Genomic DNA, 57,671 nt, shown 5'->3' on the forward strand with positions numbered 1-57,671 from the left:
GAGGGTGCGCGCGGCAGGGGAGGAACGCCGACGGGCAGCGTGGACGGGCGGCCGGCCGGGAAGCCGGCCGACCCGGTTTCAGAAGGCGTACTGGAAGCCCACGCCCACCGTGCGCGGGTCGTTGACGGAGGCGGGATAGAAGGCGCCCAGGGTGATGACGGCGCTGGTGTAGCGCTTGTCGGTCAGGTTCTTGCCGTATGCGTAGAACTCCCAGGCGTCCTTGTAGGTGAACGCCACGCGGGCATCGACCGTGTGCCAGCCGTCGTTGCCCACCCCGGATTCGTTGGCGGCCGTGTAGAACGACTTGGATTCCCGATAGTAGCGGACGTTGGCCTTCAGACCGAGGTCGCCGGTGAGCTCGGCCTCATAACGGCCATCGATGGAGAACTGCATGCGCGGCGAGCGGATCATCCGGTTGCCGGAGCGGTCGAGGCTCACCACGACGCCCACGAACCCGCGCTCGAACAGCATCTCATACTCGCCGTCCAGCAGCGAAAGGCTGCTGTCGATCGAGAAGCCGTTGCCGAGCAGGGCGGTCGACTCGAATTCGACGCCGTAGACCCGCGCGCTGCCGGCGTTGTTCACCTGTGCGTCGCCCACCGCCACCGTCTCGCGAACCTGCAGGCCCTTCACCGTTGTGTAGTAGGCCGTCGCGTTCAGGCGCAGCCGCCGATCAAGCAGCTCAGTCTTCACCCCGGCTTCGTAATTCCAGAGCTTCTCCGGATCCGCCCCGGGCGCCACCTGGCTAAACCGCGCCGGACCGGCCGAGTAGGCCCCGGCCCGGTAGCCGCGCGAGATGGTCGCGAACAGGAAGGCCGTGGGCGTCGCCTGATAGGTGAGGCCGACCTTCGGGATGAATGCCTTGTCGGTCCGGCGATCCTCGACGAAGGAGCGGCCGAGCGCGCCCAGGGCCGGCATGGTCACCGAGTAGTGCTTCTTGTCGATGTTGTAGCGGGCGCCCGCGATGAGCTTCAGCTGGTCGGAGACCGACCACTCGGCCTGGGCGAAGGCGGCGTAGGCCTTGGTGAAGCTGCGCGGTTGACTGAAGCCGGTCTGGCCGGCCGCCGTGAAGATACGGATGTCGACGTAGGAGCGATCCTGGAAGTAGTTCAGGCCGCTGGTGATCGTGACGGGCCCGGACACATAGTTCGCCTGGAACTCCTGGCTGAAGTCGGTGTTGCCGAGCGCGCTCAAGGTATGGACGAAGGGCGTCGCCAGCCCCTGGCCGTCGGTGTCGGCGTTCACCCGCCCGCGGTACCACCGCTTGCTGGTGATCGAGGTGAGCGTGAGATCGTCGCTGGCGATGTAGGCGCCGTGCAAGCTCACGCCATAGGATTTGCGGCGCGTGTAGATCTGGTCCTCGATCTCCGTGGCCACGACATCGGGATCGCCCATGCCCACGAAGACGCCGGCCGGATTCTTCAGGTTCTTGAATTGGTCGTCGGACTTCAGCAGCGAGTAGTCGCCGGCCAGGGTGACGCGGAACTGGTCGTTGTGCAGGACCACCTTGGCGCGGGTGGTCAGGTCGTCCTGCTCGCCCACCCGGTTGCCGGTGTTGGCGTTGCGGAAGTAGCCGCCGTGGCCCGACTTCACCGCCGAGAGGCTGGCGGCGAGCGTCTCCGAAAGCGGCCCGCCCAGGTAGCCTTTGACCTCGAACTTGTCGTGGGAGCCGTAGCTGGCGTTGATTTTGCCTTCGAACGCGTCCTCGGGAGAGCGCGTCAGGATGTTGATGGCGCCGGCGGTGGAGTTGCGGCCGTAGAGCGTGCCTTGCGGTCCCCGCAGCACCTCGATGCGTTCGACATCGGCGAAGTTGAAGAAGGCGGCGTCCGAGCGGGGCAGGAAGACCCCGTCGATGTAGACGCCGACCGCCTCCTCCGCGCCGATGACGACGTTGGGGCTGCTGACGCCGCGCAGCACGATCGAGTTGATGCCCCCGAAGTTCATGTTGCCGCCGATCATCAGGCCGGGCACCGACGCTTGCAGGTCGGCGACGCTCGTGATCCCGCGCGCCTCGAGGGCGCCCTCGCCGAGCGCGGTGACGGAGACCGGGGTCCGCTGCAGCGACTCGGACCGCTTCTGCGCGGTGACGACGATCTCCTCGAGCTGGGCGTCGGGCGCGCGCGCCTCCTGACCCCAGGCCGCGGAAGACAGACCCACGCCCACCATCGTGGCGGCGGAAAGAAATAGCGCCCTGCGCATGCCGCAGACCCTCCCCTGATGTCGATTTTCTTGTGCGCCGGCGGCTTGCCGCAACCGGATAATAGGATAGCGTTCTAGTTCTGCGTTCGCATATTGGCAAGAGGCAAAGTTCAGGGGCTGCGCGCAACGCCACCAGGGCGAGCGGCATCGATTTCCTCGCCTCACCCTCGCATATTTGTTGTTGTCTTCTAGAATATCATTCGTATTAGACAGAATGGAACCGTCGACAAGACGGCTGCGGGAGGGACGGACAATGACGGCGAAGATCAAGCTGGCCGCGATCGGCTGCTCCGGCCCGGTGGGGGACCTGCTCCTGCGCGACTTCCTGAACCGCGGGCTCGATCTGCGGATCCTGGCGCGGGACGCCGCGGGCGTTGCGCAGCGCTACCCGACTGCCGAGGTGGTGGGCGGCAGCCTGCTGAACCCGGCCGACGTCGCCGCCGTGGTGGCCGGCGCGGACACGGCGTTCGCGATCACACCGGCGGGGACGCGCAACGACGTCTCTTTGGAGGTCGCGGCGGCGGAAGCGATCATCGCCGGCGCGCGCCAGGGCGGCCTGAAGCACCTGATCTATCCGTCCGTGCTGAGCCCCGATCGGCTCAAGGGGCCGGCGATCCTCGACGCGAAGTACTATGTCGAGCGGCTGCTGGCGAAGAGCGGCCTGACGTGTACGGTCCTACGCTGCGGCGGCTTCCTGCAGGACATCCTGGGCAACCACGTCGACAAGATCGACCGCGGTCACTTCCCGTTCCCCTTCCCCGCGCACCGGCGCTTCACCTTCACCTCGCAGCCCGATGTCGCCCGCTACACCGTCGAGGCGCTGACGACCCGGCCGAACTACCTGGGCCGCACGATGGACTTCGTCGCGCCGGGCCCCTTCACGATCGGCGAGGTCTGCGAGGTGCTGGCCAAGGCGCGCGGCGCACCGGTGGGCCTGTTGGGTAAGTTCCCGGGTCACTACGGGCTACTCGCACGCCTGCCGCTGGACTGGCTGTCGAACCACAAGCGCTCGTCGTCCACGCCGCTGATCGACTGGTTCGTCGACAACGACTGCGTGGGCTCCGGCCCGACGGTGGCGGACCTCCACCCCGAGTTCCGGATGACGACGTTGCAGGAGTTTGTTCCCAGCCTCTGGGCGCGCTAGGCCGGCCTGATGATGTCGAAGAGCTCCCCTGGCGGGTCGCCGGACGACCCGTTCCGCCCCGAGGCGATCTCCGCCGAGACGCGGGCCGTCAACGCGGCGCTGGCGGCGAAGCTGGCCGCGGTCGTCCCGCCAGCCGATGTCGCCGCCATGCGCGCGGCCTATGCCGCGGGACACCTGAGCTTGCCGGTCTCGCCGCGCTCGCCGCGAGCGCGGACCCTGGCCATTCCCGGCCCTGCCGGCGACATCGGGCTTCGCATTTTGGCGCCGGAGCGGCCGCGCGGCGCCTATCTGCATCTCCACGGCGGGGGCTGGACCGCCGGGACCAACGACATGTGGGACGGGCCGCTGGAGCTCATCGGGCGCGAAGCGGGCCTCGTCGCGGTCAGCGTGGACTATCGCCTGGCGCCCGAGGCCCCCTTCCCGGCCGGCCTCGACGACGCCTTCGCGGCCGCCCAATGGCTGGTCCAGCGCGCCGAAGCCGAGTTCGGGGCGGCCTGGCTGGCGATCGGCGGGGAATCGGCCGGCGCGCACCTCGCGGCCTCGACCCTAGTCCGGATGCGCGACGCCGGCGTCGGCGGCGCATACCGGGCGGCCAACCTGATGTACGGCTGCTACGACCTGTCGCTCACGCCGAGCATGCGGCGGGCCCGCGACACGCTGATCCTGGACCGCGCCCGGGTCGAGGCGCTCGTGGCCGGGGTCGCAGGCCCCTTCGATCTGCGCGATCCGGCGATCTCGCCCCTCTACGCCGACCTGAGCGGACTGCCCACCGCGCTGTTCTCGGTGGGGACCCTGGATCCCCTGATCGACGACAGCCTCTTCATGCACGCGCGCTGGCGGGCGGCGGGCAACGCGGCCGAGCTCGCGGTCTTCCCGGGCGGCGTCCACGGCTTCCACATGCTGGAAGGTCAGCTGGCGCAGGCCGCCAACGCCGGTGTGGCGCGGTTCCTGGACGCGGCTCGGGGCGCTGGCGGCGCATAGGCCGCCAGCTCTCGCCCGCACGTCACACTCGGAAGGCTCGACATGCAGAAGACGATGGATGGACAGGTGGTCTGGGTGACCGGCGCGGGCTCGGGCATCGGCCAGGCGGCGGCCGTCGCGCTGGCGGGCGCCGGCGCGCGGGTGGCGCTGACGAGCCGCCGCCCGGAAGGCCTGCAGGAGACGGCCGCGCGCGTCGACGCGGCCGGCGGCAAATGCCGGGTGCTGCCGGCCGACGTCGCGGACGCGGCGCAGGTTGAGGCGGTCGCCGCCGAGGTCCTCAAAACGTTCGGCCGTTGCGACGTCCTCGTAAACAGCGCCGGCCTGAACATCCGCCAGCGCGCGTGGGATGCGGTCGACGCGCCGGGCTTCGACAGCGTGATCGCCGCCAATCTCAACGGCTGCTTCTACGCCTCGCGCGCGGTGCTGCCCGCGATGCGGGCGCAAGGTGGCGGCCTGATCATCCAGGTCTCCTCTTGGGGTGGTCGCTACGTCTCGCCCGTGACGGGGCCGGCCTATACGGCGGCCAAGGCCGGCTTGAACGTGCTGAGCGAGAGCCTCAACCAAGCGGAGGGCGCGCACGGGATCCGCTCTTGCTGCATCTGCCCCGGCGAGGTGGCCACGCCGATCCTGAAGAACCGGCCCGTTCCGGTGAGCGCGGAGGACCAGGCCCGAATGCTGCAGTCGGAGGATCTCGCCCACACCATCCTGTTCGTGGCCCAGATGCCGCCCAGCGTATGCGTGAACGAGATCCTCATCAGCCCCACCTGGAACCGCTCCTACCTCGCGATGACGAAGGGCTGAACCGAGCCGCGTAGGAGCGACGGTTGGGATCAGCGGCAAACTTGCGCCATGAGCGGAAGTTCAGATCGCACCGGAAAGCGGACATTGGAGCTGCGTGTCGACAGGGCGCTCCCAGCCGCACCGGGGTCTGCCCATGGTGCGGCGCAAGCGAGTCCGCGCCCACGCCGGAAGACAGCCTCAGCCCATCACAGCCCAGAGCCACAAGCTCGAGTGTTGACAACTTGGCCGCGTCCGCCACCTTCGCTCCCGACGGCCTTGCCGTCTGGGGTCGGGGGACGCCCGGTGGATGGTGCAGCGCGCAGGGGTGTCGCAAGCGAAGCAGCAGGGACTGCCTCGTGACCGGCGACCTGTTGCGCCGGCTGCTCGACACGCTGCTGCTGCCCCTCCTGACGAGCCTCATCGGCCTGCTTCTCGCTATCTGGGTCGCCATGGCGACGTACGGCGTCAATCCGCTCGATGGATTGAGCGGGGACGAACTCGACACCCTGGCGAACCTGGTCCAGACACTCTGGCCGATCGGGCTGCTCGTGAGCCTAGGCGTCGTCGTGGCCGCGATATCGGCGGCCTGGGGTATGCGGGTGGCCTGGCGGCGGTATCGGCGCCCCATCGGGTTCGACAATATTCTCGACACTCCGAGGCAGTTATAACGTTGACAAAGCACGTTGCGGGCATAAGATTGGATTCATTAGAGGAATCCTCCGATGACCGCCCAACTGCAGAACCCGATCTTCCACAACGAAGCCAAGGCCCGCGAGTGGCTTGAAGCCCGCGTGTGGAAGGATGGCCGGCACTGCCCGCACTGCGGCGCGGTCGAGGAACGCACCCGCAAGCTGGAGGGCGAAGCCCACCGCGCGGGCCTCTATCAGTGCAACGAATGCCGCCAGCAGTTCACGGCCACGGTCGGCACGCTGTTCGAACGTTCGAAGATTCCACTCACCAAGTGGCTCCTGGCGATGTTCCTGCTTTCGGCGTCCAAGAAGGGCATGAGCGCGCTCCAGCTCAGCCGCATGCTGGACGTCTCCTACAAGTCCACGTGGTTCATGATGCACCGCATCCGCGAGGCCATGAACGACAAGGGCACGGCGGGCCCGCTCGGTGGGCCGGGCCGCGTGGTCGAGGCCGACGAGACGTACATGGGCGGCAAGGAGAAGAACAAGCACGCCAACAAGCGCAACAGCCGCGACATGTTCGGCCGCAAGCAAGCCGTCCTGACGCTGGTGGAGCGCGACGGGAAGGCCCGCTCTTTCCACGTGCCGCGCGTGACCGCGCGCACCCTGCGTCCGATCATCGTGCAGACCGCGCACCGCGCCCCGCACCTCATGACTGACGGCGCCCGCATGTACCCCAAGGTGGGCCAAGAGTTCGCCGCTCACAGTGCCGTCGATCACGCCGCTGGGGAGTACGTCCGCGCGGGCTTCCACCACAGCAACACGGTCGAGAACTTCTTCTCGATCCTCAAGCGCGGCGTGTACGGCGTGTACCACCACGTGAGCGAAGCCCACCTCGCTCGCTACCTTGTCGAGTTCGACTTCCGCTACAACACGCGGGGCGTGACCGACATGGAGCGCACCCAGGCCGTGGCCGAAGGCATCGTCGGCAAGCGCCTTACCTATCGGCGGACTCGTGAAGCCGCGTACGCCTAGGCAGAAGGCCCGCCGCATCAAGCGCATGCGCTTGAAAGCAAAGCTGGAATCCGACTAGCCAGGGACTTCGGGCCGTCCTCAGCCCCATCACAGCACCGGGAAACCGGGGCCCACGCGCAAGCCGCTCGCATCTGGGCGGCGGACCCTCTCCGCCTCGCTGTGAAGGAGCACCCCATGCCCCAACGCATGGAACGACCGAAGACAGTGCATGTGCGGGCTTATGATGGCGTCCGCTTTCAGCGGAGGGAGCATGTTCGCTCCCACTGGCGATCTCAGCCCTACCAGATGCAACTGCCCTTCGATTAGGACTTGGCTTCGCAAATCTCGTCCTGGGGAGGACGGCCCGAACCCTCGTCATCCGCCTCCACCGGTACATGCCGGACGCGGCGGTTGAACAGCTTCTTCATCGCCTTGCGGGCGCCTGCCCGCCAGTTGACGCAACGCTTGTAGCGCGCTCAGCGCATCGTTCTCGGCTCCCGTCTTCATGGGCACGCCGAGACGCCGGTTGATGGACACCAGTCGCCTCCATGACCTGCTAGCCAGGTCTAGGCGGCTTCACCGGCTCTTTCGCTTGAACGACCTTGTCCACGGTCGCTTCGAACCGTTCCCAGGCATCGGGTTCGAGCTCGACGTCGGACGGCTTAGGTTTGCGCGTCTTGGCCTTGGGAGGGGCTTTCGCAGTCATGGATTCGCCCAGCAGCAAGTTCGAGTATCCCGACAACCTAGATATGAGCGGGCAGCTTGCATATGGCGTCGGGGTGCTGGTGATGCAGTGGGGCATCTGCGAGAGCGTATTCTACGGCATCCTCGACGCGCTTGCTGGCCAGTCAAATACCGGCATCGGCGTCGTCGTCTGGTTCTCCAGCCGCAACAACCGCGACCGAATAGATCTGATCGTTCACCTTTCGAAGGCGCGAGCCCTCTCGACCAAGACAGAGAGGGAGGTCGCAGCAGCCTGCAAACGGATGCGCTCCGTCACGAAAGTCCGCAACTTCTTCTGTCACGCCTACTACGAAGCCGATGCGCTGGGCGATGGGGCAATCAAGACCGTCCGTGGCTATAGCCTCACCGACGCCTACGAACCCCTGGCTGTCGACGCTCGACCCCTCACGAAGGGCTTACTCAACGAGATCGCATCGGCGATCCGCGAAACCGCGCGTCTCAACTACGACGCTTGGAAGCTCCTGCTTCAAATCCAGAAGGAGCTGAAAGTGCAGCACCCAGAGCTGCCCCCAGGGCTTCACGAATATCTAAGCAAGGCAGATCGCCCCTCTGATCCATGAACGGGCGGATCGCGGCCATCCCCGCCTCGATCATGCCGGGGGTAACTTCGATCTCAGTCAGAGCGCCAGCCTGTCGGCTCGAATCACCTGACATGCGGGCTGCTTTCTCAACGTTATAACTCCCGCCAGATGGATCCCGCACGCCTGAGCGGCGAGGCGCTCAGGCGATGGTACCTGCGGAGCCCCGGGGAGATTGAACGGGAGCGGCAGGTGCAGGCGGCGCGCCGGCACGCCGACTTCTTTGGCGACCTGAGGATCCTCGATCCGGAACCGGACGTCGGCGGCGCCTTCCGGCCGCTGCAGCGAGACCCGTCTTCGGACTTCGGAGGAAGTCTGCAGCCCGCGGCGGCTGACATCGACCCGGCTTACAGCTGGATCACGACGGCTCCGGGCCTCTGGCGACGTGTTGATCCTCAGGTTCCGGCAGGCGTGTCGCGGCCGGTTCCCCTGCCATCTCCGGCTCTCGGACCGCAGGACGAGTGGAGCCGACCCGTTCCGCTCCCGTCGCCGCACTCGCCGCAGGATGGCCTACGCGCGGTTCCGCTCCGACCGGCACCGCTGGATGGCCGTCCGGCCGGCATGGCAGAGCCAGTGTCGTTCAGACCAGACAGGGCTCTCGGTTCCTCACTTCAGCCCGCCGACGCGGTGAGCCAGCCAGCCACGCAGTTTGGAATGCAGCGGTCCCGCGCCTCGGATCGCAGCCACGCGGGCAGGCCGGACCCATCGCGTACCGAGGTGTTTCAACGCGGGCCGGACGGCAAACTGCACCCGATACCGGGCTGGCGCACGACCGGTCCGTTCGACTTCAAGATCTGGTCGGACAACATCGACTGGGGCGGCGTCGCGACCGACCTGACCGACATCACGACCGGTGCGATCGACTTCATGGCCGGCGGCGGCTTCGCAGGGTCGCTGGTGAAACACCTCGGGTACGAGATCGGCCCCTCCGTCGTGCGTGGCATGGTCCAGGGGCACCATGCCTGGGCGAAGTTCCTGGGAGGCCCCGCCAAGCAGGAGCTGGCGCGACTGCACCAGAGCCTGCACACGATGTTCCATCGCGACCTGGCTGCAGCGCTGAAGGAGGCTGGTTTTCCGCGCGTCGGCGGTCGCGGCGGTGGCATACCAAACTGGGCGGAATACTTCGCGAAGAACCCAGGAAAGCAGGATGAGGCGATAGCGATCCTGCAAAGGGTGACCCGGGAGTTCGACCGCAAGAATGGGATGAAGGTTTCGAAGTACCTAGACGAGGCTCTCGCGAAGGGTAAGCCTTCCGCCTCCCCTCCTTCCCAGTAGTCGAGCTTCGTCCTTTGACCCCTGCAGACCCGTCGGTTCACAGCTGGCTATGGTACGACATCGAGACAGCCGACTGTGTCTCGCTGGATCGAGGATCCTATGCCGAGACTATTTTCGACGGCAGGACCGTTCCGCTGCCGGAATGGGTCTGCAGGGCGCCCGATGGTGGCCTTCACAAGAATGCCGGCCTTCGCGGGCTGGACGTGGACGTCGCCGGGCCGCCAAGCGCCCATGACGAAGTCAGTTGGACGTGCGACTACGTGGTCCGCCTCATCGCGCACAGCTGGCTCGACGAGATTCGCGATCTCATTGACAGAGACCGGATCGGTCTGGGGGTACTTCGGCGGAACGGGGAGGTGATTCCAGGATGGTCGACGATTCACGAACGCCGGCCGCCCATCCTGCTGGCGACCGAGGGACACGTGAAGACCTGCCCCCTCTGCAACGATTCCTACACCGCTCTTCACGGACGAGAGTACTTTTCCGATCCGACGGTCATCGGCAGGCCGCTCATCGTCAACAGCAATGGGCTGTTCGTCCGCGAGGACATCGCTCGACGCCGAAACTTGCGAACCCCGCGTGGTGCATTTGAGCCGGGCGTGATCGCGTTCGAGCAGACGGCCGTCTGAGCGTCACCGTGGAGACCTGTTCGCCCAAGCCTGCCCCCACCGCCACCGAATTTTGATTTTTACATGGAAAATTGGCGCGGGGTGCGTTCTGCTCCCGCACTTGCGTCGGTTCGCTACCGCCCTGAGTCGGGGCGATTGGGTCCGAATCCATCGGTATGCCGTCCGGCCCCGGGAGGCGGTTCGGCGCCGACTAGATCTTCAGGTGTCGCCAGCGACCAGTCCGCGTTCAGCGCGACTTCGCGATGGCTGGTCTCTGGCGGCCAGTCGCGGGTATCGCCAGAGACCGCGCCGATGCGCGGCGCCACAGTGTCAGCGACGCGCTGCCTCCCTCCGAGTTTCTTTTGAATCGGATGCAATCGAGCCCAACTTGCGGCCCAACGCATGCCGCCCGATCGAACTTCAGACGAGCTGAACAATTGGGCGATCAGATGCGGGCGGTGCGTCAGGGTGCTGACGAACATGTGTGACCACGCGGTGTCGCTCTCACTCAGGGAGCCGGTCAGCCCTGCCACCTCCCGGAGCGCGATGGCGACGTCCTCCAGCGTGGCGGCCGGGTCGTCGGCCATATCCTTGACCTGTGCGAGTGTGAGTTTTGTCATCAGACATCTCTAATTTATTCGATGACAAATATTATCTCAAAGGGAAAATATACTCAAAATATTAAGTAATTTATAAATATATATAACCATATGTTATGACATCCTCGGTAGGATGTCGGATCCATGCCGCTTTCTGCGGGCGCCCAACTCGAAGAGATGCCCTGCGAGTGGGATCTGATAGCCGGCGATCGGGCCAAGAATTGTCCGTTGTCCGCCGCCGTTAAATCGAACTCGCTCGCGTCTCACCGGGCCGCCGCGGTCGAGACCGGTTCATCCCCGCGCAGGCAGGGGACACTAGCCCGGAACGGATGCGAGGTAGAACGAAAGCGGTTCATCCCCGCGCAGGCGGGGGACACCGCAGCGGCGGTCAGAAGGTGGCGCATGTTGTCGGTTCATCCCCGCGCAGGCGGGGGACACATCGTCCGCTTGAGCTGGCGGCGTACCGTCGCTTGGTTCATCCCCGCGCAGGCGGGGGACACTTCAGGCTCTTTATCGAGAGGTGGCGGCAAGGCGGTTCATCCCCGCGCAGGCGGGGGACACGCCACGAAGGGGCCGATCGGCACCGCGACGACCGGTTCATCCCCGCGCAGGCGGGGGACACCAACGGCGCGCCGCCTCGACCTCGGACAGTGGCGGTTCATCCCCGCGCAGGCGGGGGACACCCGAACCGGGCGTTTTCCGGCGCGACGTGGAGCGGTTCATCCCCGCGCAGGCGGGGGACACGCCATGATGGTCCACGAGCACCTGCCGGACGTCGGTTCATCCCCGCGCAGGCGGGGGACACCTGGACGAGGCGCCTATGAGCAGTCCCACGATCGGTTCATCCCCGCGCAGGCGGGGGACACTGGGTCACTGCCAGCAGGGCCTCGTCCACCGACGGTTCATCCCCGCGCAGGCGGGGGACACGTGTCGCCCTTCGTCCAGAAGCGCTCCAGGCCCGGTTCATCCCCGCGCAGGCGGGGGACACTATGTCCGGGGCGAAGTGGACGGCGAGGAAGGCGGTTCATCCCCGCGCAGGCGGGGGACACCTCTGCCCCGAGGGCGAGATCGGCCTCGGCCTCGGTTCATCCCCGCGCAGGCGGGGGACACGCCGCGACGCACCGGGCCGGCCGGGTGACCGGCGGTTCATCCCCGCGCAGGCGGGGGACACACGATGAGGCGGTCATAGAGCCGTCCCAAGCCCGGTTCATCCCGCGCAGGCGGGGGACACGCCGACCGCGAAAAGAGGCGTCATGGTCATCCCGGTTCATCCCCGCGCAGGCGGGGGACACATCGCGACCGACGCGCCCAGGACGTGGTTGAGCGGTTCATCCCCGCGCAGGCGGGGGACACTCTTCAGCACAAGCCCATGAAAACATATAGATTCACGATGTCAAAGATCGCACCAGCGTGTTCCCGAAACGTTCCCTCGCGGGCCAGTGGGTTACTCGGGTGCGGACGGAGGTAGAAATCTCACGAGCGTGAGGCCGTCGAAGTCGGCGGGTTCGCGACGGTTCTCACCGACGGCGTCAAAGGCGAAACCGGAGTCGGTGGTCGCGGTCCAGGCCATGACCGCGTTGCCCGGTCCGATCAACTCGCGGACTTCGGTCCAGATCCGTTCCCGCGTTCGCCGGGCGTAGACGCCGACATAGACCCCGGCCCGCACCTCGGCGAGCCAGAGCGAGAGCCGCCCGCGCAGGCGCGGCGGCGCATTCTCAACCACGATGACCATCATCGCCGGACGCCTGGGTTCGGGTAATGGCGGGCGGAACGGCCTCCGGCGCGTCTTCCGCGTCGTCCGGAGGCGCGAGACCACCGGCGCGCAGGATGGCCTCGATGTCGGGAATGATGCGTTCCAGCAGCTTCGAACTGCGAAAGGCTTCCCGACAGGCGATCCTCACCTGCCGTTCCGGCGGTCCCTCCCCCCGGCCCTTGGCCACCTGCGCGGCCGTGGCGAAGGCGACGGGCGCCACCGTCTCGAACTTGTAGATGTCGGCGATGTCGTAGACGAAACTCTGGGGCTTGCCGCGATGAAGGAAACCTATGGCCGGCGCGTATCCCGCCGCCAGGATCGCGGCCTCGGACAGACCGTATAGACACGCCGTGGCCGCCGAGAGGCAGCGATTGGGGATATCCGCCGCATCCCATTGCTGCACCTCGTAGCGCCGCGCCCTCCAGGGCACGCCATGCAGACTGGCCAGACGCTTGTAGAGCTCGCGCACGCGCACGCCTTCGATGCCCCGTAGCTGATCGACCGACCGGCGAGCCGGCGCCCGCTCGCCCACGAGACGACGGTACATCTCCCGCACGACGTTCAGGCGCGCCGTCTCGTCCAGGGCCGTGCGCGCCTGGAACAGCAGACGGTCGGCGCGCGCACCGCCCGGCTGGCCCGCGGAGTAGAGTCTGACCCCGCCCTCTCCGACCCAGATCAGCAGGCAACCCACCTGGGCGCAGAGCATGACCGCCGCGTGGCTGACGCGTGTGCCCGGCTCCAGCATCAGGCAGGCGAGGCCGCCGACGGGGATCTGCACGCGCACGCCATGCTGATCGACCAGGACAAAAGCCCCGTCGATAACGTCGAGTTGGCCGTACTGGAGGAAGACGATCGCCGAGCGGTCCTTCAGCGGGATGGGCCGCAAGGGGATGTACGGCGGCTCGGCCATCGCTCAGCCGGCGGGCTTCAGCAACAGCAGGCCCAGGCCGTAGGCCTTGCCCGGCCCGACACCCGCGGTGAGCGCCGCCGTCAGCCGCGCGGGGTCGCGAACACTGAGCCGGCCCTCGAAGTCTGCGACCTGCATCCGCGCTCTGGGCGCCGTGGCCGGCTTCGGCGTCAGCGTGTCGTCGCGCATCATGCCGCATCGTTCCCGGTCGAACGCGACGCCCAGGCGATCCTCGCGGGCGAACAGCCACTCCAGCGCCACGGCCTGGCGTTCGCAGGCCGAAAGCGGGCCGCCTTTGCGCTTCTTGGCGTGAATGAACACATCCCGGCGCAGGCTGCGCGCGCGCCCGGGTTGCGACAGCGCCACGGTCGGCTGGGCGCGCAGCATGAAGGCGAAATCGTCGCCGGCGGAAATCCGCGGGGCGTAGGGCTTGGAGGTCATCGTCCAGACTTCGGGCAGGCCCGCCGGCGGGCGCGCCGACACCACGATGAACCGGCCCGGCGCGATCTCGCGGTACAGGAAGTCGCGCGTCGCGTCGGGATCGTCCGCGAACAGGTTCCAGACCAGGTTGTGGCCCGCCGACCCCGAGCCCTGGACGAGACAGGCCGCGAGTTGCCGCGCCTGCGGCGTGTCGCGCCGAAGTTCGGCATGGGTGATCCAGGTCATGTAACAATATCCGCCAGGGGATCGGGCAGGGGATCGGGCGCGAGGTCGAGACGCCCCTCCGAACGGTTGCCGAAACGGCGGCGCAGGCGGTCGCCCGGCGCATCGCGGCGCTCGCGGATGTGGCGCGCGGCGGCGTCCTCTTCGGCGAGGCCGGCGCCCAGCTCGAACCAGACCTCCGTCGCCGGTCCGGGAGGCTGTGCGCCTTCGACCTTCGGACGCTGTGCGTCATAGGCCTCGAACGCTGCGGCGAGCCCCGTAGCCTCCACGACCTCGGGCCACGCGGCCTCGCCCATGGGGCAAGACTTGCGCCCGAGAAAGGGCGCGAACGCCGGCCGCCGGATCGCCGCCGCCAGGGCTTCCAGACCTGGGCCTGCTTCCCCTGTCCGCCACAGCGCGACGGTGGCGCAGGCCTCGATGCGATAGATGCGCTCCGACAGGACGGTGTTGAGGTTCTCCCCCGGCCCCAGTTCCTCGCGACGCGTGGTCCAGACGCCGCCCCGGCGCGCCTTGGGGGCCTGGGCCGTATGGTAGTCGCGCAGCGGCCGGCCAGGCGCGTCGACACGCACCGCGAAGCCCAGTCCGGCGGCCAGCTCCGCCTGGGCCTCGGCGTCGTCGCGCCGCAAGCCCAGGGCGCCGGCGACGAAACCGAGGACACCCGACTTCGACGGCTCCCCCCAGACGTCGCGCCGCTCGCCCACGGCGATCCGGCCGAACGCCGCCATCGGGCCTGACAGGCGAAAGATGAGGAAGGCGCGCTCCGGCACGGCGATCATCCGGCGTATAGGGCGCGGGCCGCAGCGATCAGGTCGGCCAGCGAGCCCTTGCCGGCCGCGACATCCAGTTCCTGGGTCGCGAACGCCTCGCCATAGGCCTGGGCGTATCCCGCTCTGAGGCTGCCGAGACGTTCGATCGAGGCTGCCTGCGGGTCGGCTTCGCCGCGACGCGCGCCGACCGGGTGCTGGAAGGCCGCAGCCAGGCTGCGCGGCGCGTCCTCGCCGATCTCCTGCAGCACGTAGAGGGCCTTGGCGCGGCTTGCGAAGGCGTTCTGCTTTCCGGTCGGGCCGACGGTGCATGCCGCCCGGATCAGGGCCTCGATGGTGTCCGCCGCCAGCGACCGCTCTCCCGACAGGTTGGCGAGCAACAGGTCGGCGTCGATGCACACGTAGAGGTAGAACAGCCCGGCCCCGTAGTACTGTACACCGATGAAGCCCGCGCCGGCGTCGATATCCGGGTCCTTCAGGTCATCGACGGCGGTGTAGTAATCGTCCTCCACCGCCACCCGGTGGGTAGTGAAGGCGTGCGCCACCTGTACGGCGGCCTCCACATTGTGGCGCGTGTTGTCGGCCAGCATCCGGCCGAACATGGCGATGTCGGCCGCGCGCGGCTTTTCAGACAGCACCGGCGGCCCCTTCAGGGACGGATCGGCCACCAATTCATCGACCAGCGCCGCGATGCGCGCCAGTTCGTCCGGCCCGAGATGAACGAGTTGCTCGGTCTGGGCTTCTCCCTTGAGTTTGCCGAGCTTGTTGTCGGTGACAACGACGCCGGCGCGCGCCACGGCGTCCTCGCGAGACAGGCCGCGCGCTTCCAGCCCTGCGATCAACTCACCCATGAACCGCTGAGACCGGCTGCCGATGGCCCCCGCCAGCGTCGTGGCGAAGGCCTCCGACTCGCGGAAGGCGCGCTTCAGGCTCTGGGACGAGATGCGCAGGCGCTCGGCGCCGCCGAACGTCAGGGTCTTGGGCCGCCCCGTGTCGTCCCGGTTCAGGTTGGCGGCGCCGTAGGCCGTGAGGATATGGAGCTGGACGAAACGGGTCATGGCGGGTCGTCTCCGGTTGCGCCGGCCGGCCCCGCCGGCGGCTCCCTGGTGGGCGGTTCCTTGGTCGGCGGGCCGCCCGGGTGGATGTGGTAGTAGTCGCGCGCCCAGGCGCTGCGGACCGAACGCCGACTCCGCCACAGGAAGATCGAGGCGCCCAGGTCGCCGACGTCGGCGCCGCCTTCCAGAAGGTCGCCGAGCCGGCAGGCCTGGTCGAACAGGTCGCCGGTGGTCTCGACGCGCAGCAGCGTCAGGAAACGGCCCTCGCTCATCCGGCGTTCCTCGACCTTCGCGCCGCCCAGGGCCCGAGCCACGGGTCCCGACGCCCGCTCGCGGACGCGAACGACCGCCGCCGCCGCCGCGACCAGCTCCTCCACCCTCTCGTCCTCGAAGCGCCCGAGACTCCGCAGCGGCTCGACCGCCGCGCAAAGGTCGCGGAACGCCGGCTCGCACAGCGCCGCCAGGACATCCGGCGGGCGACCATCGACCGTCGCCACCCTGTCGATCCGGCGCAGCCTGGCCAGCGCGGCGCGATCGGGACCACGGGCGTCCTTGGGATTCCGGAGCTGCTCCCACCAGAGCCAGAAGGTCCTCGCGAGGTCGCGCCGGAGGGTCCAGTCCGGGGTCTCGCTCATGCCCGTCTCCGGTCCAGGGGCGCGATCTTCATCGTCTTGGTCTCCAGGCTCGCGAGGTCGCGCCACAACTGCCACTGGGCCATCAGGAGCCGTCGGGGCTCGGCGTCGCCCAAGGCGTCCACGTCGACCGTCTCGGCGAAGATCCTCCCGCAGGCGGCCCGCAGCACACCGGCCCAGCCGAGCAGGAGGTCCGAAGTCTCGGCGCCCGAAGCGTGCAGACGCGCCTCCAAATCCCGCAGGAGGCGCTCGAACGCACCCTGCGTCTCGCGCCAGAGCCTGTCGTAGGACTCCGGCAACGAGTCGAGCGGCAGGCCCTCTGGTAGGTTGTAGACCTCGCCGCGCCGCTGGCCGTAGATCGCCAGCTTGGCCGCCCGGCGAAGCGCCTTTGCCGCGGCGTCGGCCGCCTCGACGGCCTTGGTGACGGCCGCCTCCAGCGCCGGCGCGCTCACATCCACCCACGGGAGCCTCGCCTCGACCCACTGGCGGGCCTTCATGTTGTCCATGTCGTAGCCGAAGGCGTGCATCTCCATGCGGAGATCGTCGCTCAGCTCACGCGACCGGGCCGCCCACGCGACGGTCACGGCCGCCGGCGCCCCGCCGAACCCCCACCAGGCCGTCCAGTCGCCATAGTTCGACGCCCCGGATCGGGGATGGATCGGCAGTTTCCCCGACTTCGGGTCCTCACGATACGGCGAGAGCGGGTGCTCCCAGCCGAGATAGTTCGCGCCGTAGTTCTGCGTCCGGTACCCGACGACCCGGCGCTCGCCTCTCTGATCCTCGAAGACCAAGCGGATGCGGCGGGGACAGGCGAAGAAGACCAGCGCCGGGTGGCGGCCTTCGGGCGTCACCGGCAGGTCCGACTTGCCGGACGTCAGGGTCGGGCGAAGCCACGGCAAGGCGTCGCGGGCCTCGCCGACGTCTCCGTCGGGCGGGACATTGGCCCAGATCCGATCCCAGAGGGTGGAGGTCCGCAGCGGCCCCGGGCGCACGGGCGCGACCAGGGTGGTCAGCGGCCCCCCGCCCCGCATAGAGGTCCGGTGCCCGGCCCCGCCCGACGGGGCGTAGGTCTGGAGGGTGATCAGCGCGGCGGCGGCCTCGGCCAGCCCGAGGCTCGGATTGGCCCCGCGCTTCACGAAAAGGTCGGCGTTGTTCTTCAGGGTGTTCTCGCCGGGGGCGTCGATCAGCAGGCCGTCGGGGGCCTTCACATCCTGGTCCGCCAGGGGATCGAGGTCCTGGAAGGCACGCGGGCCTTCACCGTCGAGACCGAACCACGGGACGAGTGGCGAAAGGGCCCGGTCCAGGTCGTCAACGCCAAGCGGCGTTTCGAAGAGGTCCGCCCAGGCGTAGACGTCCCTCGGCGGCATCGCGAGGAACGTCAGGCCGATTAGCCATTCGGTGACGGCGCCGTTCCAGTCCGGCCGCGAAAAGTCGAGGGCGAGGATCGGGTCGTCGGCGAAGCCGTCCGCCACCTCAGCAGGCGCGATGATCTGCCGCGCGCCCGACGCCCGCCGGACCGGCAGCCACTTGCTCGCGACCAGGTTGAAGGACACGCGAACACCCTCCCAGAGACAGGGAGCGCCGAGTCGGCGCGCTCGCCAAGGTCAAGCTTGGCGTAGGTCAAGGTTGGCTCGGGACACTCAGACTAGCGGCTAGGCTCAGGACTCATTGATCCAGAAGATCATGATGGCGGCGATGGTGATTGAGGCCATGAAGGTGTGGGCGCATCGGTCGTAGCGAGTGGCGATGCGGCGCCAGTCCTTGAGCCTGGCGAAGAAGTTCTCGATCCTGTGGCGATGTCGGTAGATGGCTGGATCGTGGGGGATGGGGAGCTTGCGGCTGCAGCTTGAGGGGATGCAGGCGGCTGTTCCCCGGGCGGCGAGGGCGTCGCGGAAGGCGCGGCTGCGTAGCCGCGGTCCCCGATGAGGATGTGGACTCACGGTAGGGCGTCGAGCATGAGGGCCGCACCTCTGTGGTCGCTCATCTGGCCTTCGGTGTGCAGCTTGGAGTTCAGGCCGCCCGTGGTCCGCCCGATACGGCGGGGAACATCCCCTTTTTGAGCAAGGACGCCGCCGTGCGATGCGCTTTCAGATGCGTGCTGTCGATCATGATGCCGTCCGGTTCGCCCGCCTGACCCGCCAGGGCCGCGAAGATGCGGTCGAACACTCTCAGGCGGCTCCAGCGCACGAACCGATTATACAGCGTCTTGTGCGGCCCATAGGCAGAAGGCGCGTCGCACCAGCGAAGCCCGTTGCGGATCACGAACACGATCCCCGGCAGCACCCGCCGATCATCCACTCGGGGGACCCCGTGCGCCAACGGAAAGAACGGCTCGATCACCGCCATCCGCCTGTCCGACAACCACAAAAGATCGCTCATCAACCTCTCCTGATCCCAACCTGGAATCAGAAGACCGCCAACTGCGCAAACCATTTAATAGGTCCTGAGCCTGGCGATTAGAGCCTTCCGTGACGTTGCCCGTGCCGGCGGGGCACGGCGTCCTACAGGCTAGAAAGGCGGTTCATTCCTCGGAGCAGAGAGAACGCCGCACACAACCCCTACGCCTTCTCCACCTGAAGGCCGGCCTCGCGCGAGTAGGCCGCCGCCCTCGCCTGCCCGTCCTGACCCGAGACCATCGCCCGCCACACGCCCGCCTCGGACTCCGCTTCCAGCAGCAGGACGCCCGGCGCCTCGTAGCGTTCGGGCCAACCCGCGACCAAAGTCTCGACCGCAGCCGCGGCCTGCGGCGTCGGGGGCTCGGCCGTGACGAACAGGCGGGCCGGAACCTGGATCTCGGAGCGCCGCCAGGCGTGCGGCCCGCCCTCGCACCAGGGCGTGATACGACCCTCGACCCAGCGCGCGAGGCGGAAGGTATGGCTGGGGTCGGCCAGCCGGGTCGGCGTCCGGTCCTCGGGCTCCCATCGCCCGCCCTGCCGGTCGAAGCGGTCGGGCTTCAGGAGGTTGAGGTCGGCGATGGCCCGGTGGGCGAGGCGGTCGCCTGCGGCCTTGTCCGCGGTGGGCTCCAGGCTCTCCGGTGAGGCCGGGGGATCTTCCCCGAAAACCGCCTCGATCAGATCGCGCGGCGATTTGGTGGCGAGCCGCAGGCCGTCGGTCTCGAGCAGCCGCAGGGTCCGCCAGAGCTGGCTGGCGTCCGGATAGACCCGGCTGGCCTTGGGAAGGACCCGCTCGTACCAACTCCGGTCGGCGTCGTCCGCGGCCGGCGGCCCCACCACCCACAGTTCCGGCCCAGGGCGGGCGGGTCGGTGAACGTGCCGATGCAGCCGCCCAGCCCGCTGGATCAGGAGATCCATCGGACAGAGGTCGGTGGCCATATAGTCCAGGTCTAGATCGAGCGATTGCTCGACGACTTGTGTGGCCACCAGGATGCGTCCCGCCCGATCCGCCGGGGCGCTCGACTTGCCGAACGCCGCCAGAACTCTCCGCTCGATCGCTTCGCGATCGCCCAGCGTGAAGCGCGAGTGGAAGAGATCGACCCTCACGCCCTCAGGCGCCATGGCGCGCAGCCGGCCGAACGTCTCCATCGCATCGGTCACCGTGTTGCGCACATAGACGCCGCAGGCGCCCGTCGGCGCCCGGGCGAGCAACTCCGCCTCCACGTCCTCGGGCGTGTCGAACCGCCGGACGGGCAGGTCGCGCCGCCCGCCGCGCGGGGCCGCCTGAAGGGGCTGCTCCGAGACCGCGCCGCCGGAAACGCGGGTGACCAGCGGGTAGGCCGCCTCCAGGACCGCCTCCGCGCACGACCTGTCGTAGATGCCGGCGAGCCGACGCCGCTGCGCCCGCGTGAGGGTGGCGGACAGCACGATCGCCGAGCCGCCGTGCCGGGCGTGGAAGTCCAGCAGTCTTTCGACCGCCCTCGCCTCGTAGGGCGCGTAGGCATGGACCTCGTCGATCACCAGAACGCGTCGGCACAGAGCCGCAAGACGCAGGCTCTGATGGCGCACGGGCAGGACGGACAGCAGCGCCTGATCCACGGTGCCGACACCGACTTCGGCCAAGAATGTCTTCTTCCGGTCGTCGGCGACGAAGGCCGCGCAGGCGGCCTCGGCGCTGATGTCCTGACCATCGAGGCCCGCCGGACGATCCGGCCCGTAGAGGCTGTCGCCGGCGCGACCGATTGAGGCCTGGAAGCCGGCGTGCAGGTCGCGCGCGCTGTGCGCCAGCGCGAGGGAAGGCTCGGAGCCCTCGGCGAACAGCCGACGGTAGGCATGCTCGAGACGGCCGTAGAGCGCGTTGGATGTGGCCACGGTCGGCAGGGCCCAATAGAGCCCCTCGCCCGCACCGGCCCGCATCAGCCGATGCGCGAGCAGCAACGCCGCCTCGGTCTTCCCCGCGCCCGTGAAGTCCTCGAGGATGTAGAGGTGCGGGCCGGTGTCCGGTGCTTCGGCGGCTGCCCACGCCTGAAGCGGCGTTGCAATGGACGGCGTCTGCAGGAGCACGTCGAGATCGAGGCCCGTCGCAACGGCGGCCTCCGCCAGGCCGGCTTCGCTGACGGCCTTCCGCGCCCTCGCCTGCGCTAGATCCCAGTAAGCCGCGAGGTCCAGAACCGGGTCCGCGTAGGGAAACCACGCCTCCTGGTTCGACCCTATCCAGTCGGCGAGGACTACGAGGCCAGCGACCAGCCATTCACCCCCTCGAGCGCGCGAGTCATCTGGCTGACCGATCAGGTCGAGGATCGTGTCGGCAAACGCAAAGGCGTCGCTCCGGGACGCCTCAGACATGGCGTCGTCCAGGGCGATGGCCTGAGTGGGAACCCTGGGATCGCGCACCGGAGCCCCGTGGTGGGCGAAGGCCGCCAGCAACCAGGTCTGTAGCCGCCTCGGCCGGCCGCTCCACTGGTCCAGCATGGCCGCCCCGACGTCGCCGTGACCGTCCAGGCTTCGTTTCTGGGCCAAGTCCGGCTGGAGCGCCTCCCGCACTTCGGGGACCTTCTGCTGGAAGTTGTCCGCGAACTTGCCCAGGTCGTGAAGCGCCGCGACCACCACCAGTCTCAGACGCGCCTCTTCCCGCGCCAGGGACCCACTGGCCGCGGCGACCGCTTCCAGCCAAGCCGGCCGCGCCGCCAGCATGGCGAGCATGCAGGCCGCGACGTCGAGACTATGGTAGGCGAGCGGATGCCATCGCGGACCGAAGGCCGGGATCGGCCGTGCCTTGCCCCAGTAATCCGTCAGCCAGCGCAAGATAGTCCGCCCACACACCCGAGGCGGACTGTCACCGCACCGCCCTCTCCCCAAACCCAGGAGACCCTACACACTCGATCGCGTCAACGAGGCCGGCTGGCGGCGAACTCCGGCGGTCCAACGACCCGCGCCGCCTAGATGTCTGGTCCCGGAACGAGGTGATGCGGATCGATCTTGAGAATTGATCGGTCCTTGGTCCAAGGATGATAAGGTTTGCTTAGCTGACGTCAGCACCGTGCTTTCGGCGCCTTGGGTCCCATCGGCGCATCGGAGGTCGTCTTCCGCTTGCGCCATTTGGCCACCGTCTTGGGATACAGGCGTAACGGGCGCGCCCGGCCGATAGCCCGCGGTCGTCAAACAAGATGCGCGTCGCTCGAGGAAAATGAGAAATCGATGAGCGTCATTCTGTGGCCATCGCCGTTGACACCTGTCAGCCTGAGATGTCGCCAAGTCGTGCCCAAGCAATAAACCGCGGCCGGCCCCGTATCCTTCGGAATGTAGAGAGATGCCTCCAAGCCGCCGCCAGGCAGCTCACCGGTTCGATCAAAAAGGTCACCGATGATCGGAGGCGAATGCCGGCTGAGGCGCCACTCTTCGAGTTGGTCCAGCCAGACACGTATCCGGCGATCGGCCAGCAACGGCGGCGCTGTTACCCGTCCCTCGATATCGATCATTCTGGAGTAGATAAGGCCACCCTGGAAGCGGTGGTCCTTCGGAACTGACGGTGGGCAAGGCATAATGCCTAGCCCACCGTCACTTCGCCGCAACTCGATGATAAAATCTTGTCGTTCCTCAGTCAGCATCCGCCCAGGCTTTTAGATTTGGATGGATGTGGACGTAGAAAGAATAGGCGAGAATTCTCGCCGCGCACAGATCGTCATCGCTCGTTTGAATCTGGATGTACTTCCAAGTTGAGGCCAGGGAAGTGATCGAGGGCGCGACTGCGTCCTCCGGGAGCATAAGGGTCGCCTGAAAGTCAAAGTCAGAGCCGTCGAGTGCCGCCTTGACCTCTCCCACCTGATGAAGCCCGCTGCGCCCAAAGCGGACTTTCGGACCAAATGGCGACAGGATCACTTCCATCGTCTTGCCGCGCAACTCGCGGGGCGGACGTACTCGACCTCGGACTAAGAGGTCGCGGCCATAGTTCAGTCCCGGCAACCTAGCCTTTGGCTCAGGCGCCATGGGGTCGCTCATCCAAAGGCGCAATTCCAATCCCAGGCAAGAATATCGATCATCAGCCGGCGATCAAAGAAGCCGGCATCTGAAGGGGTTGTTGGGCGAGCTACGTCAGACACACTCATTTTGTACGTACTTTGTTCTCCCCCAAGCAAGCCTCCTCGCGTACGGACCGCCGCTGAGCCAGCAACTCCTCGACGTCCCGGATGCTCAGCGTGAACCGGAAATAAAGCCACACCGCCTAGCGGATCACGTCCGCCGGGAACCGGTGACGCTTGAACGAGATCGGCTGCATCGACGTGGCTCCCGAAAAGGCCTCTTGGGCCCAGACCGGAGACAGCTTGCCCTTAGATTGTCAGCACCCTCCGCTTCAACGGCTCAGTAGGAAGCCCGTGGCGCCGGTCAGGATTCCTGGTCCGACCACGGATCCCGGGGCATGCCCAGAACGCGCTCGGCGATCTTGTTGCGATGGACTTCGCTCGTGCCGCCGCCGACGGTGGCCGCCCGCGCGCCCAGGAAGTTCCTGCTCGCGCGCTCGTCGTACAGCCCGGCCGCACCCTGGAGGTCGAGGGCCAGCTCGTAGATGCGCCGTTCTTCCTCCTGGCCGAACAGCTTCATGATCGAACCCTCGGCGCCCGGGTCCTGCCCCTCCACCACCTTGGTGATGTTGCGCAGGCCGTGCAGGCGGAGCAGTTGGGTGTTCGTCCAGGCCTGCGCGGCGCGCCGGCGCAACGACACGTCCCTCAGCCCGGTCTGCCCCTCGCGCTCCGCGAGCTTCCTTACGAGGCTCTCGACGAAATAGGTCTGGCGAAGCTGGCTGCCGAGGAAGTTGGTCATATGCTCGTGCGAGAGCGTTGTCCGGGTCACCTGCCAGCCCTGGTCGATCTGGCCCACGACGTTGGCCATAGGGACTCGCACGTCGTCGAGGAAGACGTCGTTGAACTCCGCCGGTCCGCTCATCCGACGGATCGGCCGGATGGTCACGCCGGGCGAGCCCAGGGGCACGAGCACGCAGCTGATCCCCGCGTGCTTCGGGGTCAGCGGCCCGGTCCTCACGAGGGTGTAGAGGTAGTCCGAGAAGTGGGCCGAGGTCGTCCACGTCTTCTGGCCGCTGATCACGATCTCGTCGCCATCGACCACGCCGCGCGTACGCAGCGACGCGAGGTCCGATCCCGAGCCCGGCTCGGAGAAGCCTGTGGCCCAGAGTATGTCGGCGCGGCGGGTAGCCTCCAGGAACCGCGTCCGCTGGTCGTCGCTGCCGTGGGCGATCAGCGTGGGTCCGACCTGGCTGAGGCCTCGGTTGCCGACCAGCGGCGGCAAGCCCCGGGCCGCCAGTTCGCTGTGATAGAGCACCTGCTGCACGAAGGTCGCGCCGCGTCCGTTGTGGGCCTTCGGCCAATGGATGCCGACCCAGCCGGCTTCCGCCATCTGCGCCTGCCATGCGCGGCGCGCAGGGACGCCGCCGGTCTGCACCTCGCGCAGACGCTCCGGCGTGGCGTTCTCGTCCAGCCAGGCCTGCAGCGCCTGCAGGAACTGTCGGTCCGCAGGCTCCAGCCGCAGGCCGGCGTCGGCGCTCACCCGCCCTCGCCCTTTCTCCGGCGGTCGCTCCATGAGGTCCGCGGCGAGCGCGTCGAGGTGGGCGTCCGAGGACCCGAGCGCGAGCTGGCAGAACTTCGCGCGCCGCAGCAGCAGGTGCAGGTCGTGCTCCCAGGTGTTACCGATGGCGCCGTGGATCTGCACCGCCTCGCACGCCACCGCCGTGCCCGCCGCGCTCGCGACGGATTTGGCCAGACGGGCCGAGCGGACGTCGGGCAGGCCGTTCTGCTGGGACGCCACCGCGGCCACGACGCCGGAGCGCGCGCCCTCGACCGCGATCAGCCCGTCGGAGAGCTTGTGCTTGATGGCCTGGAAACGGCCGATCGGCTGGCCGAATTGCTTGCGCTCGCGGGCGTAGTCGGTCGAGAGCCCCAGCGCCGCGGAGGCCACGCCGGACGCCTCGGCAGCCAGCAGCGTCCAGGCAAGCGGTAGTACGCCCTGCGGCGGCAAGCCGGACACGGCCTGAGCGGGCGCGTCCCGGAAGGTGATCGCGGCGATCGGGCGGGTGAAGTCGATGGATCGCAGTGCGACGCGCTCGACGCCGGGGCCGGTGGCGTCCACGGCCCACCATCGCCCGTCCACCGGCACGAGAAGCACGTCGGCGACACCCCCGTCGAGCAGGTCGGCGACCATGCCGGTCAGGCGCGCCTGGCCGTCCGGGCTCTGGACGACCAGCCCCTCCGGAAGCCCACGGCTCGCCGAGAGGCAGGCCAGGATCAGGCGCTGGCCGGCGGCAAGCTCTCCCATGAGCGGGCTCGCGGCCGGCCCCTCGCCCGCCGCCAGCACGTGGGCGGCCACGAAGCCGGTGACCACGGGGACCGGCGCGACCATCTCAGCCAGCGACGCTGCGACGACCGTCTCGTCTTCGAGGCTGCCCCCCGACCCGCCGAGTTGCTCGGGCGCAGAGACCGCCGTCAGGCCCAGCTCGCCCAGCTTGCGCCAAAGCGCCCTGTCGACGGGCTCCCCGCCCTCGGCGCACCCGCGCGCGGCCGCCCGGTCGGGAACCAGGCGCCTGAGGCTCCGGACGATCTCTTCCTGTTCGGGCGTCAAGGCGCTCTCCGCGGCTAGTAGAGCAGCGGGACGTCGTCCTCGCCGTCGGGCGCCGGAAGCGCCACCGGCCCGGCCGCCCGTGACGGGAGGATCACCCGGGCGTTTCCGAGCGACACGCGCTCGCCGCGCTGGTTCGTACAGCTCACTTCCAGGTCTGCGACATGGCCTTCCGGCTCGACGGACTTGGCGACCACCGTCCCGCGCACCCACTGAACGTCGCCGACAAAGTTGAACTGCCGGTGCTGGCAGGCCAAGCGCCACAGCCAGGCGTCGTCGCCCATCCAGTTCGTGACCAGATGGGTCAGGTGCGAGCTGCGCATCCGTCCGTAGTCGAAGGCGGCCGGATTGCCGACGGCGCGCGCCATGGTGTCGTCCCAGTGCACCCGCTGCACCACGTCCCAGGCGTTGTTCGCGTTCTTGGTGAAGAACTTCGGCGCGCGCTGCCGATGCTTCCACGCCCGGCGGTTCGATTGCACGCCGCCGCCCCAGCCGCGCATCCAGACGATGACGTCGGTCGTCGTGAGCGGGCCCTTCACCATCGTTCCGACATCATCGCCCACCGTCACGTCTTCCCAGTACCGGGGATCCGACCCACGGGGCGGCGGCTGGGCGGCATAGGCGGCGTCGATCTCCGCGAGCTGTTCGTCGGTGTAGACGGCGGGCGAGATCTTGGCCTGCTTGCCCGACTCCCGCGCACCCTCGCGCTCCATGCGCATGAAGTTGAAGCGCTCGATCGCGACCAGCTCGCCCTGCTGATTGATGTAGTCGGAGCGGTAGTGGGTATGAACGGCCCGGCCGCCGCTCATCCTGCTCTCCGCCTTCTCGTTCACCGCGCAGAGGTAATAGCGCTTGGTGAGCCGATCGCCGGGCCTGATCGGCTTGAAGAATTGCATGTCATCGCCGGTGAAGAATTCATGCACTCCCGCCAGCGCGTGAGCCCCCCGGGCCCGCAACTCCGGACGGATGGTCTTCACTTCGCTCTCCCCCATCGTCAGCACGAAGGGGGGCGCCGCGATCAACCCCTCCCAGCGTGTCGAGGCGGCGTATTCGGGATCCGAATAGAGCGGGTTCTCGTCGCCGTAGGCGGCGGTGAAATGACGGATGCCGTCGATGCTCGCCTCGGTGTTGAACGGCGCGTCGCGCGGCACCACCACCCCGATGCGCTCGCGCATCTTGGCGATCCCCTCGTCGGTGATCCTGCCTGCCGTCGCTGCTTCCGCCGCCGAAGCTTCACTCATCGACCCATCTCCTCCACATCAAGTCTCGGCAAGATCCCGCAACGCCTCAGTCGCGAGACCCAGAGCCTCTTTTCTGTCGACCTTGCCGTTGGGATTGAGCGGTATCGCAGCGAGCGTGAACCACCGCCTCGGCGTCTTGTAGGGTTCCAACAGCCCGCGGACAGCGGCGGCGACGCGCCGCCAGGCTTCTTCAGCCGCCGGCCCCGCCAGATCGTCCGCCCAAACCACGCCGGCGACCGGGACTTCGCCCAGGCGCGGGTCCGGCATCGGAACCACCACCGCGTCGCGGACCTCGGGCGCCGTTCGCAGGGCTTCCTCGACTTCGCCGGGATACACGTTGAAGCCACCGACGATCATCATCTCCTTGATGCGCCCGCAGATGTAGAGGATGCCGTGCTCATCGATCCGCGCGAGGTCGCCGGTGTGGAACCAGCCCTCGGCGTCCACGCCCGGATGGGGCTCGGCGCCCTCGGCCGACGGCATTCGCCCCACCAGTTCGCCCGTCTCGCCCGGCGCGACGTCCTTGCCCTGTGGATCGACGATGCGGTGTGGCGTTCCGGACGCGATCCGCCCCACCGATCCGGGCCCTCGGCGCCCGGCGATGACGTCCTCGTACCGCTCCAGGCTCATCACCGCGCCTTCCGTGGACCCGTAGGCCTGGAGCACGGGCGCGCCGTAACGCGCCTCGAACTTGTCGCGGGTCGAGATCGGTAGCGGGGCGGTGCCGCTGTTCACGTACTTCAGGTTCCGGAACCGGATGTCCCGATCCGTGTAGGCGAGGTCGTGGATCATCGCCGGCGCGAGCTGAAGCGTGTCGACCTCGTAGTTCTTCGCCAGTTGCTCGATGGCGTCGACCGTGAACTTGGGGATGAGGATCAGCCGGCGGCCCACGTAGATGCGGAACAGGACGCGCCCCAACGCCGCGGAGTGCCCGAAGGGGCTGAAGTTGATGGCCGGCGGGCTGGTGGGCGGGGCCGTGCGGGGCCGGAAACCGGCGACCTTGGCATAGGCGCCCGCCGTCATCCGCGAGCCCTCGGCGAGCGCGGAATGCGGACGCCAGACCGGCTTCGCCTGGCCCGTCGAACCCGAGGTGAAGAGCACCACCGCCGGAGACTCAGGCGTCAGCAGGTGCGCCCTGGGCTCGGGAATGTCGCCCGGACGCGGAAGTGGCGCGCCTTCGGCCGCCCCCTCGGCGTCGACGATGATCGTCCGCTCCCCGGCCTCCGGCCAACCGCGGGCGATGACGTGGGTGGCGCCGCTCAGTTCGAAGCGTCCCGCCGCCTCGACGGGCGGCAGCATGTCGGCGCAGCAGGCGGCCGTCGCGCCGAGGCGCCAGCATGCGAGCATGGCGACGACCCAGGCGCGGTCGTTGCCGAGATAGACCCCGACCACATCCCCTCGACCGACGCCGCGGGCCTCGAGCACATCGGCCAGCGCCGCCGCGCGGCCCGCGAGTTCGGCATAGCTCTGCGCCGCGCCGTCGACGCTGACGAGGAACGGCGCGTCGGGGTCGTGCCGGACCCGCCACTCGAACATGGCGAGGGGGTTTTCGAACACCGGCGCGCCCTCGCGCGGCGCGGCGCCGTCATCCCCCGCGACCTCGCGGCCGCCGTCGGGCCGCGACGACGTCACGCCGCAGCCTCGGCGCGTTCGCCGGCGCCGGACGTCTGCATGTCGAGCGCATTGACGATGACCTCGCGATGCTCGGAGCGATCGCCGAGCAGGGACGCGAGCGTCGCGGACCGCCGCAGGAAGAGGTGGATGTCGTGGTCCCAGGTGAAGCCAATGCCGCCGAAGACCTGGATGCAGCTCTCCGGAACCTTCTTCAGGGAGTCGATCGCCCAGTAGGCCGCGCGCGAGACATGAACCTGCTTGTCCGGATCGTCGGAGGCCACGCTCGCGGTCGCCGCGCGGACCAGCGACTTCGCGATCTCGATGTCGGCCCGCATGTTCACCAGCCGATGCTTGATCGCCTGATACTGGCCGATAACCTTGCCGAAGGTCTCCCGGACCTTGGCGTATTCGACCGCCAGGTCCAGCGCGGATTCGGCGAGGCCGCATAGCTCGGCCACGATCAGCAGGTCGCTGAGCAGCAGGGCCTCGCGCAGGAGCCGCTCGGCGTCGGCCCCCTCGGCGATCAGCGCGTCGCCCGGCACGTGCACGTCCGTGAACGTCACGGCGTCGACCGCCGACCAGTCCAGGGGCTTCATGGGCTTCACGTCGACGCCCGCGGCCGACCGTGGGACCGCGAAGAGCGCGACGCCCGCACGGTCCGTCCGCGCCGCGACGATGATCGTGGAGGCATGGCGGGCCGCCGTCACGAACAGCTTCTCTCCGCGGAGCACCCACGCCTGCCCTTCGGACGTCGCCGCAAGCGAGACCTTCGCCCTGTCGCGACCCAGCTCCCGCTCGAGCACCGCAAGCGTCAGCGGCTGGGCGCCGCCGGTCACGGCGTCGTTGAGGCCGGCCCGCAGTTTGGGAGGGGCCGCCCGGACGAGTTCGCCGGCGACGATGTGCGCGATCAGCGGGGACGGCGCGATCGCCCGCCCGCACTCCTCGGCGATCGCCACGAGCTCACTGACCGTCGCCCCCGAGCCCCCGTCTTCCTCGGGAGCCATGAGCCCCGGCCACCCGAGGGAACCCATCTGCGCCCAGAGCGCCGGATCGTAGCCGTCGCCGGAGTCGATCAGCTTGCGGAAGCGCGCGGTCGACCATTCGCCCTTCAGGAGCGACGTGGCGCTGTCCCTTACGAGGCTGGCGCGCTCGTCGAGAGCGTCCCGCAAGCTCAGGTTGGTCGGGTCCATCACTTTTCCTTCGGCAGGCCGAGCAGACGCTCGCCAATGATGTTGCGCTGTATCTCGGAGGTCCCGCCGCCGAGCGTGGCGGCCCGCATGAGCAGGTAGCCGGTTGCCGGGTTTCCGCCCTTCACGACGTGAGGTGATCCGGCCTGAAGGGGTCCATAGGGTCCCAGCAGCTCCATTCCGAAGTCGGCCATGGACTGGTCGACCTCGGACCAGATCAGCTTCGCGATCGAGGTTTCCGCCCCCGGAGGGATGCCCTTCAGCCCTTTGACGATGCTGCTCCAGCCCATCTCGCCGAGCGCGCTCACGATGGTCGAGTAGCGGGCGAGCTTGTCGCGGACGACGGGGTCGTCGAGCCGGCGCTGTCCGTCGAACTTCGTGTCCTTCGCGACCTTCACCAGGATGTCGAGACGACGCTCGGCGCGCACGGTGGCAGTGCCCGCCCGTTCGAACCGCAGCGTGTTCGTCGCTACCTGCCAGCCGTTGTTGACCTCTCCGATCACCCGATTGCGAGGTACTCGCACCTCGTCGAAGAAGACCTGGTTGAACCCGGCCACGCCCGTGATCTGCCGCAGCGGGCGTATGGTGATGCCAGGCTCCTTCATGTCCAGAATGAAGGCCGTGATGCCCTGGTTCTTGGGGACGTTCGTGTCGGTCTTGGCCAGCAGGAAGCAGTAGTCCGCCCGCTCGGCGCCTGACGTCCACACCTTGGATCCCGACACCAGGAAGTGGTCGCCCATGTCGACCGCCTTCGTCGTCATTCCCGCGAGGTCGCTGCCGGCGCCCGGTTCGCTGAACCCCTGGCACCACAGGATGTCGGCATCGAGAATCTTGGGGAGGAAGTAGTCCTTGATCTCCTGGCTCGCCCACTGGATCAACGCCGGGCCAAGCTGCAGGATCGACGACCGATTGAGGACGTCGGGCACGCTCCGCCGGGACATCTCCTCGTTGTAGATGATCTGCTGCGCGAGGCCGGCGCCGCGGCCGCCGTACTCGACCGGCCAGGAGATCGCGGCCAGTCCCGCTGCGTTCAGTTTCCGCTGCCACGCACGCAGGTACTCGATGCGCTCCTTCGGCGTGGTCCAGGGTTTGCCGCCCTTGTCCCAATCGTGGGACAGGTTCTGGTCCAGGAAGTCGCGGACTTCGCGCCGGAAATCCTCGTCTTCCGTCGTGAATTCGATGGTCTGTTCCAAGTCCATTCTCCGATCCGCTACCCGGAGGACGCAGGCTGACTCTCCAGCTCGTCGCGCCCTGGTCTCTCATCTGGCCTGGGCGGCGGGGCGATCGTCCGATCGACGCCGCCCCGCCGTCCAGCCGCTAGAAGTCGTAGCCGGCGCGGATGCCCACGACGCGCGGCGAGCCCCAGAAGGCGTAGTCGCCGGTTGCGCTGCCCGTGTAGGCCAGCCGGTAGTCGGTGTTGAAGACGTTGTTCACGAACGCGCCGAGCGAGACCTTCTCGTCGGCGTCCCGCCAGGTCAGGCCGGCGTTGACGAGCGTGAACGCGGGCTGCCGGTAGCGCTGCACCCGCGTCTGGCCTGACGCACCGAGCGGGCCAAACACCGAGGGGTTGTTGGGGGCGTAGGAGGACGTGTACTTCACGTTCACGTTGGGGATCAGGACGCCGCCAAACACGTCCATGATCTTGTAGTCCGCGGCGAACGTCGCCGTGATCTGCGGCGAGCGGGCCAGGTCCAACCCTGTCCAGTCCTGCGGCTGACCGCCGACGTTACGCTGCGTGCCGAAGTTCAGGCCGGTGCCCGTGGCGTTCGAATAGTCCTCGTACTGCGCGTGGGTGTAGGCCGCGGAGGCTTGCAGCGTGAGCCCGTCGATGGGCTGCCATGTCGTCTGCGCGTCGAGGCCGTAGATTTCGGCGCCCTTCGCGTTGGCGGTGATGCTCAGCACGGTATTGGGGTTGAGCGGGTTGGGCCGCTGCAGCGACGTCTGCACGTCGGTGTACTTGTAATGGTAGGCCGCGATGTCGAACTGCAGACCGCGCTGGGCCGTCTTGAACCCGACTTCGAAGGCGCGGATCTTCTCGGGTCGGAGCGGCAGCTGGATGTTCTGGCCAATGGCCACGACGATCTGCGGAAGACCCGAGCGGAAGCCCCGCGAATAGGACGCGTAGACGTTGGTGTTTTCCGCGACCTCGTAGCGGATGGACCCACGAGGGCTGAAGTTGCTGAACTTCAGCTTCGATGTCGCGAAGGGCGAACTTGGGGTCGCCACGCCGTTCGTGAAGATGAAGCCCTGCTGCCGACTCTCCCGCTTCTCCTCCGCGTAGCGCCCGCCCACGTTTACGGAGAGCTTGTCGGTGAGCTCGTAGGTCGCGTCGATGAACGCCGCCACGGACTTGGTGAAATCACGACGCGTTGCGCGCGACGATGGCGCGTTGTTGGTGAACGCGTTGTTGCCTGGTTGATCGACGTCATTGTCCCAGTAAGTTGCGCCAATGATGAGATTAAGTCGATCGATCGTATCGATGTTGAAATCGATTCCCTGCTGGAAGTTCTTCTGACTGTAAACAGCTTCCGTGTACGAAATATCCGCAAACGATCCGTCAAAGTCGAAGTTCTGTTTCACATCGCGTTTCGCCGCTCCCGTATACGATGTGATCTGGCCGATGCCGACATCCCATCTCAGAGTGAGCGTTGCCTCATCGACCGTATTCCGCTGAAGGGAATTCCGATTGGTTGCGAACGTACGGCGGTCGTAGAGCCTACCCACCTTGGGGGGGAGCGTCGGCGCCCTATACTGGTCGATTGTGAACATCAGACCCGTAGGGTCACTGAGCTCAGTGAAGTTGTAGCCGAGCGTGACGTTGAGATTGTCGGTGACGTCGGCCTCGAGCTTCGCTCGGAACGAATAGGAATGCGTCTTCGCGGCGTGGCCGATCTCCGCACCCTGGGCATTCAGGAGATCGTAGTAGCCGTCCGACTTTCGGCCGTATCCCGCGAGACTGAAGCGGAAGCGGTCGCTGAGCGGCCCCGAGAGATAGCCGCTCAGCATTCGCGTATTGAACGAGGAATAGGCCGCGCCGATCTTGCCGGTGAAATCCGCCGAGGGGCGCAGCGTGGAGATGAGGATGGCGCCGCCGGTCGCGTTGCGGCCGTAGAGCGTGCCCTGCGGCCCTTTCAGAACCTGGATGCTCTCGAGGTTGGCGAAGTCCTGATTAATGGTGACGGCGTCGTCTTGATAGAATCCATCGATGTAGAGCGCGATGGCGTTCTCGAAGAAGACGCCCACGTTGAGGGATGAAACGCCGCGGACCGCCGGCGCCGTCTGGAAGCCGCTGTTGTTGATCTGCACGCCAGCGGTGATCTGGGTCAGGTCCTGAAGGTTGCGGACGCCGCGCTGCGCGGCGGACGCGGCGTCGACGGTGGTCACCACCATCGGCACGTCCTCGAGCCGTTCCGCCCGCCGCTGCGCAGTGACGATGACCTCGCTCACTTCACTCGGCTGGGCCGCGTCGTTCGCCGGCTGGCTGACAGCCTGACCGAGTACAGCCGTCGGAAAACCTGCAAGAGTTGCGGCCACGCTGCAGATCAGGCTCATCTTTAGCCTACTAACCCCTGCATTCCCCATAGTTCCACTCCCGATGGCTTTATCGCTTCTTATGTCTAGCGTGCCGCTCCGCTCGTGCGTTTACAACTGGAGCATTTCACATCAATCAGAGATATTTCTCATTGGTCGAATCTTGTTTTGTTCATAGGGTTCTAATTCTTGGTTTCTTTCGTCACAATCTGATCAGATAGAGTCGTGCGTGCACGTCAGCTCGGCATATCCGAGCGACGCCAGCTATCTTCTTTTCGCCGCCCGACGGCGGCGGATCACACCGGGACGAGTCCCGGCCGCACGCTCTCGCCGCGACCGTCAAACATCCGCGTCAGCGTCATGATGCGGCGGTAGTAGTGACTGATCGCGAATTCGTCGGTGACGCCATATCCGCCATGGAGCTGAATGCCGCCTTCAGAGATCAGCTTGCCAGCTTCGGCGATGACCAGGTGGGCTTCGCGCACGGCGCCCGCGCGGACCTCGGAGGGGCCATCTATGCTTGCCGCGCCGTAGTACAGGATGGATCGCGCCTCCTGCGCTTCCACGTACATCGCCGAGATTTTGTGCTGCAGGGCCTGGAACTTGCCGAGTGGCCGGCCGAACTGCTCCCGGACCTTCAAGTATTCGGAGCACACGTCCAGGCAGGCTTCGGCGGCGCCCACGATCTGGGCAAGGTTGGCGAGCACGGCGCGATCCTTGGCTTCCCCCACTAGGCCCGCCGCCGCTGCGCCCCGCGCCAGGAGCGCCGTCCCCGGGACGCTCGCGCCGCGAAAGCTGAGGTCGCCGGCCGCCCCACCGTCGATCACGGGATACGCGTCGAGCGAGACGCCATCGGCATTCGTGCGAACCAGGAACAGCGCCCGATCCGTCCCTCCGGCCAGATCGGCGGTGACCAGCGCCGCCGACGCATGCGGCGCGTCATGGCTGAGGACCTTGCGCCCTTCCAAGACATAACCGCCGTCCGGCGTCCGGCAGGCGCGGACACTGCCGTCGACACTGTCCGTGTCCGCAAACGCGACCCGCGCTTCACCCGTGGCGAGCTTGGCCAGGAGCTCATCGGCCAGCGGGTTTCCCTGGCTCCCGGCGAGCAGATGTCCGCCCAGTACGATGTTGCTGACGTAGGCCGTCGACACGACGCCGCGCCCGAGCGCGGTCATGAGGACGAGCACGTCTTCGAACGACCCGTCCAGCCCTCCGGCGCGCTCCGGGAGCGGCAGGCCGAGCCAGCCGAGTTCCGCCATCCGGGCCCAGATCTCGGCGTGATGGGGACGCTGGTCGACGGGCTTCAGGCACAGCGCCTCGCGCACGAAGCGGTCGGCGGAGTCCTTCAGCAGTTGCTGCTCTTCGGTCAGGTCGAAGTTCACGATCTACAGCCCGAACGCGTTCTTCGCGATGATGTTGAACTGCACCTGCTTGGTGCCGCCGTAGATCGTGGCCGCACGGGTGAGCAGGGCCGACGCGACGCGCCCGGGCATATAGTCCGGCCAGTCCGCCGTAGCCGCCGGCCGCTCCGCCATCTCCTCGGGCGAGTACAGACGGATCGCAGACTCGCCCAGCACATCCATCTGCAGCTGCATCACCGTCTGTTGCATGTCCGCCCCCCTGACCTTCAATGCGGAGGCCACCGCTGTCGCGTTTCGCCCGGCCATGTCGTTGGCGAGCACCCGCAGCACCGACCATTCCAGGGCCCTCGCCTGCGCCTCGGCTCGCCGGAGCCTGGCTTGCAGGACGGGATCGGCGCCCAGCGGAGATTGCTCTGAGATCTCCCGCAGCCGAGCCAGTTCGCGCTTGGTGGCGAAGATGAACGCGCTACCCGTCCGCTCGTGGTTGAGCAGCGACTTGGCCGCCTGCCACCCCGATCCCGGCTCGCCGACGAGGTTCTCGACAGGAACCCGGACGTTGTCCAGGAAGACCTCGCACAGGGACGCCTGCCCATTGATTTGCGGGATCCGGCGAACGGTCAGCCCCGGCGATTTCAGGTCGATCAGGAGGAAGGAAATGCCTTCCTGCGGCTTGGCGTCAGAATTGGTCCGCACCAAGAAGAAGCCCCAGTCCGCGGCGTAGGCGCCGCTGGTCCAAATCTTCTGGCCGTTGACGATATAATGATCACCTTGCAGGTTCGCGCGGGTGCGAAGATTGGCCAGGTCCGAGCCCGCTCCCGGCTCCGAGAACCCCTGCGACCAATAGGACCGACCCTCCCGAATGGGCGGGAGAAAGCGCTCCTTCTGCGCGTCCGATCCGAACGTATAGATCACCGGCCCGACGAGCGCGATCGACTGCATGTTCATGGTCGGCGCGTCGGCGAGACTGAGCTCTTCCTGGAAGATGAAGTGCCGGAGCGGATCCCACGACTGCCCGCCGTGCTCCACTGGCCAGGCCGGCACAGACCAGCCCCGCTCATGCAGGATCTGCATCCAGCGAAGCGTGTCCCCCTTGTAGTGCCCTCCCCCGTAAGAGAGCGCGGCGCGCCGGCGTTTGAGGTCTTCGGGAAGGTTTTCGCGGATGAAGGCTCGCACCTCTGCGCGAAAGGCCTCATGCTCCTCCCCGAACGTGTACTTCACGGTGCAGCTCCCACCCGCGGCGGCGTCCTGGCGCTCTCGCGGACCGTCTTCTGTATGGACATAATTGTACGCACATATTCCGGTTGGTCAACGCGCTTGTCGGGTCAAACGCTCGCGCGTCCGCCGGCGCTTACCGGGTCCGCTCGACGCCTAGCCTCCAGCTGGAGCGGGTACATCCACGGACTGCTCTTCCGCCTCACGCTCTTCGATAGCCGATCGCAGACGGCGAAGGAGGAGGCGCAGAACCAGCAGGGTCACGCCCGCGCAGGTCGTGGTCACGATCGTCAGCGACCAGCCGAGCTTGGCAGGGTCGCGGAACCAGAAGTCGTTCAGCGCGCCGATGAACAGCGGCCCAAGACCGCTGCCGACCAGCGCGCACATGCCGAAGTAGAGCCCGGTCACCTGACCACGCAGATGCGCCGGCGCGACCAGTTGGATGGTGGCCATGAAATAGACGATGAACGGGATGATCACCGCCTGAAGAAGACCCAGCGCGACGAAGAACATCCATGGCTCGGGCAGGGAAAAGGCGACCAGGAAGAGCGGCACGCCGGCCATCAGGAGCCAGCTATAGAAGCGGATGTGTGCGTCCTTCATGCCGCGGGCGAACAGCCAGTCCATGACGCCACCCTTGGCGATCACGGTGCCGACGCCAAGCAGGGAAATGAAGCTCAGGACGGGCCCATACTGCAGGGGCGCCAACCCGAACTGCCGGCTCACGAAACTGGGCGCCCAGGCGCTGAGCCCCGCGCTCACGATCGCGAGCAGCGACGCGCCGATGGCCAGAGGCAACATGACGTCGCGACGGTTCTTGAGAAAAGACAGGAGTTGACCGTCGGACGCGCTTTTCGCCTTGCGAGCTCCTCGCCGCGGAGGCTCCCGAAAGGTGAATGCCAGGAGCGCCAGCACCACCCCCGGAGCGCCCAGCAACACGAAGGCGCCTTGCCACTCGGAAGTCTCCGCGAGTCGCGGATGCAAGCCGTGAAGCACACTGGCGGACGCCATCGCGACCGCAGCCAGCGTCAAGGCCGCCGCCGTGCCGGCCTTCTGACCCGTGGCGAAAATTGACATGGCGGTCGTGAGCCGTCGCTTCTCGAACCCGTCGGCCAGTAACGAATAAGCGGCCGGCACGAGTGAGGCCTCACCTATGGCGATAAAGATCCGAACGACGAGAAGCGTGACGAAGCTGTTTGCACAGACCGAGGCCATCGTCGCACATGACCATGCCGTCATGCCTAAGTAGATGACCCAGCGCCTGGAGTAGCGATCCGCCGCATAACCAAGCGGAACTCCGAAGGCCGCCATGGTAAATGAGAAAGCAGGACCGAGGATCAGGCTCATCTGGAAATCAGTGAGCTTCAAATCAGCCTTGATTGGCTCGACCATGACCGTGAGCGCGTATCGGTCGATGAAAGCTATGAAGTAGAACAAGAAGAGGACCGCCAGCATCCACCAGGCGGCGAAGCTCGTTCGCTCAGTGGTTTGCGCCGTCGTTACGGGAGAAGTTGAAGCCACGTTGATCACCAGGTCAGGTCAATCGCTCAGCGGGGCAGCTCACCGACGCGATGGGCATAAGCTCGTTTCCGAACCCGACGGGCGGCTCCACGGTCTAGGATAGGACCCGACCTGTCGGGCAAAAATGTACGTTTTGACATCCATGCGGACCGTTCGCCCCTAGTCCGGCAGGCCTCCTGCGGGCGCAGTCTTCAGAGCTGGCGTCAACCCCAACCGCGCGTCTCGATGTCGGAGCGGTGTTCGTCCAGGGCCGGCGCCAGCGCCGCGCGCCTCCCGGCCTCGCGCAGGAAACGCAGCGGGCTTCCGAACGCCGGATAGCCTTCGTCATCCACTGTAATGAACCCGCGGTCGCACAATCCCTGTTCACCCAGGCCCTCCACCAGGTTCTGCACGGGCGCAAAGCAGATGTCCCGCCCTGCAAACCAGGCCACCCAATCGGCCTTCGTCCGGGTTCGGAACGTCTCCTCCAGGAAGGCCCGCAATGGATCCTGACCGCGGCCGGGCGGCAGATGCGCCAATGGCAGCAGGTCCTCGCGTCCCAAACCGCTGAGGAGCTCCCGGGCGAACTTCGGTTCCGAACCGCCGAGCACGATCCAGCCCTCGTCGGCGGTCTCGTACAAGCGGTACATGGCGTTGCCTCCCAGCGTCCGCTCGGATTGCGGCTCGGGCGGCGCGCCGCGCCCGAACGCCGTGTGCGTGATGTTCACGGTCCAACTCATGAGGCTTTCCGCCATGGCGACGTCGAGATAGTCGCCCACCCCGGTCGTCTCCCGTCGCAAGAGGGCCATCAGCACCCCGGACAGCCCCCACAGCGAGGCCAGGGCGTCCGCGACGGCCAGGTGCGGCTGCGCCGGCGCGCCATCGCGGCCCAGGTTGAGCGACAACACCCCCATGAGCGCCTGGACAGCCAGGTCGTGAGCCGGCCGGTCACGATCGGGGCCGTCCTGACCGAACGCGGAGATGGCGCAGTAGATGACGCGCGGGTTCACCGCGGCCACGGCCGCGTAGTCGATGCCGAGGCGCTTCGCCACGCCGGGCCGGAAGCCTTCGATGAGGACGTCCGCCTCCTTGGCAAGCTCCCAGAAGACCTTCCTTCCGTACTCCGACTTGAGGTCCAGCTGGATGGACCGCTTCCCGCGGTTCACGTTGCGAAAATAGACGCTCAGGTCTCCCATCCGCTCGCCGATCTCGCGCGTGGGGTCTCCTTCTCCGGGCGGCTCCAGCTTGATGACGTCGGCGCCGTGCTGCGCCAGCGCGAGCGTGAGCATCGGGCCAGGGAGAAACAGCGACAGGTCCAGGACCTTCAATCCCTCCAGCTTCACCTTGGGCCTCCTCCTGCTCGCGACGCTTCCGCCCCATGGGCTCAGTCTTGACCGAAACAATTTGTCTGCACAAGATGACCCGAATAGCATGGTAGGGGAGGAGTTACGCATGGACCTAAACCTTGAGCGCATCATCCGCTTCTGCGTGGTAGCGGAGGAACTCTCGTTCACGCGCGCGTCGCAGCGCCTGCAGGTCGATCAGCCCTGGCTGTCTCGTCAGGTGCAGCAGTTGGAAGGCCAGCTGGGCTTCGCGCTGTTCGAGCGGACGACGCGGCGGATCGCGCTCACGCCCGAAGGCGAAATCTTCCTCGGCGCAGCGCGGGAACTCGCGGGCGTCGCGGAGCAGACGAGGTCCGTCGCACAGTCGCTGTCGCAGGAGCGCCGTCAGACCCTCCGCCTCGGCGTAAGCCGGGCCACGTTCTGGGTTTCCGCCCGCGGCCAACTGATCGAAACCTTCCGCACCCGCTATCCCAGCACCTCCGTCGATGCCGTGGGTGGGCTGAGCCCCAGAATCCTGCTCGCCCTGCAACGCCGAAAGATCGACGCCGGCATCATCGCGATCAGCGATGGAGTCGAGGGATTCGACTACCTGCCCATCCACCGCTCGCGGCCGAGACTCATGGTTCCCCGCGAGCACCCCCTGGCTACGAAGCCGCAGATCCGCATGGCCGATCTCAGGGACATCGAGCTGCTGACACCGATGCGCAACGGCAATCCTCTGGCCTACGACCTTGAGTACCGGCCGTTCGAGGAAGCGGGCGCCCGGCTTCGACCCCTGACGGATGGACGCCCAGCCATCTACCACTTCGCGACGATGGAGCGGCTGTTCATGCTTGGCCGCGAGGGTGAACACCACTCCAGCACGACGTTCGTGAGCCGCGATGTGATCGACTGCGCGGCGTTCATCGAGACCGCCGCCGTCCGCAACGCAAACGACGACCGGGAAGTCGTGCGGAAGTTCTGGGCCGCCGCGAAGATCATCGCAGACCAGCAGGCTATCGATAAGGCGGCCGCGTAGGCTCGGAGCTGTCGTGCGCGTTCGGTCGCCGCACAGCTCGGCTCCGCGTCCGCGCCGACTCGCCCCTTAGGCTTTGTGAAGGCCCACGATCGCGACGGCGCTGACGTTCTGGTTCGGCATGCCGCCGAGATTGTGTGAGAGCGCGAGCGACGGTGGCACGCCCCGTTGCCGCTCTCCCGCGCGTCCAAGCAGCTGCAGGTAGTTCTCGTAGATCATCCGCAAGCCGGATGCGCCGATGGGGTGGCCGAAGCACTTGAGACCGCCGTCGATCTGACACGGCAAGCTTCCCTCGGCATCGAAAAACCCGTCGAGGACATCGCGGATCGCGCCGCCTTCGGGACTGACGCCGAGATCTTCCATCGTCACCAGCTCGGTGACGGAGAAGCAGTCGTGCACCTCCATGAGAGAGAGTTGCCGCCGAGGGTCCTCGATCCCAGCCTCGGCGTACGCCTTCCGCGCGGCGACGCGCGTGGTGTGGAAGTAACTGCCGTCCCAGCCCGAGCCCTGCAGCTCCCAGCCGTTGGACATCGAGACCTGGAGCGCCTTGACCGTGACCAGATCCCGCTTCCCCAGCGATCGGGCGATCTCAGGCGTGGTGACGATGGCGCAGGCCGCCCCGTCCGAGACGCCGCAACAGTCGAACAGGCCAAGCGGCTCCGCGATCATCGGGGCGTTCAGCACCTGCTCCACGGTGATGGGTTTGCGCAGATGGGCCTTTGGATTTCGGGCGCCGTTCGCATGGCTCTTCACCGACACATGAGCCATGGCGCGCTTCAGTTCGGACGGGTCCGCATCGTGGCGGGCGCAGTAGGCTCCCGCAAGTTGGGCGAAGTAGCCAGGCGCGGAGCCGGTGACATTGAACATGTCGTAGCTGACGCCGCGCGTCCGCACGGGGAGACCGCCGTAGCCGGTGTCCTTCAGCTTCTCGACGCCCATCGCGAGAGCGATGTCGCAGGCGCCGCTGGCCACCGCGTAGACCGCCCCGCGGAAGGATTCCGTCCCCGACGCGCAGTAGTTCTCGACCTTGGTCACCGCGATGTTCGGCAACCGGAGCGCCATGGACAGAGGGATGCCGCTGGGACCGATGTTCTGAGTGTCGAAGCCCACGCCCAGCCAGGCGGCGTCGATATCCGTGACGTCCACACCCGCGTCGGCGATGGCCTCGTCGAAAGCCTCGACCATCAGGGCGTCGGCGTCGTCGCTCCACCGCTCACCGAAGCGGGTGCACCCCATGCCGACGAGGGCCACTCGATCACGGATCCCGTTCGCCATTTCGGTCGCCCTACTCCGCCGCCAAGGTGGCCGGTATCGCCGCCCGGTAGTCCGGGACGGCCTTCCAGAAGTACTTGATGAACCCGCGGGTCTCGTCGTGCGCGCGGACGCGGAACATCATCCGCACGGGCGCGCCGACCTCGATCCGGCCCGGCTCGACATCGGCGTACTCCACCGTAAGCCGGCCGCCGCCTTCGAACTCGATGGCTCCGTAGTAGCAAGGCGGGTCCGGCGAATAGGTCAGGCCGTCGGCCGTGTGGGTGACGATCCGCGCCAGCCGGTCGGCAAGCGGATAATCCTCCTGGGTGTCCTGAGCCCTGGCGTTCTGGGCGACGCTGATCGCGGTCTTCGGAAACTGCACGACACCGGTCTTGGCGCAGCGACCGCCGACAAGACCCATGACGGCCTTGCGGTTGCGGTAGAGCGCCGCGAGCGGCGTCTTCTGGTCGAATTCCGCCCGCATGCCCCGGTCGATGGCCAGATGCCCGGCCAGCGTCAGATACCTTACGTAGTTGGCTTCCGGCGTGCGGCGGGCGAGCCAACCCGAAACCCCAAGCCCCGCCACAGCGGAGCTTCCTGTGGCGCGGAAGAACAGCACGTCACAGCCCTGGCCGAATCCCACCACCGTGATCAGTTCCCCGGCGTCAGCATCTTCGAGGGCGCGGGCCAGCAGGATCAGCGGCTGGATCGCGCCCGCTCCACCCATCTGCTGGGCCAGGTCGTCGGCAACTGCCGAGGCGCTGATCCCGGCGGCCCCGGCGATCATCGCGGCGGCGCCCTTCTGAGGCGCGGCCATGATGAAGCGGCTGACATCGGCGCCCGCCAGGCCGTGACGCGCCAGGGCCTCCTTCAGGGCGCGTGGCGCAATCTTCGCGTAGCCTTCCTCGCGCAACCACCGACTTTCCCAGACATAGTCGAAGTCCTGCCCTTCCGAGCGGAAGTGGTCAACGAAGTCGATCGTCAGGCTGTGGCCACCCACAAATTCTGCGGCAAGTTCGTCTTGCCCGATCACGAAGGCCGCCGCCGCGTCACCGTGAGTGAGCTCAAGCTCTGAGCCGGGCTGGGTGCGGCGCTTCTCGGCGCCCAGGAGAAGGACATCGCCATCGAACGCGCGCGCACTTTCCAGGGCCTCCAGGAGCGCCGAGGTTCCGGCCCGCTGGCTGCCGCCGATATCAAGCGCCGCCACGCCGTCCGGCAGGTTCAGCGCCTCCTTCACAACGCCGGCGTTGAGGCGATCCTGGAACGGGTGGCTGGTCGATGCGAGGATCACCTTGCGCACCAGGTCGCGTTCGCGGCCATGCAGTGCGTCTCGGGCGGCTTCCACCGCCATGGTGATCGCGTCCTCGTCCCAGTTGGCCATGGCCCGCTCGCCGCCGCTCAGCGCCTTCAGCCCCGGCGCGAACCAAGCGTGAGCCGCCGCAATCGACGACCGCTGAAGCCGGAGGCGCGGCACGTAGGCTCCGGCGGCGCGTATTCCGATCATGGGAGCGTCCCTGTTCCAATGGACGCTATAGCCCGCGCCAAGACCGCTCAAGTTGTCGAATAGGCATTTACCTATGCGAATGTGTTCATTGTCCGGAACTGGCGTCCGACCTACTTCCGCTCCTGCTAATTCGCAGGGGATTCCTGATGAACCTTCTCCATCAAGTGGCCAGCTTCGTCGTGAACGGCTGCGTCTGATGTCGTCACAGTCCCTGCTGCCACGGACGGTCTTCGACGAGGATCACGTCGCCTTCCGCGAGTCCGTCCGCCGCTTCCTCGAACTTGAAATCGCACCGTACCATGCCAGGTGGGAGGAAGCCGGCATCGTCGATCGCGAGGCGTGGGCGGCGGCCGGTCGCCAGGGGCTCCTCTGCATGACGATCCCTGAACAGTACGGCGGGCTTGGCGTCGACCGACGCTACTCCGCGGTGCTCATCGAGGAGATCGCGCGGCAAGGCCTGAGCGGACCCTTCTTCCACGTGCACTCCGATATCGTTGCGCCCTACATCGACAGCTACGGAACCGAGGCCCAGAAGTCGCGCTGGCTGCCGCCGATGGCGCGCGGCGAGATCATCGCCGCCATCGCCATGACCGAACCGGGCGCGGGCTCCGACCTGCAGGCCATGCGCACCGTGGCGGTGCGCGACGGCGACGAATACGTCTTGAACGGCCAAAAGACCTACATCTCGAACGGCCAGCTCGCCGACCTCGTGGTCGTGGCGGCCAAGACGGACCCCGCCGGAGGCTCGCGTGGCGTAAGCCTCTTCCTGGTGGAGCGTGAGCGCGTTGGCTTCGAGCGCGGCCGCAACCTCAAGAAGATGGGTTCCCACGCCCAGGACACCTCCGAGCTGTTCTTCAGCGACGTGCGCATCCCCATGGAGAACCGCCTCGGCGACGAGGGCCACGGATTCTACATGATGATGAAGGAGCTGGCCTGGGAACGGATGCTGGTGGCAATCCGCGCAGTGGCCGGCGCCGAACAGGCGCTGGTCGAGACTGCCGAATACGCCCGCAATCGAATGCTCTTCGGCAAGCCGCTCTTCGACCACCAATACAACCGGTTCAAGCTGGCTGAGCTGCGCGCTCAGACCGAGATGGCGCGCGTGTTCATCGATCGCTGCATCGAACTGGTGACGAGAGGCGAACTCGACGCGGCGGTCGCTGCGATCGCCAAGAAACAGAGCACGGACCTGATGATGCGGGCGCTCGACGACTGCGTGCAGATGCACGGCGGCGCCGGCTACATGTGGGAGTATCCGGTCTGCCGCGCATTTGTGGACGGCCGCTATACGCGCATTGCCGGCGGCTCCAACGAAACCATGCTCGAGCTGATCGCCCGCACGTTCTGATGACGGCGAGCGCCAAACTCGGATCGGCGAGGCTCAGGACATGTTCGGCCTGACGCGGCGTGCGCTGCGCCGCTACGAGACGCTCGGTTCGATCGGGATCGGCATGACGGCGCAGCGCCACTAGAACCTTGTTGCGCGCCGCCGTCTGACCCGGGTCGCCCAGCTGCGGCGCGCCGGCTTGTCCGTGGAAGATATCGGCGACGCCCTGAAGGGCGGTGAACCGGGCGACCTGGCTGTCGGCTTCCTCGTGGAGCAATCCGGCGGTTTCGGCATCGACACGGGCCATTTACGCCTAAGCAGGCGGACTCGGCGCGGGCTAAGCTGCGATCGCGTTGCGCCCAGTTTCAGGAAGGCTCCGAATGTCCCAAAGCGCCACGACGTACGACTACTCCCGGTATGGGGCCCTGAAGATGTCACTGGCCGACGGCATCATGACGATGGTGCTCTCGAACCCGGGGCGCAAGAACGCCGTCACGCCGGAGATGAGCGAGGAACTCACGACCGTCTGGGATGACTTCATGCTCGACGACGAGGTCCGGGTCATCGTGATCACCGGCGAAGGCGGCGACTTCTGTTCGGGAGCCGACCTCTCCCGACGCGCGGCCCAGGCGGACCAGCCCGTGGCCAGTCGGCCGACCAACCGCGTCACGCGGGCGGCGCGCAAACACATCTACGCTATGCTCGATTGCGAGAAGCCCATCCTCGCCAAGGTTCGAGGCGTCGCCTACGGCTTCGGCGCGAATCTGGCCATGGGGGCGGACATGGTCTTCGCCGCCGAGGGCGCGCGGATCTGCGATTCCCACGTAAAGGCGGGCATGGTGGCCGGCGACGGCGGCGTCCTCATGTGGCCCCTGCTGATCGGGATGCACCGGGCCAAGGAGTATCTGATGACCGGCGAGCCGGTGCCCGCCGACGTCGCCGAGCGCATCGGCCTGATCAACCGTTGCCTGCCGGACGACCAGCTCGACGCCCATGTCCAGGACATGGCCGAGAAGCTGCGTGACCTGCCGCCGCACGCGGTGAACTACACCAAGGCCTCTCTCAACATCGCGATGCGCCAGATGACGGGCGCGGCCTTCGAGGCCTCTCTCGCCTATGAGACCTACACCATGACGATGGACGACTGCCGGGAAGCGGCCCGCGCGTTCGTCGAGAAGCGAAAGGGCAACTTCACCGGGACCTAGCCGGCCTCCGCCTCCGCCGTAGCTTTCAGCCAGTCGCGTAGCTCGGCCTTCTTGATCTTGCCGAGCGCGGTGCGGGGGAAGTCCTCGACGACCTCGACGCGCTCCGGGGCCTTTTGCTTGGCGAGGCCGGCCGCCGCGAACTGTGCGCGGATCTGCTCCAGCGAGATTTCCGAGGGGCTGTGCGGGATGATGAAAGCGCAGACGCGCTCGCCGTAACGCTCGTCGGGAAACGCCACGACCGCGGCCTCGCGCGCCCCGCAATGCAGGACGAGCGCGTCCTCGATCTCCTTCGACGACAGGTTCTCGCCGCCGCGGATGATGATGTCCTTCTTGCGATCGACGATGGTGATATAGCCGCCGGCGCTCATCGTCGCGATGTCGCCGGTGCGGAACCAGCCGCCGGGCAGCCAAGCGTTGCGGTTGTGATCCTCATGCATGTAGCCCACGCACAGTTCGGGCCCGCGCGTGACCAGCTCACCTGCCTCGCCGCCAGCGACGTCTGATCCATCGTCATCGACGATCCGCACTTCGATCCCGGGAAGCACCCGCCCTTCGTTCGTGGCCCGCACTTGTAGCGGATCGTTGGGATCACCGGAGCAGACGGTGGGATGCTCGGTAGAACCATACACGCGCGTGGCGCGGATGCCTCGGTCCTCGAGCGTCTGAATATGCGTGGGGCTGATGGTGGTCGCCCCCATGCTGAAATACTTCAGGCTGGAGATGTCGCCGAGCCCGCGATCCACCATGTCGAGCAAGCCCAGAAGGTGGAATGGCGTGCCGCTCATGCCGCTCACCTTGTAGCGCCCGATCAGTTCGAGGCACTCGCGGGCCTCCCAACGGTCGCGCACGGCGTCACAGAAGCCGGACAATGGTCCCCGGACCAGGTCGATCATGCAGCCGATGTGGCCGTACACCGCGGCCGTCAGCAACGTCGGGTTATCAGGATCCACCCGCCGGCGGGTGAAGAAGGTGCGTCCTTCGGCCAGCATGGTGTTGTGGGTATGCAGCACCCCTTTCGGCCGCGAGGTGGTCCCGGATGTGAAGAGCAGGATGCAGACGTCGTCCGGATGAAGCTGCGGCTCCTGGAAGTCCGGCGCGGGTCCAGCGAGGACGTCCCGCCAGAGCTTCGCCTTTCCGGCAGCACGCTCTCCTTGGACCAGGATCGTCTCCAGCGCAGGAAGGCTTTCCAGAGCAGGGATGCGATCCAGGCAGTCCAGTCCCCGGGACCGCTCCGCCATGAATAGAACCTTCGCCCGCGACTCCCGCAGCGCGTAGTCCAGGTCGGGACCGACGTAGGTGAAGTGAATCGGAAGAATCCGCGCGCCAGTCGTCAGCACCGCGTAGCCGAACACCCAGGCTTCCCACCAGTTCGGCATCTGCACGGCGACCGTGTCGCCTGGGCCTACGCCCAACGCCTGCAAGCGCGCCGCCCAGTCGCGACTCAGCTCGTACGCTTCCGCGAGCGTGATCGTGCGGGTCTCCCGCTCATCGGAGTGGAACGCGCGCGAGACGTCACCTCGCTCGCGGGCTGCGCGCGCCAGCATCTGCGGGATGGTTTCGTCGGCGTGCAGCCCTTCAGCGCGCCAGCGCGCCTTCAGACTGGCAAGTTCGGTTGCGGGAAGTCCGCCATAGTCTCCCCGTCCCTCGCTCGGCGATCCGTTCATACGCCCCTCCTATCTCCGTGGTGCAGCCCGTCTCAGGAAATACGCCCGCCAGGCGCGCTGGCGGGCGAGTTGGGGAGGAATGCAATCCATGACGGACCGCGAGGCCCGCATGCCGAGATCGACGCCGCTTGGCGGCATCTGGGCAGCCGGTGCTCGACGCTAGCGATGCGACCCGAGCAGCACCAAGGGCAATATCGGTCCGAGCGATGACCCTCTCCGCATCAATGGTCAGACGACCACCTCCGTCACGCGGCCGAGTGACGCCTCAGACCCGCGACGCACCTGTGCCCGTGCGCCGTCAAGCACGACGCGATCTTGGACCCGGACCTGTAGAAGATAGCCGTCGTCTCCCTCTTGCCAGATACGGGTCTCCAGGACGTCGCCTGGCAGCACGGTCGAGGTGAAGCGGGCGCTCAGCGCCGCCAGTTCCGCATGCTCCGGCGCCACGCTGCTCAGAGCCCTTGCCGCGATGCCGAAGGTCGCGAGGCCATGCAGAATAGGCTGGGGGAAGCCCGCCGCCGTGGCGACGTCCGGATCGGCATGCAGCGGGTTGTAGTCCCCACTGAGCCGGTAGATGAGCGCCGCTTGCGGAAGTGTCTGGATCGACACGACATGATCCGGCGCGCGATCCGGCATGGCCGGCGGCTTCTGCAGTTCACCGCCGGGCCCGCCGCATCCGCCGTCGCCTCGGCAGAAGGTCGACTGCAGGACGGTGCAGAGCGCCTCGCCGGTGTCTGCGTCTTCGACGACTCGCTCGATCAGGACGACGGCGCCGCGCCCCTCGCCTTTGTCGACGATCTGCTTCACGCGGGACTTTCCCACGATCGTCCCTGCCACCGGCAGGCTCTTGTGTACGGTTAGCTCCTGCTCACCGTGCAGGATGCGCACCCAGTCGACCCCGGCCGCGGGATCCTTCATCCAGAAGCCGGGCTGGCCAAGCACGTTCCCCATGGTCGGGAAGGCCATCAGCCCGCCTTCGTAGACGTACCGCAGCTGGCGCTTATCCGTGGGATCGTCCCCGAAACCCAGACCCAGCGCATAGAGGATCGTATCGCGCTCGGTGTAGGTCTGGCGCCGTTCGGGAATGGGCCAGTTGAGAATGCGCTCGTAGTCGAAGGGCATCAGACCGGATCCCAGTTGAACACCGTGGTGGATGTCTCCAGCCCGTAGAGCGAGCTCGAGAAGGCCGGCAGCATGTGCTCGGCGAAGTCGTTGGCCTTCCACCCTTGCGTCCGTTGCATCGATCGCAGCGGCCGCGACTGGCTCATCAGAAAGACTTCGTTGTTCCGCATGCCGAAGATCTGGCCGTTGACTGCCGCAGCCGCGTCGCTGACCAGAAAGGCGACCAGGGGCGCGATCTTGTCCGGCGACATCGCCTGGAGCTTGCGCACCCGCTCTTCCTGCTCCGGCGTATCGACGCGGATGGCGTCGATCATTCGCGTCCATGCCCAGGGCGAGACGCAGTTGGACCGGACGTTGAAGCGCTCCATGTCGAGCGCGATCTGCTTGGAGAGGCCCGCGATGCCGGCCTTGGCGGCGCCGTAGTTCGTCTGGCCCACCGTGCCAATCAGCCCTGCGGTGGACGTGAAGTGGACGTAGGCGCCCTTGTTGTTGCTGCGGAAGATCGGCGCCGCCGCGCGGCTGACGTACCAGGTGCCGCTGAGGTGCACATCGATGACGGCGCGCCACTCCTCCGGATCCATGTTGTGGAACATCCGGTCGCGCAGGATGCCGGCATTGTTCACCACCGCGTCCAGCCGCCCGAAGGTCTTCATCGCCTCGCCGACCATCTCGTTGGCGCCGTCCCACGTCGATACCGACGCGCCGCTGGCGATGGCCTCGCCACCGGCCTTGCGGATTTCGTCGACCACGGTCTCCGCGACCGTCTGATCGTCATCCTCACCCTTGGTGCTGACGCCGAGGTCGTTCACCACGACCTTCGCGCCATGGCTGGCCAGCTCGAGCGCGATCGCCCGGCCAATTCCGCGACCCGCGCCTGTGACGAGTACGACCTTACCTTCAAGTTCAACCGACACGTAGTCCCCCTCAAATGCGATAGCATTGGGCTGAAGAAAGCCCGGCCATCATCACGGCAATACCGGTGGACAACAGCGAGCTGTACGGACAAATTAGTGCGGGTGTGTAGGCTGTCAATAGCGTCGAAGACAATCTCGCGAACCGCTCAGGCAGATGTCGGGCGGCTACGTCGTACGTACAAAATGTTGCAACCATGGCTGGCGCTGCAGGACGGCTTCGGGCAGTTTTATCGAAACGCCATGACGGTGTTCTTTGATTCAATAGGAGCCGCATGCCGGTCACGAAGTCCCGCGAACTTGGCCCCGCCGACGGCCCGCTGTACCTGCGGATCGTGCGCGCCCTTACCGATGAGATCACCGGCGGCGTGACGCCGGTCGGCACCCGGCTACAGCCGGAAGCCAACCTCTCGAACCGCTTCAACGTCAGCCGTCACACGATCCGCGAGGCGCTCCGCCATCTCCGAAACGAGGGCCTGATCAAGTCGCGCCAAGGGTCTGGCTGGGTGGTCGCTGCGACGGGGCAGTCGCGCCAGTACGTGCACTCGGTCTCCTCGGTGGTCGACCTCTTCCAGTACACCAGCGAGACGCGGCTGCAGCTCGTGAGCTGTGAAGTCATCCACGCCACCGGCAAGCTCGCCGCCCGGCTCGGCTGCAGCCCGGGACGCGAATGGCTGAGGATGGAAGGCATCCGGTACGGCCAGCCGGACGACAGGCCGATCTGCTGGGTCGTGGTCTATCTGGCCAGCGCCTACAAGGAACTCGCGGAGAACGTAACCGAGATCCGCGGCCCGCTGTTCACGCAGATCGAGGAACGTTTCGGCGTGGCGATTTCGGAGATCACGCAGACGATCCGCGTCGGCGCCTTGCCCAAGGTCGCTGCGCCGGCGCTTGGCATCGCGCCGGACGATGCGGTGTTCGAGATGGAGCGCTCGTTCACCACATCGGATCGCAAGCTGGTGGAGATCTCGTTCAGCTACTACCCGGCCGAGACCTTCAGCTACTCGATCACCCTGAAGCGGGAACTCGGCGCTTCGGAATAGCGATCCGCCGAAGATTACCGACCCGTGGGCGGCGTCAGATCGCCAGGCTTCGAGCCTTCGTTCGGGGCAGGAACGTGTCGGTGTCTTCACCGAGCTTCGGTCCGCGCACGCCGACAGCCCGCTCTCCGTCGACCTTGATGGGGGACGCCAGCATGTGCAGCCCGCCCGGCCGGTCCGGATGGTCGATGATGTCGCGCATGCCAACCTCGGCGACGAAGGGATTGTCGAGGGCGCCTTGCAGGTCCAGCACCGGCGAGAACGGGACCTTCCCGGCCAGCAGCGCCAGCCAATCCGCGCTGGTTCGCTCGGCGAACATGACGTCCAGGATCGAGGTGAGTTCGCCGATGTTCCTGCGCCGATCGGCAATGGTGGCGAAACGCGCATCCCGTGGGAGATCGTCCCGCCCGGTCAGCTCGCAGAGGAGCGTCCAGAACTTCTCGGTCTGGCACATCAGGAAGCCCCAGCCGTCCAGGGTGCGAACCAGTTGGGACGGTGCGATCGATGGATGTGCGCCACGCGGCAGCCGTCCCGTGTCGTAGCCTTCGTTCATGGCCCAGACAGCGGGATACGACGTCTGGTGCAGGGCGACGTCGAAGAGCGATACGTCGATCTCGCAACCTTCGCCCGTGGCGCGCGCCGACAGCACCCCCGACACGATGCCCAGCGCCCAGACGGCGCCTGTCATGAAGTCGACCATGGAAAGCCCGAACCGCGTCGGCGGCGCGTCCGGCTCCCCGGTCACCGTCATGAAGCCGGCCTCGGCTTGCATCAGATAGTCGTAGCCTGGCCAGGTTTCCCGGCTGTTGTTGCGTCCGTAGGCTGAGAGGTGCGCGGTGACGATCCTCGGATTGATGGCTTTTAGGTCTCCATAGGTGACCTTCAGCTTGCCCGGCTGGTCACCGCGGAGATTGTTCACGACCGCGTCGGCATCCTGCACGAGGGCCTCGAACTGCGCGCGGCCCTCGGGCGTCTTCAATTCGAGTGAAACAGACTTCTTGGATCGCGAGAAGGTCTGGAAGAACTGGCTGTCTCCATCGCCGAGCTTGTAGAAGCCGGTCACCCGGCTGATGTCGCCCCCCATGGACGGCGCCTCGATCTTGACAACCGTCGCCCCCAGCTCGGCGAGGAGCTGCGTGCCATAGGGGCCTGCGCCGTAGTGTTCCAGCGCCAGGATACGCAGGCCTTCAAGAGGTTGGCGGGTCATGCCGGATTCCGGGCCACGAGCTGTCGGGCGATGATGAGGCGCTGCATCTCATTCGTACCCTCGCCGATGCAGAGCAGGGGGGCGTCGCGATAGAGGCGCTCCAGGACCAACTCCTTGGAATAGCCGTAGGCCCCGTGGATGCGCAGCGCCTCCGTGGCCAGCGACAGCGCCGCTTCGGACGCGAAGAACTTGGCCATTCCCGCTTCCAGGTCGACGCGGCCTCCCGCGTCGTATGCGCGCGCTGCGTCGGCGACCAACAGTTCGGCCGCGCGGGCCTGCACGGCCATCTCCGCGAGCTTCAGCTGGATCGCCTGATGCTCGGCGATGGGCTTTCCCATGGTCTGGCGGATCTGAGCGTAGTTGACGCTCTCGCTCAGCGCCCGCCGGGCGATTCCCACGCCGCGGGCGGCGACGTTGATGCGGCCGATCTCCAATCCACCCGTCGCCATCAGGAACCCGCGGCCCTCCTCGCCACCCACCAGGCAAAGGTCGGCCGAGCACTCGTAGTCCTCGAAGATGAACTCGCCGGAGTCGATCCCGTTGTAGCCCAGCTTCTCCAGCTTCTTGCCGTTGCGGACGCCCTTCAGAGGCTCGCGCGTCTCTGGATCGACCTTGGGAGCGATCAGCATGCTGATACCCTTGTGCCGCGGCTGGGCGTTCAGGTCCGTCTTCACCAGAAGCGCACAGACCTGCCCCTGGATGGCGTTCGAAATCCAGGTCTTGGCGCCGTTGACGACATAGACGTCGCCCTTGCGCACCGCCGTCGTGCGGATCGCCTGGAGGTCCGTACCGGCATCGGGTTCGGTGAGCGCCAAGGCGCCGCGCATCTCGGCGGATGCAAACCGCGGCAGCCAGTATTCCTTTTGTGTGTCCGTCCCGAACTTCTGGACGACCAGCGCCATCATCAGGTGGGAGTTGAAGATGCCCGTGAGGCTCATCCACTCCTCGGAGATACGCGCCACGATATGGGCGTAGGTCTGAGCACTGAGCCCGAGTCCGCCATACTCGGGCGCGACCAGCGCGCCAAACAGGCCGAGCTCGATCATATCGTCGACCAGATCCGCGGGCCACGCATCCGCATGCTCCAGATCCATCGCGACAGGACGAACCTTCTTCTCGATCCATTTGTCTATGGCGCCGAGGATGGCGGCGTCATCGCTATCGGGGACGGGTGTGACGGCGCTCATCAATAGCTCCCCATCCGATCCTCGACGGCATGGCCGCGGGCCGGAATCAGCATGTCGCGAATGAAGGTGCAGACCACCTCGTGGCGGTGGTTCTTGCCGATCGTGCGGATGCCGACGATGCCCTGTCCCGGGCGCGATCGGCTCTCTCGCTTCTCCAGCACCTCGCTCTCGCCGTAGATCGTGTCGCCGGCGAACACGGGAGCGGTGAACTTAACCTCCCGCATGCCCAGGTTGGCGATCGCCTTCTGTGAGGTATCGGTAACGCTCATGCCGATGAGCAGCGCAAGGGTGTAAGGGCTGACCACCAGGTTCCGACCGAACTCCGAGGCCTTGGCGAACTCCGCATCGAAGTGCAGTGGGTGGGTGTTGAGCGTCAGGAGCGTGAAGAAGTGGTTGTCCGCCTCAGTGACGGTCTTTCCCGGCCGGTGCTCGTAGACATCTCCGACCACAAAATCCTCGAAGTAACGGCCGAACGTCTCGCGATAACGCTGCTTGCCGACCTCCTTCCAGCGCTGGACCATATTCAGCCTCCGACCTTCGCGAGGATGTTGCGGGCGGAACGGACGACGGGCAGTTCGATCAGCTTGCCGTCCAGCAGCGCCACGCCCTGCCCGGCGGCGTCGAACGCCTCGAGCACGCGGCGCGCCTGGCCCACTTCCTCCGCCGTGGGCGAGAACGCCTCGTTCACCGCGGCCACCTGCACCGGGTGTATGCAGGACGCCCCCGTGAACCCCATCGCCTTGGCCAGCCGCACCGATCGCCTGAGACCGGCTTCGTCCTTCACATCGAGCCACGGGGCCTCCAGTAGATCGACGCGCGCAGACGCCGCGGCGGCGACAGTGCGGCCGCGCGCATAGAGCAGGGACTCCCATGTCGGCTCACACCCGATGTCGGCGGAGAGGTCGTAAGCGCCGAACAGCAGGCCCTCGACGCCGGGCGACGACGCGATATCCCAGACGGCGCGGAGCCCGCGCACGCTCTCGACGATCGGCCAGAGGCGCAGCGATCGCGCACCCAACTCTGAACGCACGGCGAGCGCCTGCTCCGCCGAGTCCGCCTTCGGGATCATTACGAAGGCCGCGGACGCGCCCTTCAAGGCCGCGCAGTCGTCACGCCAGTACGGAGAGTCGAGGCTGTTGATACGCACGCCCACGCCCGCCCGCCCGCCTCTGGCCAGGAATTCGACAACCGATCGACGCCCCTCACCCTTGTCGGAAGGCGCAACGGCGTCCTCCAGGTCAATGCAGACAGCATCGGCGCCGGCCGCCATCGCCTTCTCGAACCGATCAGGTCGGTTTCCCGGAACGAAGAGGAGTGAACGATACATTTGGTTCGAACTAATTTGTCCATACAAATCTATTGTGGGCCGCGACTGGCGTCAACGTACGCACACGCTCCTGGCCGCGTCGGATCGGGCGGCCGACGAATGGGCTGTGAGAAATGCCGGGCTCACTCACCCGAAGGCCAGCGTCCGGCGCGACGCTCCGGTCGTCTTCGCCGCCAGCGCAGCTTTGGCGGCTGCGTACTGCTCGGCCATCTCTGCGACGACTTCACCCGCCGAGCGCACCGACCTGACCGCCCCGATGCCCTGCCCGCAGCCCCAGATGTCCTTCCAGGCCTTGGCCCGGTTCAGCCCTCCGTCGCCAAAGTTCATTCGCGATGGATCGGCGACGGGAAGATTGTCGGGATCGAGCCCGGCGCGAACCATCGTTGGCTTCAGATAGTTGCCGTGAACGCCGGTGATCATGTTCGAGTAGACGATGTCGTTTGCGGAGCAATCGACGATCATCTGCTTGTACTCGTCGATCGCATTACCCTCGTCTGTCGCGATGAAACGCGATCCGACGTAGGCGAGGTCGGCGCCCATCGCCTGAGCCGCGAGGATCGAGTACCCGTTGGCGATAGCGCCTGAGAGCGCGACGGGGCCGTCGAACCAGGCCCGCACCTCTTGGACAAGGGCGAATGGCGACAACGCACCCGCGTGGCCGCCCGCGCCGGCCGCCACCAGGATGAGCCCGTCCGCGCCCTTCTCGATCGCCTTCTGAGCGAACCGGTTGTTGATCACGTCGTGCATGACGATCCCGCCGTAGGAATGTGCGGCCGCGTTGACGTCCTCACGGGCCCCCAGCGAGGTGATGATCATCGGGACCTTCCACCTGGTGGTGGCCTCGAGGTCGTGCTCCAGCCGGTCATTGGTCTTGTGCACGATGTGGTTCACCGCAAAGGGCGCTGAAGGCATCTCTGGATGGTCGCGGTCCCAGGTGGCCAGTTCCTCGGTGATCCGATGCAGCCATTCTTCGAGCAGGCTGGCGGGGCGCGCGTTCAGCGCCGGGAAGCTCCCGACGATGCCGGCCTTGCACTGCGCGATCACCAGCTCGGGGCTGGAGACGATGAACAGCGGACTGCCGATCACCGGCAGGCGCAGGCGATCCTGCAGTAGAGACGGCAAACTCATGCGTTGATCCAGATGCGTAGGAGGGCCCTCGCGTGACCGAGTGTCGTCATCTTGCGGAGCACCCAGAACTCTTGCCCGGCAAGGTCGGCCGCGAACCTTCCGGCGTCCAATGCGTAAGGCTCTGCGATTGATGACGCATCCTCGGCGCATGCGTCGCGCGGCGGCCGGCCTCGCGGCGATTTAAGGACGCTCCGCCCCCGGCCGGAGCCGAACACGCATTGGACCCGGCCCCACACGGCGCGCGATGCAGGCCTCTATTCGCTAGAGGGAACGGCGCGCATGAGCCTCTATTTCGAGGAACTGGAGGTCGGTCGGGTCATCGACCACCGCATCACCCGCACGGTGAGCGAGATGGATAATCTCCTCTTCAGCTCGCTGACGATGAACCCCCAGCCGCTCCACGTGGACGCCCACTACGCATCAACCACGGAATTCGGCCGACCGCTGGTCAACAGCCTCTTCACGCTCGGGCTGATGATCGGAATCACTGTCTATGACACCACCCTCGGCACCACAGTCGCCAACCTGGGGATGACTGACGTCGCATTTCCGGCCCCCGTCTTCCACGGCGACACAATCCGGATCCGCACGACCGTGGCGTCCAAGCGCGAGAGCAGATCGCGGCCCAACGCCGGCATTGTCGAGCTCCTGCATGAAGCCAGAAACCAGGACGGCGTCCTGGTCGCGCGGTGCATGCGCGCCGCGCTGATGCTTCGAAAGCCCACCTAGCGCCAGCCATGGTTACGTGCCAATTTGTCCACACATATTGTGGGTAATCTGTAGGTAGGAGGCTGAGTGGGTCCGCTCGACGGCATTCGCGTCATCGACATGACGTCGGTCCTGATGGGCCCGTTCGCGACCCAGTTCCTGGGGGACATGGGCGCGGACGTGGTGAAGATCGAAGCGCCCGATGGCGACGTCACCCGTCAGATCGCGCCCTTCCGCTCCGCCGGGATGGGCGCGGTCTACATGAACGCCAACCGCAACAAGCGCAGCGTCTGCCTCGACCTGAAGAATCCAGCGGGTCATGGCGTCCTTCTGCGGCTGCTCAAGGACGCGGACATCCTGGTCTACAACGTCCGTCCTCGGGCGATGGCGCGCCTTGGCCTCGCTTACGAGGCCGTCAGTGCAGCCAACCCGCGTCTGATCTATGCGGGCCTCTACGGCTTCGGCCAGGATGGACCCTACGCAGCGAAGCCTGCCTACGACGACCTGATCCAGGGCGGCTCGGGCCTCTCATCCCTCTTCGCCCGGGCCGGAGACGGCGTTCCGCGCTATGCGCCGTCCGCGATCTCGGACCGCATCGTCGGCCTCACCGCGCTTGGCGCCATCTGCGCCAGCTTGGTGCACCGCCAGCGGACAGGCCTCGGCCAGCGCGTGGACGTGCCGATGTTCGAGACGATGGTGAACTTCGTGCTGGGCGACCACCTGGGCGGTCTGTCGTACGAGCCGCCGCTCGACCGCGGGGGCTACGCGCGTCAGCTTTCCCGCGACCGCCGCCCCTATCAGACCTCCGATGGCTACGTCTGCGCCCTCGTCTACAACGACAAGCAGTGGCGAAGCTTCCTCGGTGCGATCGGCCGGGCCGAGCTCATGGACGATCCCCGCTTCGCCACGTTCGCGGCGCGAGCCGAGAACATCGACCACGTCTACGGCGAGCTCGCCCGCATATTCCTGGAGCGCTCCACAGCCGACTGGCTCGATCTGCTGGAAGCGGCTGACATACCGTCGATGCCCATGCACGACCTGGACAGCCTGCTGGAAGATCCTCACCTCACGGCTACAGGCTTCTTCCAGCGCATCGAGCACCCCAGCGAGGGAGCCATGCGCGTCATGCGCCCCACCATGCGTTGGTCGCAGACGCCCGCGGAGGTTCGTCGCCTCGCGCCCCGGCAAGGCGAGCATGGACGCGAGGTGCTCCTCGAGGCCGGCTTCACGGAGTCCGAAGTCCGCGCCATGGCCGAGGCCGGCGCTCTCATCCTCCCCGACACGTCCGGCGCCTAAGGAGCTTCGATGCATTTCCACGACACCGAGCAGGAAGGGGCTGTACGGGACGCCGTCGCCCAGATCTGCTCCGCCTACGGCGACGACTACTGGCTGGAGCGCGACCGCAAGGGCGGCTTTCCCGACGACTTCTACCAGGACTTCGCCCAAGGGGGCTGGCTGGGCATCTGCATCCCCGAGGCCTACGGTGGCTCAGGCCTTGGCGTCGGCGAGGCCGCCGTGATGATGCGCACCATTGCGGAGTCCGGCGCGGGAATGTCGGGCGCCTCGGCCCTGCACATCAACGTCTTTGGCCTCAACCCTGTGGTGGTGTTCGGCACGGAGGCGCAGAAGCAGCGCATGCTGCCGCCCATGGTGCAGGGGGTGGACAAGACCTGCTTCGGCGTGACGGAACCCAACACCGGCCTCAACACCACGCAGCTGAAGCTTCGCGCCGAACGTCATGGCGACCGCTATGTAGTGAACGGCCAGAAGGTGTGGATCTCGACGGCCCAGGTCGCCAACAAGATATTGCTTCTGGCCCGCACGACACCTCTGGAGGAGGTGAAGAAGCCGACCCAGGGCCTGAGCCTCTTCTACACCGATATGGACCGCACCCGGATCCAGATCCGCGAGATCGAGAAGATGGGCCGCAAGGCGGTCGATTCGAACGAGCTCTTCTTCGAGAACTTCGAGATCCCCGTCGACGATCGCATCGGCGAGGAGGGCTCGGGCTTCGAGTACATTCTGCACGGCATGAACCCGGAGCGGGTGCTGATCGGCGCCGAAGCGGTGGGCCTGGGCAGCCTGGCCCTGAAGAAGGCCACCGCCTACGCCAGGGAGCGGGTCGTCTTCAACCGGCCGATCGGTCAGAACCAGGCGATCCAGCACCCCTTGGCCGCCAACTGGATGGAGCTGGAGGCGGCCTGGCTGATGATCCGCAAGGCCGCCTGGGAGTACGACAACGGCCTGCCGTGCGGCGCGAGCGCCAACGCGGCCAAGTACCTCGCTGGCGAGGCCGGCTTCAACGCCTGCCAGCAGGCGGTGATGACCCACGGCGGCTTCGGCTACGCGCGCGAATACCACGTCGAGCGCTACCTTCGGGAAGTCATGGTCCCCCGCATCGCACCGATCAGCCCACAGCTCGTCCTCTGCTTCATCGCCGAGCGGGTCCTGGGCCTGCCGAAGTCGTACTAGGCAGGTGGCCGGCGACATCGACCTTTCGGGCCTGATCGGACCGGGCGACCGGGTTGTGATCTCACAGGGCTGCGCCGAGCCGCAGACGCTTTGCGAAGCGCTGGTCGCGGCCGCCGCCGAGACCGGCCCCTTCGAGACCTTCGTGGGGCCGCTATTCTCGAAAACCTTCGACGGCGCGCAGATGCAGTTCGCCAGCTACGGCGCCATGGGCCGCGCAGCGAGGCTCGCGCGGGCCGGCAGGCTGGACATCTGGCCCCTGCACTACA

Annotated in this window: 50 protein-coding genes, 2 pseudogenes and 1 CRISPR repeat array (1 of these 53 running past the window's edge); of the genes and pseudogenes, 16 read left to right on the top strand and 36 right to left on the bottom strand. The window is 66.9% G+C overall.

Annotated elements, in window-relative coordinates:
• Nucleotides 1-78: 78 nt before the first annotated feature.
• A complete protein-coding gene (locus tag WG212_RS15780; protein ID WP_337188068.1) occupies nt 79-2,199 on the bottom strand; it encodes a TonB-dependent receptor in 2,121 nt (706 codons plus the stop codon).
• Between the two features lie 253 nt (nt 2,200-2,452).
• Between WG212_RS15780 and WG212_RS15785 the strand changes: the two genes are divergently transcribed.
• The 8 genes from WG212_RS15785 to WG212_RS15820 all read left to right on the top strand — a co-directional run bounded on the left by WG212_RS15785 (nt 2,453) and on the right by WG212_RS15820 (nt 9,973).
• Nucleotides 2,453-3,343, top strand: a complete 891-nt coding sequence (locus WG212_RS15785) for an NAD(P)H-binding protein (protein WP_337188069.1) — start codon at nt 2,453-2,455, stop codon at nt 3,341-3,343.
• Nucleotides 3,344-3,352: 9 nt separating this feature from the next.
• Complete coding sequence (locus WG212_RS15790) at nt 3,353-4,324, top strand: alpha/beta hydrolase (RefSeq protein WP_337188070.1); 972 nt, start codon at nt 3,353-3,355, stop codon at nt 4,322-4,324.
• 42 nt (nt 4,325-4,366) lie between these two features.
• Nucleotides 4,367-5,125, top strand: a complete 759-nt coding sequence (locus WG212_RS15795; protein WP_337188071.1) for an SDR family NAD(P)-dependent oxidoreductase — start codon at nt 4,367-4,369, stop codon at nt 5,123-5,125.
• Nucleotides 5,126-5,460: 335 nt separating this feature from the next.
• Nucleotides 5,461-5,772: a hypothetical protein gene (locus tag WG212_RS15800; protein ID WP_337188072.1), complete on the top strand. Its 312-nt coding sequence runs from the start codon at nt 5,461-5,463 to the stop codon at nt 5,770-5,772.
• Between the two features lie 54 nt (nt 5,773-5,826).
• Nucleotides 5,827-6,768, top strand: coding sequence for an IS1595 family transposase (locus tag WG212_RS15805; protein ID WP_337188073.1), 942 nt, complete (start codon nt 5,827-5,829; stop codon nt 6,766-6,768).
• Nucleotides 6,769-7,451: 683 nt separating this feature from the next.
• Nucleotides 7,452-8,051, top strand: a complete 600-nt coding sequence (locus tag WG212_RS15810; RefSeq protein WP_337188074.1) for a hypothetical protein — start codon at nt 7,452-7,454, stop codon at nt 8,049-8,051.
• Nucleotides 8,052-8,180: 129 nt separating this feature from the next.
• Nucleotides 8,181-9,344: a hypothetical protein gene (locus WG212_RS15815; protein WP_337188075.1), complete on the top strand. Its 1,164-nt coding sequence runs from the start codon at nt 8,181-8,183 to the stop codon at nt 9,342-9,344.
• Nucleotides 9,345-9,358: 14 nt separating this feature from the next.
• Nucleotides 9,359-9,973 carry a hypothetical protein gene (locus tag WG212_RS15820; RefSeq protein ID WP_337188076.1) on the top strand — a complete coding sequence of 205 codons (615 nt, stop codon included), beginning with the start codon at nt 9,359-9,361 and terminating at the stop codon, nt 9,971-9,973.
• 113 nt (nt 9,974-10,086) lie between these two features.
• Here the strand turns inward: WG212_RS15820 and WG212_RS15825 are convergent, their stop codons facing one another.
• The 25 genes and pseudogenes from WG212_RS15825 to WG212_RS15945 all read right to left on the bottom strand — a co-directional run bounded on the left by WG212_RS15825 (nt 10,087) and on the right by WG212_RS15945 (nt 38,319).
• Complete coding sequence (locus WG212_RS15825; protein WP_337188077.1) at nt 10,087-10,572, bottom strand: hypothetical protein; 486 nt, start codon at nt 10,570-10,572, stop codon at nt 10,087-10,089.
• 266 nt (nt 10,573-10,838) lie between these two features.
• Nucleotides 10,839-11,904: direct repeats of the CRISPR family, unit length 29 nt; unit sequence CGGTTCATCCCCGCGCAGGCGGGGGACAC.
• Between the two features lie 91 nt (nt 11,905-11,995).
• Complete coding sequence (gene cas2e / locus WG212_RS15830) at nt 11,996-12,286, bottom strand: type I-E CRISPR-associated endoribonuclease Cas2e (RefSeq protein WP_337188078.1); 291 nt, start codon at nt 12,284-12,286, stop codon at nt 11,996-11,998.
• The gene (gene cas1e, locus WG212_RS15835) at nt 12,267-13,214 is read right to left on the bottom strand and encodes a type I-E CRISPR-associated endonuclease Cas1e (RefSeq protein WP_337188079.1); all 948 of its coding nucleotides are present in this window, start codon (nt 13,212-13,214) and stop codon (nt 12,267-12,269) included. Before cas1e ends, cas2e begins: the two co-directional genes overlap by 20 nt.
• Nucleotides 13,215-13,217: 3 nt before the next feature.
• The gene (gene cas6e, locus WG212_RS15840; RefSeq protein WP_337188080.1) at nt 13,218-13,877 is read right to left on the bottom strand and encodes a type I-E CRISPR-associated protein Cas6/Cse3/CasE; all 660 of its coding nucleotides are present in this window, start codon (nt 13,875-13,877) and stop codon (nt 13,218-13,220) included.
• On the bottom strand, nt 13,874-14,641 hold the full coding sequence (cas5e, locus tag WG212_RS15845) for a type I-E CRISPR-associated protein Cas5/CasD (RefSeq protein ID WP_337188081.1): 768 nt from the start codon (nt 14,639-14,641) through the stop codon (nt 13,874-13,876). Before cas5e ends, cas6e begins: the two co-directional genes overlap by 4 nt.
• A gap of 5 nt (nt 14,642-14,646) precedes the next feature.
• Nucleotides 14,647-15,696, bottom strand: a complete 1,050-nt coding sequence (gene cas7e / locus WG212_RS15850) for a type I-E CRISPR-associated protein Cas7/Cse4/CasC (RefSeq protein ID WP_337188082.1) — start codon at nt 15,694-15,696, stop codon at nt 14,647-14,649.
• Complete coding sequence (gene casB, locus WG212_RS15855) at nt 15,693-16,328, bottom strand: type I-E CRISPR-associated protein Cse2/CasB (protein WP_337188083.1); 636 nt, start codon at nt 16,326-16,328, stop codon at nt 15,693-15,695. Before casB ends, cas7e begins: the two co-directional genes overlap by 4 nt.
• Nucleotides 16,325-17,878: a type I-E CRISPR-associated protein Cse1/CasA gene (casA, locus tag WG212_RS15860; protein WP_337188084.1), complete on the bottom strand. Its 1,554-nt coding sequence runs from the start codon at nt 17,876-17,878 to the stop codon at nt 16,325-16,327. The genes casB and casA overlap by 4 nt, the downstream gene beginning before the upstream one ends.
• A 105-nt stretch (nt 17,879-17,983) precedes the next feature.
• The gene (locus WG212_RS15865) at nt 17,984-18,265 is read right to left on the bottom strand and encodes a transposase (RefSeq protein WP_337188085.1); all 282 of its coding nucleotides are present in this window, start codon (nt 18,263-18,265) and stop codon (nt 17,984-17,986) included.
• Nucleotides 18,266-18,335: 70 nt separating this feature from the next.
• On the bottom strand, nt 18,336-18,704 hold the full coding sequence (locus WG212_RS15870; protein WP_337188086.1) for a transposase: 369 nt from the start codon (nt 18,702-18,704) through the stop codon (nt 18,336-18,338).
• Nucleotides 18,705-18,883: 179 nt separating this feature from the next.
• A complete protein-coding gene (gene cas3 / locus WG212_RS15875; protein WP_337188087.1) occupies nt 18,884-21,523 on the bottom strand; it encodes a CRISPR-associated helicase Cas3' in 2,640 nt (879 codons plus the stop codon).
• A gap of 219 nt (nt 21,524-21,742) precedes the next feature.
• Nucleotides 21,743-21,840 (bottom strand): annotated as a pseudogene (locus WG212_RS15880) (IS481 family transposase); the annotation flags it as partial.
• A 36-nt stretch (nt 21,841-21,876) separates the two neighbouring features.
• Nucleotides 21,877-22,197, bottom strand: coding sequence for a hypothetical protein (locus tag WG212_RS15885; protein ID WP_337188088.1), 321 nt, complete (start codon nt 22,195-22,197; stop codon nt 21,877-21,879).
• 118 nt (nt 22,198-22,315) lie between these two features.
• Nucleotides 22,316-22,717, bottom strand: a complete 402-nt coding sequence (locus WG212_RS15890) for a hypothetical protein (protein ID WP_337188089.1) — start codon at nt 22,715-22,717, stop codon at nt 22,316-22,318.
• 157 nt (nt 22,718-22,874) lie between these two features.
• Nucleotides 22,875-22,994, bottom strand: a pseudogene (locus tag WG212_RS15895) (IS6 family transposase); the annotation flags it as partial.
• Between the two features lie 107 nt (nt 22,995-23,101).
• A complete protein-coding gene (locus tag WG212_RS15900; RefSeq protein ID WP_337188090.1) occupies nt 23,102-25,345 on the bottom strand; it encodes an acyl-CoA dehydrogenase in 2,244 nt (747 codons plus the stop codon).
• A 14-nt stretch (nt 25,346-25,359) separates the two neighbouring features.
• Complete coding sequence (locus WG212_RS15905; protein ID WP_337188091.1) at nt 25,360-26,583, bottom strand: MaoC family dehydratase N-terminal domain-containing protein; 1,224 nt, start codon at nt 26,581-26,583, stop codon at nt 25,360-25,362.
• An 18-nt stretch (nt 26,584-26,601) separates the two neighbouring features.
• Complete coding sequence (locus WG212_RS15910; RefSeq protein ID WP_337188092.1) at nt 26,602-28,215, bottom strand: class I adenylate-forming enzyme family protein; 1,614 nt, start codon at nt 28,213-28,215, stop codon at nt 26,602-26,604.
• Entirely contained in the window at nt 28,212-29,387 is a 1,176-nt protein-coding gene (locus tag WG212_RS15915; protein ID WP_337188093.1) for an acyl-CoA dehydrogenase family protein, read from the bottom strand. Before WG212_RS15915 ends, WG212_RS15910 begins: the two co-directional genes overlap by 4 nt.
• Complete coding sequence (locus WG212_RS15920) at nt 29,387-30,577, bottom strand: acyl-CoA dehydrogenase family protein (protein ID WP_337188094.1); 1,191 nt, start codon at nt 30,575-30,577, stop codon at nt 29,387-29,389. The genes WG212_RS15915 and WG212_RS15920 overlap by 1 nt, the downstream gene beginning before the upstream one ends.
• A 124-nt stretch (nt 30,578-30,701) precedes the next feature.
• Nucleotides 30,702-32,936, bottom strand: coding sequence for a TonB-dependent receptor (locus tag WG212_RS15925; RefSeq protein ID WP_337188095.1), 2,235 nt, complete (start codon nt 32,934-32,936; stop codon nt 30,702-30,704).
• A gap of 275 nt (nt 32,937-33,211) precedes the next feature.
• Complete coding sequence (locus tag WG212_RS15930; RefSeq protein ID WP_337188096.1) at nt 33,212-34,300, bottom strand: acyl-CoA dehydrogenase family protein; 1,089 nt, start codon at nt 34,298-34,300, stop codon at nt 33,212-33,214.
• A gap of 3 nt (nt 34,301-34,303) precedes the next feature.
• Entirely contained in the window at nt 34,304-35,497 is a 1,194-nt protein-coding gene (locus tag WG212_RS15935) for an acyl-CoA dehydrogenase family protein (protein ID WP_337188097.1), read from the bottom strand.
• Nucleotides 35,498-35,647: 150 nt separating this feature from the next.
• The gene (locus WG212_RS15940) at nt 35,648-37,021 is read right to left on the bottom strand and encodes an MFS transporter (RefSeq protein ID WP_337188098.1); all 1,374 of its coding nucleotides are present in this window, start codon (nt 37,019-37,021) and stop codon (nt 35,648-35,650) included.
• Nucleotides 37,022-37,215: 194 nt separating this feature from the next.
• The gene (locus WG212_RS15945; RefSeq protein WP_337188099.1) at nt 37,216-38,319 is read right to left on the bottom strand and encodes a CoA transferase; all 1,104 of its coding nucleotides are present in this window, start codon (nt 38,317-38,319) and stop codon (nt 37,216-37,218) included.
• 124 nt (nt 38,320-38,443) lie between these two features.
• Here WG212_RS15945 and WG212_RS15950 point away from each other — a divergent pair, with 124 nt between their 5' ends.
• Nucleotides 38,444-39,352: a LysR family transcriptional regulator gene (locus WG212_RS15950; protein ID WP_337188100.1), complete on the top strand. Its 909-nt coding sequence runs from the start codon at nt 38,444-38,446 to the stop codon at nt 39,350-39,352.
• A gap of 66 nt (nt 39,353-39,418) precedes the next feature.
• Here the strand turns inward: WG212_RS15950 and WG212_RS15955 are convergent, their stop codons facing one another.
• Both WG212_RS15955 and WG212_RS15960 read right to left on the bottom strand, forming a co-directional pair.
• Complete coding sequence (locus WG212_RS15955) at nt 39,419-40,624, bottom strand: acetyl-CoA acetyltransferase (protein WP_337188101.1); 1,206 nt, start codon at nt 40,622-40,624, stop codon at nt 39,419-39,421.
• A gap of 10 nt (nt 40,625-40,634) precedes the next feature.
• Nucleotides 40,635-42,107 carry an OB-fold domain-containing protein gene (locus WG212_RS15960; protein WP_337188102.1) on the bottom strand — a complete coding sequence of 491 codons (1,473 nt, stop codon included), beginning with the start codon at nt 42,105-42,107 and terminating at the stop codon, nt 40,635-40,637.
• A gap of 88 nt (nt 42,108-42,195) precedes the next feature.
• On the opposite strand from WG212_RS15960, the gene WG212_RS15965 reads away from it, so the two are divergent.
• On the top strand, nt 42,196-43,455 hold the full coding sequence (locus tag WG212_RS15965) for an acyl-CoA dehydrogenase family protein (RefSeq protein WP_337188103.1): 1,260 nt from the start codon (nt 42,196-42,198) through the stop codon (nt 43,453-43,455).
• Nucleotides 43,456-43,814: 359 nt separating this feature from the next.
• Nucleotides 43,815-44,639 carry an enoyl-CoA hydratase-related protein gene (locus WG212_RS15970; protein ID WP_337188104.1) on the top strand — a complete coding sequence of 275 codons (825 nt, stop codon included), beginning with the start codon at nt 43,815-43,817 and terminating at the stop codon, nt 44,637-44,639.
• Here WG212_RS15970 and WG212_RS15975 read toward each other — a convergent pair.
• The 3 genes from WG212_RS15975 to WG212_RS15985 all read right to left on the bottom strand — a co-directional run bounded on the left by WG212_RS15975 (nt 44,636) and on the right by WG212_RS15985 (nt 48,339).
• On the bottom strand, nt 44,636-46,303 hold the full coding sequence (locus tag WG212_RS15975; RefSeq protein ID WP_337188105.1) for an AMP-binding protein: 1,668 nt from the start codon (nt 46,301-46,303) through the stop codon (nt 44,636-44,638). The genes WG212_RS15970 and WG212_RS15975 overlap by 4 nt on opposite strands.
• A gap of 228 nt (nt 46,304-46,531) precedes the next feature.
• Complete coding sequence (locus WG212_RS15980; RefSeq protein ID WP_337188106.1) at nt 46,532-47,425, bottom strand: MaoC/PaaZ C-terminal domain-containing protein; 894 nt, start codon at nt 47,423-47,425, stop codon at nt 46,532-46,534.
• Nucleotides 47,425-48,339 (bottom strand): SDR family oxidoreductase, encoded by a 915-nt coding sequence (locus WG212_RS15985; RefSeq protein WP_337188107.1) that lies wholly within the window; start codon nt 48,337-48,339, stop codon nt 47,425-47,427. The genes WG212_RS15980 and WG212_RS15985 overlap by 1 nt, the downstream gene beginning before the upstream one ends.
• A 272-nt stretch (nt 48,340-48,611) precedes the next feature.
• On the opposite strand from WG212_RS15985, the gene WG212_RS15990 reads away from it, so the two are divergent.
• The gene (locus tag WG212_RS15990) at nt 48,612-49,379 is read left to right on the top strand and encodes a GntR family transcriptional regulator (protein WP_337188108.1); all 768 of its coding nucleotides are present in this window, start codon (nt 48,612-48,614) and stop codon (nt 49,377-49,379) included.
• Between the two features lie 34 nt (nt 49,380-49,413).
• On the opposite strand, the gene WG212_RS15995 is transcribed toward WG212_RS15990, so the two are convergent.
• The 5 genes from WG212_RS15995 to WG212_RS16015 form a co-directional block, all read right to left on the bottom strand.
• Nucleotides 49,414-50,583 (bottom strand): CoA transferase, encoded by a 1,170-nt coding sequence (locus WG212_RS15995; RefSeq protein WP_337188109.1) that lies wholly within the window; start codon nt 50,581-50,583, stop codon nt 49,414-49,416.
• Nucleotides 50,580-51,770, bottom strand: coding sequence for an acyl-CoA dehydrogenase family protein (locus WG212_RS16000; RefSeq protein ID WP_337188110.1), 1,191 nt, complete (start codon nt 51,768-51,770; stop codon nt 50,580-50,582). Before WG212_RS16000 ends, WG212_RS15995 begins: the two co-directional genes overlap by 4 nt.
• Nucleotides 51,770-52,291 carry a MaoC family dehydratase gene (locus tag WG212_RS16005; RefSeq protein ID WP_337188111.1) on the bottom strand — a complete coding sequence of 174 codons (522 nt, stop codon included), beginning with the start codon at nt 52,289-52,291 and terminating at the stop codon, nt 51,770-51,772. Before WG212_RS16005 ends, WG212_RS16000 begins: the two co-directional genes overlap by 1 nt.
• Before the next feature lie 2 nt (nt 52,292-52,293).
• Entirely contained in the window at nt 52,294-53,097 is an 804-nt protein-coding gene (locus tag WG212_RS16010) for a CoA ester lyase (RefSeq protein ID WP_337188112.1), read from the bottom strand.
• A gap of 126 nt (nt 53,098-53,223) precedes the next feature.
• The gene (locus WG212_RS16015; protein ID WP_337188113.1) at nt 53,224-54,225 is read right to left on the bottom strand and encodes a nitronate monooxygenase family protein; all 1,002 of its coding nucleotides are present in this window, start codon (nt 54,223-54,225) and stop codon (nt 53,224-53,226) included.
• Between the two features lie 279 nt (nt 54,226-54,504).
• Here WG212_RS16015 and WG212_RS16020 point away from each other — a divergent pair, with 279 nt between their 5' ends.
• From WG212_RS16020 to WG212_RS16035, 4 genes are all read left to right on the top strand, one after another.
• Nucleotides 54,505-54,954, top strand: a complete 450-nt coding sequence (locus tag WG212_RS16020) for a MaoC family dehydratase (protein WP_337188114.1) — start codon at nt 54,505-54,507, stop codon at nt 54,952-54,954.
• Between the two features lie 66 nt (nt 54,955-55,020).
• Nucleotides 55,021-56,229 carry a CoA transferase gene (locus tag WG212_RS16025; protein ID WP_337188115.1) on the top strand — a complete coding sequence of 403 codons (1,209 nt, stop codon included), beginning with the start codon at nt 55,021-55,023 and terminating at the stop codon, nt 56,227-56,229.
• A 9-nt stretch (nt 56,230-56,238) separates the two neighbouring features.
• Nucleotides 56,239-57,405: an acyl-CoA dehydrogenase family protein gene (locus WG212_RS16030; RefSeq protein ID WP_337188116.1), complete on the top strand. Its 1,167-nt coding sequence runs from the start codon at nt 56,239-56,241 to the stop codon at nt 57,403-57,405.
• A gap of 4 nt (nt 57,406-57,409) precedes the next feature.
• On the top strand, nt 57,410-57,671 hold the beginning of the coding sequence (locus WG212_RS16035; protein ID WP_337188117.1) for an acetyl-CoA hydrolase/transferase C-terminal domain-containing protein. 962 nt of this gene lie beyond the right edge of the window; only the first 262 of its 1,224 coding nucleotides appear in the window; the start codon lies at nt 57,410-57,412; the stop codon falls past the right edge of the window.

The organism is Phenylobacterium sp. (genome assembly GCF_037189685.1).
GTDB lineage: Bacteria > Pseudomonadota > Alphaproteobacteria > Caulobacterales > Caulobacteraceae > Phenylobacterium.

Excerpts from the sequence above, each read along its gene's own strand:
- WG212_RS15780 (WP_337188068.1), bottom strand. The coding sequence starts at position 2,199 with ATGCGCAGGGCGCTATTTCTTTCCGCCGCCACGATGGTGGGCGTGGGT.
- WG212_RS15785 (WP_337188069.1), top strand. The coding sequence starts at position 2,453 with ATGACGGCGAAGATCAAGCTGGCCGCGATCGGCTGCTCCGGCCCGGTG.
- WG212_RS15790 (WP_337188070.1), top strand. The coding sequence starts at position 3,353 with ATGATGTCGAAGAGCTCCCCTGGCGGGTCGCCGGACGACCCGTTCCGC.
- WG212_RS15795 (WP_337188071.1), top strand. The coding sequence starts at position 4,367 with ATGCAGAAGACGATGGATGGACAGGTGGTCTGGGTGACCGGCGCGGGC.
- WG212_RS15805 (WP_337188073.1), top strand. The coding sequence starts at position 5,827 with ATGACCGCCCAACTGCAGAACCCGATCTTCCACAACGAAGCCAAGGCC.
- WG212_RS15810 (WP_337188074.1), top strand. The coding sequence starts at position 7,452 with ATGGATTCGCCCAGCAGCAAGTTCGAGTATCCCGACAACCTAGATATG.
- WG212_RS15815 (WP_337188075.1), top strand. The coding sequence starts at position 8,181 with ATGGATCCCGCACGCCTGAGCGGCGAGGCGCTCAGGCGATGGTACCTG.
- WG212_RS15825 (WP_337188077.1), bottom strand. The coding sequence starts at position 10,572 with ATGACAAAACTCACACTCGCACAGGTCAAGGATATGGCCGACGACCCG.
- cas2e (WP_337188078.1), bottom strand. The coding sequence starts at position 12,286 with ATGATGGTCATCGTGGTTGAGAATGCGCCGCCGCGCCTGCGCGGGCGG.
- cas1e (WP_337188079.1), bottom strand. The coding sequence starts at position 13,214 with ATGGCCGAGCCGCCGTACATCCCCTTGCGGCCCATCCCGCTGAAGGAC.
- cas6e (WP_337188080.1), bottom strand. The coding sequence starts at position 13,877 with ATGACCTGGATCACCCATGCCGAACTTCGGCGCGACACGCCGCAGGCG.
- cas7e (WP_337188082.1), bottom strand. The coding sequence starts at position 15,696 with ATGACCCGTTTCGTCCAGCTCCATATCCTCACGGCCTACGGCGCCGCC.
- casB (WP_337188083.1), bottom strand. The coding sequence starts at position 16,328 with ATGAGCGAGACCCCGGACTGGACCCTCCGGCGCGACCTCGCGAGGACC.
- WG212_RS15870 (WP_337188086.1), bottom strand. The coding sequence starts at position 18,704 with ATGAGCGATCTTTTGTGGTTGTCGGACAGGCGGATGGCGGTGATCGAG.
- WG212_RS15885 (WP_337188088.1), bottom strand. The coding sequence starts at position 22,197 with ATGATCGATATCGAGGGACGGGTAACAGCGCCGCCGTTGCTGGCCGAT.
- WG212_RS15890 (WP_337188089.1), bottom strand. The coding sequence starts at position 22,717 with ATGAGCGACCCCATGGCGCCTGAGCCAAAGGCTAGGTTGCCGGGACTG.
- WG212_RS15905 (WP_337188091.1), bottom strand. The coding sequence starts at position 26,583 with ATGAGTGAAGCTTCGGCGGCGGAAGCAGCGACGGCAGGCAGGATCACC.
- WG212_RS15915 (WP_337188093.1), bottom strand. The coding sequence starts at position 29,387 with ATGGACCCGACCAACCTGAGCTTGCGGGACGCTCTCGACGAGCGCGCC.
- WG212_RS15925 (WP_337188095.1), bottom strand. The coding sequence starts at position 32,936 with ATGAGCCTGATCTGCAGCGTGGCCGCAACTCTTGCAGGTTTTCCGACG.
- WG212_RS15950 (WP_337188100.1), top strand. The coding sequence starts at position 38,444 with ATGGACCTAAACCTTGAGCGCATCATCCGCTTCTGCGTGGTAGCGGAG.
- WG212_RS15955 (WP_337188101.1), bottom strand. The coding sequence starts at position 40,624 with ATGGCGAACGGGATCCGTGATCGAGTGGCCCTCGTCGGCATGGGGTGC.
- WG212_RS15960 (WP_337188102.1), bottom strand. The coding sequence starts at position 42,107 with ATGATCGGAATACGCGCCGCCGGAGCCTACGTGCCGCGCCTCCGGCTT.
- WG212_RS15970 (WP_337188104.1), top strand. The coding sequence starts at position 43,815 with ATGTCCCAAAGCGCCACGACGTACGACTACTCCCGGTATGGGGCCCTG.
- WG212_RS15975 (WP_337188105.1), bottom strand. The coding sequence starts at position 46,303 with ATGAACGGATCGCCGAGCGAGGGACGGGGAGACTATGGCGGACTTCCC.
- WG212_RS15980 (WP_337188106.1), bottom strand. The coding sequence starts at position 47,425 with ATGCCCTTCGACTACGAGCGCATTCTCAACTGGCCCATTCCCGAACGG.
- WG212_RS15990 (WP_337188108.1), top strand. The coding sequence starts at position 48,612 with ATGCCGGTCACGAAGTCCCGCGAACTTGGCCCCGCCGACGGCCCGCTG.
- WG212_RS15995 (WP_337188109.1), bottom strand. The coding sequence starts at position 50,583 with ATGACCCGCCAACCTCTTGAAGGCCTGCGTATCCTGGCGCTGGAACAC.
- WG212_RS16000 (WP_337188110.1), bottom strand. The coding sequence starts at position 51,770 with ATGAGCGCCGTCACACCCGTCCCCGATAGCGATGACGCCGCCATCCTC.
- WG212_RS16005 (WP_337188111.1), bottom strand. The coding sequence starts at position 52,291 with ATGGTCCAGCGCTGGAAGGAGGTCGGCAAGCAGCGTTATCGCGAGACG.
- WG212_RS16010 (WP_337188112.1), bottom strand. The coding sequence starts at position 53,097 with ATGTATCGTTCACTCCTCTTCGTTCCGGGAAACCGACCTGATCGGTTC.
- WG212_RS16015 (WP_337188113.1), bottom strand. The coding sequence starts at position 54,225 with ATGAGTTTGCCGTCTCTACTGCAGGATCGCCTGCGCCTGCCGGTGATC.
- WG212_RS16020 (WP_337188114.1), top strand. The coding sequence starts at position 54,505 with ATGAGCCTCTATTTCGAGGAACTGGAGGTCGGTCGGGTCATCGACCAC.
- WG212_RS16030 (WP_337188116.1), top strand. The coding sequence starts at position 56,239 with ATGCATTTCCACGACACCGAGCAGGAAGGGGCTGTACGGGACGCCGTC.